This is a genomic window from Neiella holothuriorum (assembly GCF_019457915.1).
Lineage (GTDB): Bacteria > Pseudomonadota > Gammaproteobacteria > Enterobacterales > Neiellaceae > Neiella > Neiella holothuriorum.
Map to the genome: position 1 here is coordinate 115,344 of NZ_JAHZSS010000006.1, position 57,671 is coordinate 173,014.

Consider the following 57,671-nt stretch of genomic DNA (forward strand, 5'->3'; position numbering starts at 1 on the left):
ATTACGGTGAGTCGCCGCCACAACACGCACATCAGCACTAATGGACGTTGCGCCGCCAACACGTTCAAAACAACGCTCTTGCAACACACGCAGCAGTTTAACTTGCATGTTGAGTGGCATGTCGCCAATTTCATCGAGGAATAAGGTGCCGCCCTGTGCCATTTCAAAGCGCCCTTTACGAGCCGAAATTGCGCCTGTAAACGCGCCCTTTTCATGACCGAACAACTCACTTTCAAGCAGCTCTGGTGGAATCGCGCCACAGTTGACCGGAACAAATGGTCCTTTGCGGCGTGACGATAAATAATGAATATTGCGAGCAACAACTTCTTTACCAGTGCCCGAGTCACCCAACACTAAAACATTGGCGTCAGTACCGGCCACTTGTTGGATTAACTGACGCACTTGCTGAATGCTCGCACTACGACCAATCAGGCTACGGAATAAAATTTCCTGATGTTGGTTGACGGGCTTGTTGGTTGTTGGAGCTTTGAGATGGTAGTCCTGACACTGGTGTAGCATCTGTGTCATTTGGCCGTGGCTGAAAGGTTCCAGCACAGAGCCAATGACATTCGGTAGTGATTGAACACCGCCTTCTGGCTCACCAATCGTTAGGAAAGGCTGCGCTTTATATTCTCGCGCTAACTGAGTTAGTAACGCAGTTTGCCCGCCAGCATCAATTTGACCGACAAGTACGCTACGCCAAGCAACTTGTGTTGTTAACACTTCTCCCACGTTGGCTGAGTCAACCAACTTGCAAGGTTCACCGACAAACTGAAGGAGTAACTCCAGCTGTTGTCGACGCTTCAAGTGATCATCGATCACCAGTACTTCTGAATTACCATGCATTATTGTTGCTTACCTTGGCTGCCTTGCCCATTGTGACCGTCGAATTTTTAAACATACGACTCACTAGACTATTATCATTTGCAAACCGTATTCTAACCAATGTCATAAGCATGGCAACTGTCGCCGCAATTTGATGTGGTTTGGCTGTGACTTATGCGACATGGCTCATTCGCCTTGACTTGTTTTTCAACTAGACTCTCGCCCATACAGATAGTTACGGCTGGCTTAATTTAGGTATGGTCTTTGCTTAACTTCTCACATATGACGAAAAACCGGCAGAACCGGTTTGCTATTTTGCGGCTTTGGTAGTCAATAGCCGCCATTGAACAAGAAGTGATACCCAATGGCTCGACACTCTATTCAGCAATATCGCAAAAACACGGTAGCTTCACTCCAAGAAGCTTCGCCTCATGCTCAAGTGGCAGCTGTGTTTCAGCATATCCTTGGCTATTTGGTTGCGGCTTCAACCGCGATTGACAGAGAAGATATCAAGTTACGCGGTGAAAGCATTAGCAAGGCGATTCGCCTACTTGATGTTCTTAAAGCTAGCCTAGATTTGGAACGTGGTGGCAATATCGCCGGTAATTTGGATGTACTTTATGATTACTGCACCCAAAAGCTAATTATCGCCAACATCGAGTCAGAAAAGTCTCATGTCGACGAAATTACCGGCATCATCCGTGAAATTAAAGAAGGTTGGGATGGCATCCCAACCGAGTATCATCATGGAGACAGCGGTGCTTGAAGCAACGGAGCAACTCGATCAATTAGGAGCCAGTCTGCAATCGGAATACGTTAAGCTGGAACAAGCTTCTGACGCCAGAGACATATCCGAGTCGATTGCTAAAATTAATCAACACGTTTCCTTATTAGATCGGCTTGCACGTCAACTTAGCCAGCAAATGACGCCGCAAAACCAAGAAGAAATAGTGCCTGTTTTACAAAAAATAGCGACACTAACAGAGCAAACCCTGACAGATTCTCAGCAACAGTTAGAAAAAGCGAAAGCAGGTATTTTGACCTTAAGGCAAACAGCTGCCGGTGTTAGTGCCTATCATCAAGTTAAAAAAATTCGCTAACACTCAACTTAATACGTATAAAAAAAGCAGCTTTATCAGCTGCTTTTTTATGCCAAATTTTCGTTATTGGTTAGTCATCATTACTGATTACGCCAGGTAGGTTATCTAATTGCGACGTTACAAAGCTAAGAGTGTTATTAAGCGCCGCAACAGTAGCATCCATCGCATTGAATTTAGAGTAAAGCTGGGCCTCTTGGGTTTCTATGCGCTCGGCAAAGGTTTCGCGCTCGTCATCTAGTCGTTCCACTTGCCCCGTTAACGTATCTACCCTCGTACTTAAAATACCATCACTGCCAGAATAAATTTCAATTTGGGCTTGAAGCTTTGCCCCCATGCCAGGCTCATCATCGGTGCCGATAAAGAACGTCATTAAATCATCAGTATTATTGGCTACTGCATCAGACAAAACATCACTATCAACATCAAAATAGCCATCTTCGTTCACCGTGATACCAATACTGGTCAACGAGTTAAAATCAGAATCGCCATACACGGATGACACAACAGTACGAAACTGGCGGTCCATCATTCGTGCTGTTGCATCACCAGCCAGCGCAGCGGTAATTTCAGCATCAACATTGGTATATTGGAGTGACTTAGAAGTTTCAAGGTAGCTGTTGTAAGCATCAACAAAACCTTTAATCGCATTTTCTAATTGGGCTGTATTTTCAGAGATAGTAATTGATGTTGAATCACCGTCTTCATGCACATCCGTGACGGTGAAAGTCACACCTTCAATAGCTTCTTCGAAAGTGTTGGAATCATTGGTTATTGTCAATGAACCGTCAATGACAAGAATTGCATCTTGCGCTGCTTGAGTTTCAGCCATTTGGCTGTTGGCTACATCGCTTGAATCAAATTGCAACTTGCCCAAGCCTGTGCCATCAACAATTTCAGTATCTGTAGCATCATACGCCGTGATGTTAATTTGATTGGTTAGGCCTGTTTGGCTCGAATTAAGAACTAAGTGAGCCCCATCATCATCGGTGACGATAGATGCGCTAATACCCGGATTTAAGTCCGAATCGTTAATCGCTTCTTTAATGTCATCCAGCGTTGCATCTGCCGCTACATCAATAGTAAAGGTCGAATCACCTAAACTAATTTCGAGGCTACCTTCGCCAGTAGGGTCGTCAGCTACAAAAGCGCCAGAAGTTAGCTTCTGCGCTTCAGCTAGTTGCTGCACCTGAATATCAAAGCTACCTGGCGTTGCTGTAGTATCAATGGTTGCCGAGAAATAGTCTGCACTGCCCATGCTCACTTGCATTGCGCCGTAGTTATCTGTATCGGTCAGGGTATCAATCGCGCTCTGCAAGGCATCAACAGAATTTCGCATGGTGCCATACCCTGTGATCTGACTTGTATACGTACTTTCTTTTTCTTCCATTCGCGCTTCGAATGGCACCGTCTGCGCATCAATATACGCACTTACAATGGTATTAATATCAAGGCCAGAGCCAATGCCAGGAGTCGAAATTGTAGTCATAGCGAACTCTCTTATGCTTCAGTATTTACAAGCAGTCCGGTTGCTTCAGATAAGCGAGCGGCAAGCAAGAGCACTTCCTCGGAAGGGATTTGCCGCACTAATTCACCAGTTTCCTGGTTCGTTACTTTAATAACATCAATACCAGACTCTTTATCGACCGAAAAAGCAATATCTCGGTTTAAGGTCTGAACGAACTCCTGCAACTGTTGTACCACAATCTCAAGCTGGTCAGGTTTTATTTCTTCTGATTTTGCTTGCTGTTCGACTTCAGTTTGCGCTTGCGCTTTTGCTACTTCTGCAGCCGCAATCGCTTCCTGTACACTTTCCTTACTCATTTCCTCGGGCGGCAAGGCTTCATTAGCCTGTGGAGCAAGTGGAGGCTTGATAGTTGCTCCCAGCACGTCGGGCGCTACATTATTTTCAATCGCCATGGGTACCTCCCAAAGAGTTTCAACTTCTGTAGTTTATTTATCGACCAAACAATGGATTACTTTAGCCGTACAAACACAAAAAGGAGCTCAACTAAATGAGCTCCTTTGATAAGCGAATTGGCCGTTAAACTTAGCCAAGTAAGCTTAGTGCTGCTTGCGGCAGCTGCTGTGCCTGAGCCAAGATAGAGGTACTCGCTTGCTGCAAGATTTGGTTCTTGGTCAGCTCAGTCGTCTCTGTCGCGAAGTCTGTATCACGAATACGGCTACGTGATGCAGATGAGTTCTCAACAATGTTCTCAAGGTTAGAGATTGTTGAAGACAGACGGTTTTGAACCGCACCCAGCTGAGCACGAGAGCTATCGATGTAAGACAAAGCACCATCGATAACGGCCAGTGCGTCTTGCGCTCCTTTAGCAGAGCTAACATCAATTTCGGCGACTGAGTTCAACGCTGAAGTGTTCGATGCCACTGCTGTACCCAGATCCGAGTTTGCATCGGCACTACCAGCCAAAATGTTGGTTGTATCTGTATCAACGGTATAGGAGCTTGCACCATTCAGCTGGACCGTCCCAGAAGCAACAATACTGCCATTTGCAGCCAGCGACGCAGTTCCCCCAGCATCAGTGCTGCCATCGTACTCGTAGTTCTGAACCGTTAAGGCTGTATCTCCGGTGTAGTCTCGAATGGCAATGTCGTCACCATTTTCACTAACAAGCTCTAAATCGCCAGCGTCGGTGACCGATGCGGTAATGCCAGTGTTTCCTGAAACCTTGTTGATTTCATTTGCCAAGCTTTGAATACCGCCATCACTACCAACCACGGCAATAATTGTTTCCGCATCAGTATTAGAGCCAGTCAAATCAAACGAAATACTATCCCCTGCAACGCCAGAGAAACCAGTAACTTCTATCTTGGTACGGGCATCTGCGTCAACACCGGTCAAGCCTGACGCAGCGTTAATAGCATCTGCAACCTCTGCAGCGGAGTCATTATCAGCGATTGTGGCTTCTGCAGTTTCACCAGAGCTCGTAATTGTAATAGTACCAGCAGTTACACCATTGTCTGCGGGGTCAGTAGCCGCAGCTGGAGTCGCAATTGCCCCCAAGCCTGTAGACGCGGCAGCCGTGCTATCAGCTGAGGTTAATTGCTGCTGATAGGAGCCCATGTCTGCAGAACCGAAGGCTGCCAATGTTACATCAATGGTTTCGTTCGCTTGCGCACCGACTTGAAATGACTCAGAACCAAAACTACCATCCAGCAAGTTGCGGTCACCGAATGATGTGGTTTCAGCAATACGGGTTAATTCCTTTTGCAGTTGACTGATTTCTTCTTGAATCGCAACTCGGTCAGAAGAGCCGTTTGAGCCGTTCGCTGACTGAATCGACAAGTCACGCATACGCTGCAGAATGTCGGTAGACTCTTGCAGAGCACCTTCAGCAGTTTGGGAGATAGAGATGCCGTCATTTGCGTTACGAACAGCAACGTTCAAGCCGTTAATCTGAGATGTCAGGCGGTTAGAAATTTGCAAACCAGCCGCATCATCAGCTGCACTGTTAATGCGCAGACCAGAAGAAAGGCGGGTTAATGAAGTGTTGACCCCATCAGAGGCCGCATTAAGGTTTCGCGTAGAGTTAATCGCTGAAACGTTAGTTTGAACAGAAAGAGCCATAATGTGTTTCCTCTTGGTCCTGCGGGTCAAAACCTCGTCAGGTATTTTTTAGTCTCACCAAGGTTATCGGCGGCGCTATTTAAAGCTTTAGAAAAAAAATTGAATAAATTACAATAAAAACTACAAACCCTTTAAAATCATACCTATAAATAAATAAAATAGAATCCAAAAGGAACTTTTAGAGCCAAATTAAAGCTTTTGCCAACGCAACAAGAAGCTCCAGCGCACAGACTAGAGTTGCAAACATCGGTGATTCTCGACTTTTGTGGCTTAATATATGCGTAGAACAGCCGATAGAAAGTAAACCGTCAATCATTTGACATAGCAAAGCCGCAGTAATTGCACGGGCTGCAGGAGAACTCACGATGAAGCATGAACCAACTGCTCGCACTTTTGCCTCAAGCGAACCTCGCGTGGCAGAGCTTCCTGTAGCATTTATCGAAAACAAGCCGATAGATTATGCGGTCATCGCGAACTTGTTAGAAGGCAGCAGGCAACGCAACCACTGGGCCAATTACGGGCCCGCATCGTTGCGACTGGAATACTTCCTCGAGCAAAAACTCCATCTACCGGCTACTAAAAGTGTCGTGATGTGCAAAAGCGGTACCGCTGCGCTGCACACCCTAGTGAATCTTGAAGAAATAAAAGCCGGCCGAAAACTCAACTGGGTTATTTCCTCCTTTGGCTTTATCGCCAGTAATGTCGGTTGCCTCAACAACGCCACTATTGTTGATTGTGACAAAACAGGCATGCTAAGCTTGAAAGCGTTATCAGCCTTGCCAGTAGACTCATGGGATGGGCTGGTGGTCACCAATACCTTTGGTTTGTGTTCAGATATCTCAGACTATGAAGCGCTATGCCACAAACTCAACAAAAAGCTGGTCATTGATAATGCCGTAGGTCTTTTTTCAGATTGGCGCCACGCTTCGTCGCCAAATGAGGCGATTAGTTTTCACCAGACCAAGCCATGGGGAATTGGCGAAGGCGGCTGCATGATTGCCGATAGCGCTGATGTTGATCTAATTCGAGATATGATCAGTTTCGGTCGAGGCCGAGCGGCAAGCAATCGCCAGTACTATTCCAATGAGAAGCTAGCAGACGTTAATGCAGCGGCTATCATGGCCTGGATGCAACAAATGTTTGAATGGTATCCGGCCTATATGGAGCAGGCTGAACGGATCGTTCGTATTGCTGTTGATAGTAGCTTGGAGCCACTACAACCTCTAGGCACAGGCAAGATCTACGGCAATATCCCATTGCTTGCCAAGCAAGAAATTCCACTAGAAAAACTAAACAACGAATCCGTTGTTTTAATGAAGTACTACTTTCCGCTGAAGAATACACCCACTGCTTCAAGTATCTATCGGCGTATTTTTAACATGCCGTGTCACCAACATATGGCTGCGTTATCTAATAGCGAGATATCCGCACTGCTAACCATGTTGGCAAATTAGGCAGCGATTTAGAACAATGAAAATTGCCATTATGCAGCCTTATATATTTCCCTATATTGGTTACTATCAACTCATGGAAAGTGTTGATAAATTTATCATTTATGACGATATAAACTACATAAATAAAGGCTGGATTGATAGAAACCGCGTATTGATTCATGGCAAGCCACAACTTTTTAAGTTACCGCTATCTAAGAAGAGCCAAAACAAAACCATCGCCGAACATGAATTGGCCGTTAGTTATATAGGATGGGCTTACAAACTGTTAAAAACTCTACGGCAAAACTATGCCAAGTCACCCAATTACAGCATTGCGATGCCCCTGATTACCGATATTCTGACGTTTAAAACCACTAGCTTGTCGCAACTACTTCGCTACAGCTTGGAGCAAATAGCCGCGCTGCTTGAAATAAAATGCTTGGTAACAACATCGTCTACTGCAGTTTACGGTAACAACGACAAATCTGGAGAAGCACGTATTATTGACATCTGCCAACAAGAAGGTGCCAATCAATACATCAATCTTTCAGGTGGTAAGCATTTATACGACAAAAACAATTTTAGGAAAAAGGGTATTCAGCTGTCATTTCTTGACAGCCAACAACGGCCATACCAACAAAACGCTGCAGAATTTGTACCTTCGCTATCTATGATCGATGTATTGATGAATAACCCAGTAAGTGAAATAAAGCGACTCGTTCGAGGGTTTGAGTTGAGCTAACCATGAACAAGAGCCTTACTAAGCTGTTTTATCACATTTGCCAACAGCAATCCGATTCGGTAGCGATTGAAACAGAAGATCGAACCCAACTAACGTTTCAACAGCTCAATAGTTTATCGAACAGAATTGCCAAGTTGCTGCAATCTAAAGGGGCGTCTCAGGGCGATCTAATCTTTATAGAACATGATAAATCTATCACCGCATTCGCATTAATGATTAGCTGCTTAAAGCTCGGTATTACTTACGCCAATATTGATCGCAGTACCCCAGCAGAGCGGCTCAGCAATATAGTCACTAAGTATCGGCCTAGTGTTTACGTGTCAGACATTGCGTCAACCGAGAAATTGGCAACTTGCGCCGGTGCCGCAACTGCGAACCAACATATCCATCTAACGCTAAGCCAACTAGTTGATCGCTCAGCTGAGTTCGATGATTGTAATTTAGTCGATGCCGCGATTGCTGATGATACAACCGCCTATTTGATGTTTACCTCTGGTTCGACCGGCATTCCCAAAGGGGTTTTAATAAAACAAAGTAGTTTGGTTAATTTTGTTAGCTGGGCAAAAGACGAGTACGCGATCAGGAGCGCCGATCGCTTTACCAATTTAAATCCGATTTATTTCGATAATTCAGTGTTCGACTTTTATGCCTCGATATTCAACGGTGCAACCTTACTTCCTGTCGATGACCAGTTAGTCAAGCAACCTTTAAAGGCTTTAAACCTTCTCAAAGAACTAAAACCAACCATCTGGTTTAGCGTCCCTTCCCTGCTTATTTTTTACAGTAAGATGCGAGCTTGGCGCACTGATGATCTGGCCCAGATCCGAGCCATTATCTTTGGTGGAGAAGGCTTTCCTAAAACTCAGCTGAAAACCATTTGGCAGCTATTTGGACACCGCAGCGCCCTGTTCAACGTATATGGCCCAACGGAAGGCACCTGCATCTGCAGTAGCTATCAGGTCTCCGCCGCCGATATAGAAAAACAACAATTGCTTCCCTTGGGAAAGCTATGCCGCCACTTTACTTTTGACATCATCAATCATGCTAGCGATGGTAACCATGATGACAACATAGGCGAGCTAGTGCTTGCTGGCCCAAACATAGCTCAAGGCTACTTTAACGATGCAGCCAAAACCGCGGCGGCGTTTACCTTTGCTGGCCAAGGTCAAGAGTACGATACCTATCGAACTGGCGATTTAGTAAGATTGGACCAGCAAACTAGGCTGCTTCATTTTTGCGGTAGAAAAGATAATCAGATCAAAAAGATGGGCCATAGGATCGAATTAGATGAAGTGGAAATTGCGATTGGCTCTATCGTAGGTGTGATAGAGAATGCGGCAATCGCCTACCAAGATCATGATGCCAATACCAGAATTGCCAGCTTCGTCTGTACCAACCGTTCCGAGCAGGAAATAGCCACTGAGTTAAGACAGAAAATTCCCCATTACATGATCCCTGACAAGTTCATTTTCAAAGATATGCTAGCAAAGAACAGGAACGGCAAAATTGACAGAAAAATGCTCAGCATGGAGATAGCCAATTGCACAACATAATCGTATTTGGAACCGGCAAAATATCCGAGTCATGCTCCTACTACCTAACTAAAAAATATAATATTTTCGCGTACGTGTGTGATAACGACTTTGTCACCGATGAGCCTTTTTTGGGTAAACCTGTTATCGCTATCGACTCCGTTGCAAAAAGCTATCCACCAAATGAATATGCAGCATTTGTGGCTGTTGGCTACCAAGAGTTGAATACCCTACGAGAGAGTAAAGTTGAGCAGTTAACGACTCTCGGCTATCAGCTTGTCAGTTACTACCCACAACATACACCAATCAATGGTCCAATTGGCCATAACTCAATGATCATGGACGACGCAGTGATTCAGCCATGCGTCACGGTCGGTAACAATGTGCTTGTCTGGGGCGGCGCAATGGTCGGTCACCATAGTGTATTGCAGGATCATTGTTGGATATCTGGAGGTTGCGCCATCGGCGGAGGTGCAACCATTGGCGAGCGAACCTTCGTTGGCATCAACGCTACGCTGGGCAACGCGATCACGGTCGGGAGAGACGCCATTATCGGCTCCGGCGCCATTTGCAATAAATGTATTGCTGAAGGCTCTGTGCTTATCACTGCGGAAACCCCAACTTACCGCTTAAACAGCCATCAATTCATCAGATTCTCATCCGAATTCAATAGTAGGAATTAATTCATGTCTTTACTTCAAACGATCTTTGAAGAAACATTTAAAATCAGCTATGAAGAAGCAAACCAAGACTTGGCAATGCAAGATGTTGCCAACTGGGACTCATTGACCCATATGGACTTAATTAGCGCCATCGAAGACAAACTTGCCATTCGCCTCAGCAGCGATGAAATTGCAGATATGACTTCGTTTGACGCTATTAAGCGCATTGTTAACGAACATCAATAATGACATGAACATCGAACAGAAAGTTGCCATTGTTACGGGTGCAGCTAGCGGGTTTGGTAAGGCATTAGCAATCGCTTTAAGCCAACGCGGCGCAACGGTCGCTGCGCTGGATATCGATCCGCATGCCTTGGCCAATCTTACTGCGACTAACCAAAATATTGTTGCCTTTCCTTGCGATGTAACTAATCACGAGCAAGTCGACCAAGTTATTGCCCATATTGATGATGAGCTCGGCGACATCAGTATACTTATCAACAATGCTGGCTTGATGCGCAATACGCCATTGCTCAACCTGCTTGATAGGAATGAGCGCAAGCACAGTATATCAAGCTGGCGCGAAGTAATGGCCGTTAATCAAGATGGCGTATTCTTCATGGCACGCTCGGCTGCGGAAAAAATGCTCGACAAGCGCGTCAAAGGAGTCATCATCAATATCAGCTCAATTGCGGCCAAAGGTAACATCGGGCAAACAGCTTATTCGGCGTCTAAGGCCGCAGTTGAAGCGATGAGCAATGTTTGGGCAAAGGAGTTGGGCCGTTTTGGTATTCGCTCGATGTGTATCGCGCCAGGCTTTATCGACACATCCGGAACCCATGATGCTTTGGAAGACAAAATGCTCGCTCGCTGGGTAGAGCAAACCTCTTTGCGCCGGACTGGTAAAATCAATGAAGTGGTTGCCGCTGTAATCTGTGCGGTGGAAAACGACTTTATGACCGGCACTACCATTGCTGTAGATGGAGGTTTATCGATATGAGCGAGCCCCCCCCGATTCTCTCAACTTCACGTTTAACACTGACGCCGCCAACAACTGCCGATGCCGAAGCGCTATTTGCCATCTCAAGTGACTCGGCGGTTACCGAATTTCTTGCTTGGGAGCCGCACGACTCCGTGGCACAGAGCAAAGCCGTCATATCCAGCATGCAAAATGCACAAGCTACAGGTCAGGGCTGGCATTGGCTTATTTGGCAAAGTAAAGAGCTAGTCGGCGTTATCTCGCTTATTGATATCACATTAAAACAACGGAGCTGGTCGCTGTTCCGCGCCGAATTGGCGTATTGGATAGACACAAAACATCAGGCGAAAGGCTACGCAACAGAAGCCGCAAAGCCGGTTATCCAATTTGCTTTTGAGCACCTGGGATTGAAAAAAATAGTCGTTGCCCATGCAGAGCAAAATCCCGCCTCGAAGCGAGTTATCGACAAGCTTGGCTTTACCCATTACGCAACAGAACGTTATGCATTTGAAAAGTCGCAGACCTGGCACAGTCTTCTGTGGTACGACTTATTGGCTGAAGAATTCGCCGGAGAGCTAGATGAAACTTAATCAACTCAATCACTACCGCTGCCCGAAAAGCTTATCTCCCCTGACGTTAGATGTTACTCATCAGGATAACGATGAGATCATCGAGGGTACATTGACCTCGCTGGCTGGGTTGACCTTCAACATAACCGGTGGCATTCCAGATTTTACCTACCCAAAGGCATTAGCTCAGATCGATGAAGAAACCCGTCAAACGTACGATACTCTTGCCAAGGACTATCATAAGTTTGCTGACATACCATTTCGAACTTTCAAAACCAACGAAGCTGGCGTGAGAGAAGATATTGCCCAACGGCTTAATATCAAACCTGACGCTAAGGTGCTTGAAGTCGGCTGCGGTGGCGGCGATGGCAGTGTCTACCTATTGAAAAAACTAGGCCCTGACGGGCAACTGTTCATTCAAGACTTGTCCCCCAACTTCCTTGCCTTAGCGATTGACAAAATCGCCGAGCTTAGCTCTCCTGCTACAGTAGAGATGGCTACGGCCAATGCATGCTACTTATCGTTTCCGGATAATCACTTTGATGCAGCTCACCACTTCGGTGGGCTGAATACATTTTCAGATATTCCAAGGTTTCTTAGTGAATTAACCCGAGTCGTTAAGCCCGGCGGTAAAATCGTAATTGGCGATGAGGGAATGGCGCCTTGGCTACGTGACTGCGAATTCGGCAAAGTCATGATGAACTCGAATCCGCTACTTAAATGTTCACCGCCACTGGATTCTCTGCCTACTCGAGCTGAACAGGTTAAGGTCGAATGGATCATGATGGGAGCTTTCTATTTAGTGGAGTTCACCGTTGCCCAATCTGAGCCTGTTGCCGACTATCACATCGATATACCGAGCCAGCGAGGCGGTACGCATTGGAGTCGCTACTATGGGCAGCTAGAAGGAATAAGTTATGAAACAAAGCAACTTGCTTATGAAGCCCAAAAAAATAGCGGAATGAGTATGTCGGACTGGTTAGATAGCGTGGTGAAACAGGCGGCAACCAAAACCATTCGAAACGACTAGCTAGTCGTCACTTACCGAACCAACGAGCTGATACCCAAAGGGCCCATAACTAAGTAACTTTAGGCCCTTTGCATATCAAGCTAATGTTACTTGCGGTTCATGCTTGTTTCTGACACACCACATAGTAGCAGGAGACGTTTAAGCCATAGTAGTTGGTTGCTTCGTGCCCTATTGCGACATGGCTACAATGCTCTTCGAGTAAATCTGCAATTTCCTGCTCATCATGAATCACAAAGAAATCGATACCGTTTCTTAAGCCATGGGGATCATTGGTAATGGTATATCGGTTCGGCGCAATTTTCTGAGCATTTGCCAGTACACTGTTGTCAATCGTTGGTAAGGAGAAGATCAAATAACCGGACGGCTTAATAATCCGAAATGCTTCAGTCAAGATATCGTCAAATTCGACACCGTCGTTCAAATAATACAGGCTGCTACATGACAAAAAATAATCGAAACTAGAGTCGGCAAAAGGTAAATCGTGATTGAAACAGATCTCGAATTTGATTTGTGCTTGATAGTTTGCTGGCATATTGCGTTTTACGCTTGCTACCAGCGGCTCTGATATTTCTGTCGCAGTAATGTTAAAACCAAGGCGATGCAAAAGTTCAAGATTGCGGCCATCGCCAGTCGACAAATCTAGAATACTCGCGCCTTTATAGTGTCGCTTATCAAGCTTCATATTCGGGTATTTTGCCCCAGCTAGGGTTCGCATAACCCACTCGGTAGGGTACAACATCGGTGCATTGTCGTTATAAAACCGCTCCCAGTTGCTGCTGGCTTGTTCCGTCATTTGCTTCCCTCATTCAACACGGCATGACCAAAACCTTCGACTCCGAAATGGTTGCCGCAATACAACATATGAATATCGTCATTTGCTTTGAACACATCGGGGTAGCAGACCATTTCACTATCCCAACCACTCGCCGACAGCTTGATTCCGGCTTTGCTATCATCACGAGTCCAATGTTTTAGATCATGGGAATAGGCATAGCCAATGCGGTAACCCCGTTCGGGGTTTCTAAAATCAATGCCATGACGGTAGGTAAACCAAGCGTGGTATACGCCATCCATCTCAATCACACTGAAACAAGTTTGGCATTCATCCTCGACCATAGCTGGGATGATTTGCTTACCATCACGTTGCCAATCAATACCATTATCTGAGGTTGCGTGTTTGATTCGATAAACCGATTCCTTGCGATCTTGCCCTGCGACCCAGGAAATTCCTGAGATGTACCACATGTGCCAAATGCCATTGATGATCTGTACTTTCGGACAGCCAAACAGATAAGGCTCATCAGGCGTAGCGCCGAATAACGGGCCACGGCTATATTTTTCAAATTGATAGCCATCGCTACTAACCGCTAAACCAATGCCCCAATCATAAGGAACCGAGCTTTTGCGCGTCCAACCAGCGTAATAAAGCAGGATTTTGCCGTTATGTTGTAGCGCGCTGCATGGCATGATGCCAAACTCATCAAAGCAGCCCAACTGCCCCAGTTCGAGCAGCGGTTGAGTTGACGTGGCAGTTACTTCATCCATTGCCAAGCTGGAAAATTCAACAAAGGCCGGGTGAGCCACCCGCATCAAAGCGCCATTAGCTTTAGGCCGAGTTGAGAAGTACACCAACAGCTTCTTGTCTTTAATGATGGAGCAAGGTGCCTGCGCATACTCCTGCATCCAGTCTGAGTCTTGGCAATTGGTCGGCGAAAATGCCAGCCCTTTCTTATTCCAAATCACCTGTAGTCCTTAGTTCGAATCCTGTTTACTCAATTCGTCAATACGAGCTAAATTTTTTTCTCTCTGAACTTTCAGGACATCAACAATGTTACCACTAAAATTATCAATTAGATTATCTAGCACTTTGGTCCAATCCTTTAATTTCTGGAGCAGCGGCCTGCTAGACCAAAGCCCTTTAGGATGCACCCGATAAACCGCCATAACATCAGGCAGCTTTTTAATTTTACCAAACTGAGCGTTGTACATATGCATGATGTAGTCACCTGCAACCGCAAATTCTAGTGACTTTAATAGCTGCTCAGGAAAACCCGATTTGAATGGGTTTCTGAAAACTACGCTCGGCGTATGAATGTAGTTACCCTCGGCCAAATCATAGATATCGGTGGAACTGCTAACTTTTTTGGTCATTTGGTCGGGGAGCAACTTTTGATGCTGTTCGTCTCGAACCATAATGGCGTGGAAGCAAGTGGAGTAGTCATCGTTTGCTTCCAAGAAATCCACCTGCTTTTGCAGCTTTTCGGCATCAATCCAGTAATCATCGCCTTCACAATAGGCAACGTATTTCCCTTTGCACAGTACTGCTGTTCTGAGAAAGTTTTCACGCGAACCAACGTTTTTCACATCGCTCACCACCCGAACGATATCCGGGTATTGCTCCTGATATCGTTCGATGATTTCAAGCGTACTGTCAGTGCTGCAATCTTCTCCAATAACGATTTCAAATTTGAAATCACACCGCTGCATCAGCCAACTTTCCAGTGCCTCAGCGATGTATTTTTCGTGGTTGTAGGCAAATGCCAACACAGAAACAAGTACTGGTTGCTCACTATTGTTGTCAGAACAATTGTCATCAGCGCGCTTGCCACCTGTATTGTTGCTACCGGTGCTATTGCCATCAACGCTTGTGTCAGACGGCGCGGACGCTTCGCGTTCACCACCAACAACAGCTTCGATAACTAACGAGTCTTTACGCGTTTCCAAACTGGCAAGCTCGCTAAAGTCGCTTTTGCCAACTTCAGCTCTGCGAATAGCCGCTTCAGAAAAGCCCACTTCTCGCAGCAGCTTAGTTAGATCTTCTTCATCATAAATGTATTGGTGGCCCCACTCCCTCATGCTCAAATTAAGAATTTCAGCATTACTCTTATCCATCCAATGCGAGCAGTACTTTACAAACTCTTCGCGAGTTTTGATTTCATCATTTAAATAATCAAGCACGGCTTGTCGAAGATCGGGGCAAGCTATTCGCAATACACCGCCAGGCTTTAGCACTCGAAAACACTCCTGAGTCAATGCCTTGCCCTGCTCGCGAGTCAAATGCTCAATAAAGTGTTCGTGAAAAATGAAATCAATACTATTGGACGGAAACGGAATTCCGGTCGCCAGATCATGCACAATATCTAGCCCTTGCTGACCAAAATGATCGCCTGAATCGATATTGATCCAACCCTCTTTTTGATCGGCGCCGCAACCTAAATTGAGTTTCAGCTGCTCGCAACCGGCAAATTTTTGCATGTTTAGCCAAATTGGCGATAAGTCAACTGAGACAGGGTTATCCAAGGATTCAATTGTCATCGTGGTATCCATAAAAATGACTTTAACTGGTTTCGGCCATGGCGTGCAGCCGAGCAACGCTGCCAAACATAGCAGTGCAGGGCGCCGGCTCAGCATCTGCTGCTGCAATAATGGCCACATTGAGCTGATTTGTATTGGCAAAGTGTTGCGCAATGGCCATAACCGACCGCACTTTACCTGAACAACAATTCACCACTCCGGTAGCTTGGTGTTCTGTGGCTAAATGAACAATATGCGCGGCAAGCTGTTCAACGGCGATAAAATCATGTTCAGCATAGGGTGTTTGCAATTCAAAGCTGGCTTGCTTTTGCTGCGCTGCGTGCGCTATAGCACTGAACAAGGTGGCACGATTAGGGTTCAATCCATAGACGTAAAATGGTCGCATCCAAAGCAAGCTAAATTCGCATTGAGCTTGCAATTGTTGCAACATCTGTAGCAAGTTGAGCTTGCCTTGAGCATACCCCAAACTGGGCTGGCAAGGCTGCTGCTCATCAATCTCACCTTGCGCTTCGCCATATTCAAAACATGTTCCAATGCCAACTACTCGCTTGAGTCCCTGCTTTAGCAAGTTACTTATCATCGCCAAATGAGCCTGAGGTTGCTGCTCGATATGGGATTGATGATGATAGTCATCCAAATGCTGCCAGCCGAGGTCGATGAGCACATCAGGCTCGTGCAAGCGGGCGAATGCAAGCGGCGATGATGCGAGCTGAGTCAGTGGCAAAGACACTGTTTTAAGCTGGCTATCCCCCAAAGGTAAAGGCGAGCGATGCAAGATAGCCGTTACTTGATGGCCCTGTGCCAATAGTAATTTGACAACATGAATACCAATAAAACCCGTTGCCCCGGTGACAGCAATTTTCATAAGCGCTCCGTGGTATTAAAACTTAACACCAGTAAAGTTATCAGCGATAAAGGCGCGACTCGCGTCTTTTTCTGACAAACCAATTACCGGCAACGGCCATGCGATTGATAGCGCTGGATCTTGCGGGTGTAGCCCAGATTCCAATTCTGGCGCATAGTCGGTGCTATTGAGGTACATCATCAGAACGTCATTCGTCAGTGCCTGGAAGCCATGAGCAAACCCCTGAGGGATAATCAGGCTGGTATGAGAATCGGCCGACAACCGCTCACCATACCACTGTAGATAAGTTGGCGAACTAGGGCGTAAATCAGTTAGCACATCGAACAGTTCGCCCTGGAAACAATTTACTATTTTCACTTCTGCTGCGGGCGGTAGTTGAAAGTGCATCCCTCTTACGGTGCCCTTTGTTGGCGTCAGTGAACAATTCACTTGCCGTACTTGGGCATCAATGCCTGCACTCAACAGCGTCTGATGACAGCCAATCCGTTTAAACATGCCCCGCTCGTCAGCAAAAACCTTGTGGCGAATTCGATAGGCATCAGCTAGCGGCAATGGCTCTAATGAAAAATCTTGCTGCATAGTTAGTCCCGGAATAGCGCCGCAATTAGCTGCCAGCGCCAAGTAACCTAGTCCATTTATCAATGAAATACTGATTACCAGCAGCCCACTGTTCATTTTTAGTACTAGAAAGCCCACCCGAAGCATGAATTAACCAAATAGGCCATGTGGTTAACATTAAACCGGCTTGATTACACTCAAGCGAGAAGTCAAGGTCATAAAAGTGAAATTTGGATGGATAGTTGTCATCAAATCGCACTTTTTTAGACTGTAAATCTTTGACATTAACAGCTAAAAACACACCATCTAATAATGCACAACGTTGAGGGGTTGGACCAAAGTTGGTGACATGGCATTGGCTATTGTCTCTCCCTATATAATGTGCAACCGCCCCAGAAAAAGGCTGAGGTGCATTCGTTCCAAAACCTTTGTACATCCAATGCCAGAGATTCTTTTCACCAATTACGCACTCTCGGGTTCCTGCCACTCCGCAAACACTAAAGTTAGAATGCTCACCAATTGCTTGGGCAACTTTCTCGTAGAGTAAAGCATCTTCAATCGTAATATCATCATGACAAAATATGATGTAATCAATGTCCTGATATTCATCAAGCTTGGCATTGTAAAGCGCCGCTAGCCCTTGCTGGTTCGAGGTAGTAACGTCCAAACCTACGTCATAGTTATCGTGGTTAAGTTTTAGTAACGATTGATAAAGCAGCGTTTCTTCTAAGGTTGCGGCAGCCGAAGCGGCAACGATTTGATAACGTTTGGTCACGTGCAATTCCTATTGTTCCTCGCCTCATGCAAACAAACTATCTCGCATGAATTGTTCTATTTGGCACTCGGTTAGATCTTTGATATCAAGCCCATCGGCCCACAATTGATACCATCGCGTGGTGTGCTCTAGGGCACAGGATAAATCCCACACTGGCTGCCAGCCGACTGCTTGCGTAATAGCGTCACTATTGAGTAATAAGCTTGGATTCTCATGGTATTCCATCGGTTCGATTTTCATGCCCTTAGCACCTTCCCATAAGGTTTGCATATGCTCGACAATAGCGGCAACCGGCCACATATCATCAGCTGCCGGCCCTATGTTCCAAGCTTGGTCGAGGTCATTGGTGCACACCATTTGCTGCGCCAATAACAAATATCCATGCAAGGCTTCGAGTACGTGTTGCCAGGGTCGAATCGCTTTGGGTTGACGGATCGTTACAACTTGCCCATGCGCCCAGGCGCGACAAATATCTGGCACTAATCGATTCTTTGCAAAATCGCCGCCACCTATGACATTTCCGGCTCGAACGGTAGCAATTTTTGTGGCATCGGTATGGTTAAAGAACGATGAGCGGTAGCTCTCAACGAGCAATTCACAGCAAGCTTTACTGGCACTGTAGGGATCATGACCACCTAAATGGTCCGACTCAGAATGACGCTCGCCACTAGCATCAGAGTGATATACCTTGTCGGTAGTAATGACAACAATCGATTGCAAGCTGCTGCATTGGCGAGCCGCTTCCAGTACATGGGCGGTTCCCATAACGTTAGTGCTGAGAGTAGCTATTGGCTGCTGATAACTTTCAATGACCAGCGGCTGAGCAGCCAGATGGAACAACACATCAGGGTTCGCTTGGCGTATGGCGGCAATGGTTGCTTGCTGCTCACGAATATCAATCAACTGATGATCAATTTGGGCAGATAGTTCCAGTAAATCAAACAGAGCTGGCTCATTGTCTGGCGCCAGCGCGATCCCAGTTATGTCGGCGCCTAATTGTTTTAGCCAAGCTGCTAGCCAAGCACCTTTGAAACCTGTATGACCGGTAATAACAACACGTTTTCCTCGCCAAAATTCATTATCAAGCGTCATCAATTAGTCCCAGACTTTCCAAGGAGCGTTTCCCGATTTCCACAAACTTTCCAAATGATTCTTGTCACGCAAGGTATCCATGGCATGCCAGAATCCATCATGGCGATAGGCTTTAAGCTGGCCATCAGCGGCCAAATTATTGAGCGGCGCTTGTTCCCAAGATGTCAAATCATCGTCAATATAATCAATCGCTTTTGGATTCAAGATGAAATAGCCACCATTGATCATACCACCATCACCACGGGGTTTTTCGCGAAACCCCTGAACATCATTGCCGTGGCATTCCAGCGCACCATAGCGCCCGGGGGGCAACACCGCGCTCACCGTTGCCTGCTTGCCATGGCCGAGGTGGAATGCCACCAACTGTTCGATATTAATGTCCGCCACACCATCGCCATAGGTGAACAAAAAAGGTTCATCGCCTAAGTAATGTTTCACTCGGCGTAGCCGACCACCGGTATCGGAGTCTTCACCGGTATCAACTAACGTCACCTTCCAAGGCTCAGCATGCTTGTTATGGACATCCATGCTATTGGATTGGAAATCAAAGGTTACGTCTGAGTTGTAGAGGAAGTAATTGCTAAAGTACTCTTTGATCTTGTAGCCTTTGTATCCCAAGCAGATGACAAAGTCATTGATGCCGTAGTACGAGCAAATTTTCATGATGTGCCAGAGCATAGGTCGGCCACCAACATCAATCATCGGTTTAGGCTTTAAATGCGACTCTTCGCTGATCCGCGTTCCCAAACCACCAGCTAAGATCACGGCTTTCATTCCTGCTTTTATTGCGCTCATAAAATGTCCCTCGCAGTCATTCGTCTCTGCATCATTTATTCAGCCATTTCATCTACGTGATTCTGGTGACCAGAACAATCTCCGGTTTTTCTAGCAAATGCCTGTTTTAAATCGCTATCTTTATCTTCAAGTAATCTAGCTAAACGGCGACTGGTAGGCAATGCTGGCGCCAACTTGATTGCCTGTTGCGCAAACTCACGCGCCTGAGTTTCATTTCCCAACTGCAAGCTCGCTTCTGTAAGCAAATACCACAGTGCTGCATTGTCTGGCTCAGCACGCAAGCAATACTTCGCGACGTCAGCCGTCATTTGCCACTGCTGTTGTCCTGCCATCAATTGGCCCAAGCGCTGCCAAACCTTTGTTTCATTCGGCGCTATAGCCAGGGCTTTGAGTAGATAGCTGTGGGCCTGATTGTCATCGCCACCATCTTGAATTGCCGAAGCCAAGCCAAAATAAGCAGCAAACATATCCTTAGTTTGCTGATTAATGGCTTGAACAAAATGTGGCACAGCGTCTTTGTAGTGGTTTGCCGCACAGTAGAAGTTACCCAGTGCAATCATCGCGTTGGTATTTTGCGGATACTTCCAATAGGCCACTTGTAACAACTGCAGTTTTTTATCCAGCGGATCTTTGCTTTGCTGCAACCCTTCGGACAAATAACAAAGCTCAGCCGCATTAAGGTATTCAGGTTTGTTGAGCCAACGTATGTGACGTTGGTCATGACCTTGAGAGAGCCAGCGCTCGCTGGCGTACTTAAATAAAACCGCCAACCGCTTTGGCAACGCCAGTGCCGAATCAATCAGCTGATCAAATGCATGCCAATTGCCGGTTTGCACATATAACACCGCCAAAATATCAGCAGCCTGCGGGTCGTTACATACAGGTTCAAGCGAGCTAATAAGTGATTCGACAGCTCCGATGGGCGAACCTGCAGCCAGCGATTGATTCAAATGAAAACGGATTAGCTCTGGGTAACACCCCTCAGCCGCTAGTGCCAGCACAAATCGCACTGGCAGCGACTTGTTAGCTGCCACATCAAGGGTCTGATAAAGCTCAACTAGCAACTTTGGTTGCAGCTCTATACGCGCCCCTAGCGCCGCAGTAATCGCAATGACGAGTTCATGCTCGTGCTGATTTAAAGCGGTTTGCAGAACAGCTTCCCCCAAGCGCTCATAATCTGATTCAGATAGTTGCTGGATTAACGCGTCATCGCGCAACTGTGCGGCTTGCTGTTGCAGTTGCTGCTGGCTATCCTGTTTGGCTTGTAACTCGTGCTGAGCCTGAACTAAGTCATCATTTGCATGATAAGTTGCAGGTATTAGGTTGAGCGCATTCAGCGCAGCTTGGTAGTTGTTTTGTGCCGCTTGCATTTCGGCTAAATGCAACAGCAATTCAAGCTGCTGAGGGCTTTTCTTAAGAAGTTCAACCAAAGCCAGCTCTGCCAAGTCTGGACGATTCCCTTTAATCCCCGCCTCGGCAAGGTACTGCAAACTGTTCTCGTCATCTGCATCATGATTAATGAGAAACTCAACACACGCGCCAAGTTGTTGAATATGACCCTGCTTATAGGCTTGCAGGGCTTGTTCACGGATAAGCTCAACCAAACTCTGTGCCAGAGGCTGGAGCATCAGTTTTTGACAAGTGGAGCTGACGGCCCGCTCTTTAGCGTGATTATTCGCCGAAGCGATTGGTGTCGTCGTTGCCAAAGGCGTACTCTCCAATATTGCTGTATTGCCGGATTTTTCTGCCAGCATCGCTAAATAGGCATCTTCTACCGCATTAGCAAAATTAGCACCATCACATAGCTCCGATTCAACAAAGGCATCTCTGAGCGCGGGACGATCTTGAATTAGATTAGCGCGATCAGAGGCTAGTGCCACGGCAATATCAACGTATTCCTGCTCACTACTGGCAATCCATTGGTCTTTGCCAATTGCATGCAGCACCATAGCCCCCAAACGCCCGACCGATGGCCGATCTTTTTTGGTAACGATTGGCACCCCGCACCAGAGAAATTCGAACAAGGTTGTGCCGGAATTTTGCGGGAACCCATCTAGCGCAATATCAATGTCCAAAATCGAATGAATATAGTCTTGAGTATACCCGACCCAACTGCGCGAGTGCTCAATACCATGTTCCGCTAAGCGCTGGTACATCAAGCTCTGGCTCTCTTCATCTTTAAAGTTAGGGTTATCAATTTTGAGGATGCTGTTGGGTACGCGATCTAAGATCTGCTTCCACAATGGCAGAACACGATCGTTAAAGCGAATAGCACGGCCAAGATTGCCAAACACTATCGGCTCATCAAGGCTTTTTTGCTTTACAACAGGGGGCTGTTCACGCCATTCAAGCCGAGGAGTATAGCAGTACGATGCGCGTGGTAAGCGGTAAGGCTGCTCAGAGAAAAAATCGTCAGCCAGTTCTGGGGTGAGTTGCTCATCACCAAGAAAATAATCCATCGCCGTCATGCCCGTGGTCTGGGCAAATCCAAGCCATGATACCTGGACAGCACACGGCTTAAGAGCAAACAGCTTGAGCCGGTTGCCGTCGGTATGGCCGCTTAAATCAACCAGCACATCAATGCCATCCTCGATGATCATTGCTGCCAGCTCTTGATCATCTGTCTTGGCAACAAATTTCCAATGGTCAACATGCTCGCGCAATAGATCGGTCACTTGATCTTCAGCACTCACACCTGAGTAGGCAAAAATTTCTACCCGTTCTTTATCATGATGTTTGAATAAGGCTTCAAGGAAAAAAGCCACTGGGTGGGTTTTAAAGTCAGAAGAGACATAACCAACTTTAATCCGCTTGCCAGGTTGGTATGTGACCTTGGGCTGATAATTAGCTTGAGGAAAAAACTCATTGATACGGGCAAACCATGACTTCAGAGTATCGACCGACACATGGGGGTGGTAGTTACCACAAAACAACAAATTAGATAAAGCAAAGAACTTTTCTACAGGTGTAGACTTGGCATTATCAAGCACCGTCAGACAAGAATCCGCAGCAGCTGAAACGTTGCCACAGGACATCTCCAGTAAACTCTTTGAGTTGTGCGCCATGCCCCAATTTGGAGACTGTTCAATGAGCTGCTCGAGCACTGTCCGTGACTCATTTAAATGATTTATTTGCCTAGCAGCCGTCGCAAAGTCATGCCATGCATTCGTATCCTCGGGCTTTTTGCTGAGGTATACCCGCAAAAAACAGTAGTCGAGTGCTCGGTATTGACTACTGACCATTATTTTGCTCAGCAAATACCAGCAATGGGGATTATTGGGCTCCAATGCAAAAATAAGTTTGGCGTAGTCGAACGCTTGTCGCGCCCCTCCTTCTGAGAGCAAGGTGCTAGCGAGATTAAAGCCAGCCGGAAAATATGTATGGCCAGAACGTTTCCATGCGTCAAAAAACAATTGCCGAGCGGTGGCCGTGTTGCCTAGCTTAAGCTCCACATCGGCTAAATCGTTCAACATACGAAAGTTATCGGGATATTTGTCGACTCCCTGGCGCAGCAAGGCTTGGCGTTCGTTAATCCATTGGCTCGAGGCCTCAAGCGCAGAGGCCAAAAATCTCAATTCATCTTCATTAAGCTCACTTGCCGTTTGGAGCTGTTTGTTAACTTTTTTATCGTTGGCTTTGCTGAGCCAATAAACCACGGCGTATTTAAATAACACCGGCAAACGTTGCCGTAGCTTTAAGCCGGCATCGCAACAAGTAGCAAATTCAGCCCATTTATCATTAATAGCAAACAACACCGCATTGATATCTGCGGGCCAGTTTGCTTTACGCGACAGCTTTAGCAATTCTTTCTTGATAGGTATGGCCAAATTTTCACTGGCATACCAACTCAAGTACCAACGGAGCAGTTGGCTATAGTCGCCATTACCAACCAAAGCCAAAGTCAGCTGATCCAAAAATTGCTGCGTTTCATCGCTGTTGATAACCGAGCACAGCTCGATAACAAACTCATCGCTCAGGCTAACCCGCTTGCTGAGGGATTCAACAATAGCAACCACGGTTTGACGATCTTCAAACTGCAGCGCGACATCCAGTAATGACTGGCCTTGCTGCAAGTATTCATCATCACTTACAGCAGCTTGCTCATTGCTAATAAATGTTGCTGCTAGTTGTGTCAATTGGCCATGGGAATGGGCTAATTGCCGCAACGATTGAACGCGTTGTTCAGGTATTGCACCCGTCGTTTGTTCAAGTCGCGCAAGGGCGTCAGTAAACAGGCATTGCTTGGTGAGCACATCTATCAGGTTGAGGTGGTAATCAGGGTTATCAGGCTCAATGCTGATCAATTTTTGCAGTGCAAATTGGCCTGCTCTGGGGCGTGCGGTTTTCAAACTCGCTTCAGCCAAGTACTGATAATACTTGGGCTTACACATTTGTTGAGCATCCAGGTACTCAACTAAAGCTTGCAAACGCTTGATACAACCTTGCTTGTAGGCTGCATCAGCTTGCTCTTCTACAAATAACAGAACCGAAGGCTCGATTTTGGCAAATTCACTTTGACAAAAACCTGCCAGCATAATGTTCCCCTTAAAAAAAGGCAGCCATAACAGCTGCCTTTCAGAGTGATTTACCGTTATCCCTGAAGCAGACTCAATGCCGCCTGCGGCAACTGCTGAGCCTGAGCCAAGATTGACGTACCTGCCTGTTGCAAAATCTGATTTTTGGTTAACTCAGTTGTTTCCGCTGCGAAATCTGTGTCACGAATCCGGCTCCGTGCAGAACTTTGGTTCTCGATAATATTATCGAGGTTAGAAATCGTCGACGATAAACGGTTTTGTACCGCACCTAACTGCGCTCGGGAACTGTCAATGTAGTTTAATGCGCCATCAATCACAGACAAGGCATCCTGCGCGCCTTTGGCAGTTGATACATCAATATCTGAAATTTCAGCAAGGCCTGACACATTGGTTGCCGCTGCGGCTCCCATAATCCCCGTAGCGTCCGATGAGCCTATTAATATATTTGTTGTGGCAGCATCAACAGTATAAGACGTTGACGAGTCGAATCGTACTGTTCCTGAAATCGTTATATTACCTGTACCACCAGCCAACGTTTGAGCAGCACCAGCAACAGTTTCACCATCATATTCGTAAGCTTGAGCAGTCAGAGCTGTACCCGCTCGGCTACTGTACTCAGTAATCGCAATGTCGTCACCGCGCTCACTGATCAACTCGATATCTCCAGAAGAATTAACTGTCGCTGTAACTCCCGTATCTGCAGATACTTTGTTAATTTCATTAGCTAGCCCTTCAAGCCCGCCGTCAGCATCGGTTACTGCAATAATAGTTTTTGCTTTTAACGGATCGTCATTCGTTCCCATCAAGTTGAAGGAAATCGTATCGTCACCGCTAAATCCACCTAATTTAACTTTGGTACGCGCATCGGCAGAAACACCTGTTTCACCAGCCACAGCATTGATCTTATCGGAAATCTCTTTTGCCGAGAATTCATCATCTATATCAACAGGAACTTCATTACCATTTGAAGTAATGGTTAGGGTACCCGCATCAACGCCGTTATCCAGAGGTGCAGAGGATGCTACGCCAGTAGCTACGGCTCCTAAGCCTTCAGATACGGCTTGAGCTGCATCTGATGCCACAGTCAATTGCTGTTGATACGACCCCATATCAGAGGCAGTAAAGGCTGCAAGCGCAACTTCAATAGTTTCATTTGCATTTGCTCCCACTTGGAATGACTCAGTACCAAAGGTACCGTCGAGCAAGTTACGATCACCGAAGGTAGTGGTTTCGGCAATTCGGGTCAGTTCTTTTTGCAGCTGAACCACTTCTTCTTGAATCGCAGAACGATCGCTAGAGCTATTCGAGCCATTTGCCGCTTGAATAGATAAATCACGCATACGTTGCAAAACGCTGGTTGACTCTTGTAGCGCGCCTTCTGCAGTTTGCGACATCGAAATACCATCGTTAGCATTTCGAATTGCGACGCCCAAACCACTAATCTGAGAGGTCAGACGGTTTGAAATTTGTAAGCCGGCAGCATCATCGGCTGCGCTATTGATACGAAGACCAGAAGACAGCCGAGTCAAAGACGTGTTCAGATCTTCAGAGGTGCGGTTCAGATTTCTCTGCGAATTCAGAGCCGACACGTTAGTTTGTACGGTAAGAGCCATTTCTAGCCTCCAACTTCAGTGTTTTATGGCCTTAATCAGAAGGCCGTTAATCGAGTCAAAATATTGCCGGTTTATTCCAGCGACATGATTAATAAAGCATCGTTCATGCCAACTGTTACTTGTTGTTATATTTCATATGCTTACGTTAAAAAATGTTAGATAAAGTTAAATAGCGTCAAATTTTGAACTTGGGCAAAAGCCTGCTGTGCCGCTTGAAGGGCAAGAGTTTGCCGGCTGTATTCCGTTGACGCTTCCGCCATATCCAGATCTTCCAAGTTGGACTGAGCGGTCTGAACGGTAATTTTGTAATCTTCATTAATGTTGGTTTGGCTATCGATCACTTGCAGACGAGAACCAACGTTTGAGCGAGTTGAGGTGATGTGCAGCATGGCCTGATTCATATCGGAAATGATGTGACCCATTTCCACCTGGCGCATGGCCTTTTCCTGATCGTCGTCGAATGAAGAGCGCATCCAATCGATGGCATCTTGTACAGTCGAAAAAATATCTTTGGTGCGCGATTCGTTGAGAGTGATGCTGTCACCGGCTTCTGGATCGCCAGTGATCACAAATTCGATCCCGTTATAGTTAATCGCAGATCCCGGCTCATATAGATTTGAATCCGGTGGCCCCGGCAACGCAGGAACAACTTGGTTACCGGCACCGTCAAATAATTGATACTCGACGACTTCATCGCCATCGAGATCGACGAAGTCGATACGATAGCCATCTGGCACTTCAAGGGAAGGGTCATAATTCGCCGGATCAACAATATTTGCCGAATCAACAAACGCAGTACCATTGTTGGTCGTGGCATAAGTTGGCCGGAGGTCACCGACGCTATTATCAATATCGATGAACACCGACTGACCCGGATCGTTGGTTTCTACCGAAACACTCGAGCCGATGGTTGTCTCACGAACTCCAAGATCGCCGCTGTAAAGCACTGTATCATCGGGTTGGCGGGTAAATGGCTGACGCTCGGTTTGATAACCACTAAAGATGTAGCTTCCTGATTCATCGCGTGTATTAGCAATACTCAGCAACTCGTCTAAGCGATTTTCCATTTCCTGAGCAATGGCTTCTTTCGCGTCAGTCCCTAATGAACCATTGTTACCTTGCAGTGCGAGATCTTTGATCCGCAGCATCAGATCTTCGACCGAGGTCAACGCCGTTTCTTCGGTTTGTAAACGGGCCTCTGCGAAATCAATGTTGCGCTGATATTGTTCGGTAACTCTAACTTCTTGCTTGAAGTTAAGAATAGAGTTCGCCGCCACCGAATCATCGGATGCGGTGATCACGCGCTTGCCTTCACTCAAGTGAATGATGGTGTCGTTTACCTTGCTTTGCTTATCAAGGATGTTGTTGGTGTTGTACTGGTAAAACTGAAAGGTTGAGACGCGCATGCATCACCTCTTAAAAGCTATTCAGCAAGGTATCGGTAATTTCTTTCGCCACAGTAACGATGCGGGCAGCGGCCGTATAAGACTGTTGATACTTCAACAAGTTAGATGCTTCTTCATCCAAGTTGACACCTCCAGCTTGCAGCAAAGTTGTGGTCGCAGAGGTAAACGTCGTGGTATTGGTTTCATGTAAAATGGCGGCTGTTTCGGTATGAACCCCGATTTGAGTCACCACATTTTGATAGGAGCCCTCAATGGTCATCGAACCGTCTTTAACCAACTTAGTGGTCTGAAACTCGGTCATGGCCACCGCATTGGAGTTGTTACCGGGGCCGAAGGCGTAGTTCACAGAATAAACTTCAGGGGTACCCGGTCCGGCAGGCACTGTTGTTGATGCTTGGCCAATTGGGTTACCGGTGACTTCTACCGTTACCCCACCATAAGAAATTTGTGCTGGCGTCGCGCCTAGCAAGGTAGCTCCGCCAATCAGAGACGTTCCTGAAGGGTCTAAAATGTCGTATTCAATGGTGCCTGAGCCGGCAGGGTTTTCGATGAAGGTAAAATCCATACCATTCATCGCGGTGGCGAAATTAGGATCGGTCGGATCAACACTAATGATTTCTACATCCGCAGGGCTGACATTGGTATCTGATTCGTACACTTCAAATACCGAAGATGCGGCAATCTGATCGGGGTCACTCAATTCGACGCCAATGTCACCACCAAACTCACGCGTTGGCGTTAATATCCATTTATCGCCATTTACGGGCACACCCACAACGAAGTCTTCGACTTCAAAACCAATATCAGACACACCATCGCCATCAGCGTCGGGCATGGTGATGGCACCAGGTGCACCGATGTTGTAAGTGGTGCCGGAATCTAGATCGGTGAGTTGATAATCGCTGCCATCAAATTGCAGGTAATAGTCACTCGCGGTCAGGCTGTTGACATCAGTAATGTTGACTTGCAACTGCGATGTACCAGTATTACTGGTGTCGACGCGCGCTCGCTGCTGGGCGAGTGTGGTGTCGTTAATGTCGGTAAATAGGTTGTTGCCGAATGACTCATTCAGATCAAGCCCTTGAGCTTGCTGACTATTGAATGCATCAGACATAGCAATAGCTGTCAGGCCCAACTCATTCATGGCCAGCTTTAATTCTTCGTCGCGGTACTCAAACAGGGCGGCAACCTGCCCGCCGAGATTTTGCCCATCAAGCGGAATAGTATTGCCGCCTTGAGTCAAGACGATTTCAATGTCACGAACGTCAGGAGCGCCAGGAATAGTGCTCACACCAAATGCGGTGTTATCAGCCACTAGAGTTTGGCCATTACCAATAATCACGGTCACCGCACCGCTGGCCTGCTCTACAGTAGACACATTGGTGTACTCAGCAAGCTCAGTGATTAGTTGATCGCGGCGATCGAGCAGATCATTAGGCGTGGCGCCGTTGCCGTTACCAGACGCCGTGATGATTTGACGATTGAGTTCTGCGACTTGTTCACCAATCTCATCCATGCGGCCTGCGATGGTTTCAATGTCGGTATTCACCGATTCGAATTGAGCTTCCAGGGAAGCATTGAGGGAATTGAAAATGCCCGTCATGGCTTCTGCTTTATCAAGCATCACCTGCCGGATCCCCACGTCAGTCGGCTGATCCACCACAGAGTTTAAGGCGTCATAGAACTCAGAAATCGAATCGAGCATGTTGCCGCCCACATTCGACATAATGTCATCCAGCCCTTGCAAACGGCCGGTTAGAGTTTCTGAATAGGAATAGCGACTTTGGTGATAGATGGATTCGTTATAGGCAAACTGATCGTAAATACGGCGGACTTCTTGCGCGTAAACGCCGGTGCCATAGTAGTTACCCCCTTCCCACAAGGCATTCTGGGTTCCCTGAATGACTTGCTGACGGGTATAACCATCAGTATCAACATTGGCAATGTTTTGGCTGGTGGTGCTGAGCTGCTGCTGAGCTGTCAGCAAGCCACTAACACCAAGGTTGTACAGATCTACCGGCATGGCAGTTTCCTATTAATTACAGTTCAAGCATGCCAGTAATGCGTTGCAGTACAGAAATGGCCTTATCGGCGTATTTTGGATCTGTCGCATAACCAGCTTTCTGTAATTCTTGCAAGAATCCTGCCGAGTCATATTTTTGGCCTAAAGACTCTTTGTAACGCGATGAATTAGTTAATAAATTCTCGTAATCATCAAAGCTTTGTTGAATATTTTCATAACTTCTGAAGGCCGCCATTTTTCTGACAGGCAAGCCTTCTTCAAATTCCAACGTAGAAACACTGGCGCGATCACCTTGCCAGTTATTATTTGCTTTGATGTTGAATAAGTTGTTGCTGCTCGCGCCATCGTTCTGGCGAATGACTTTTTGGCCCCAACCCGTTTCAAGTGCAGCTTGTGCAAGAATTGCTGCAGGGTTCACACCAAGCGCTTGCGCGGTTTTTGTTGCCATCGGCAATAGTTTGTCGACAAACTCTTGCGGATCAGCAAAACTCACAGGCTCCGCGGCAGGAGCATTGCTAGCTGCACTTGCGGAAGCTTGTGATATAGCAACCGAGGGATCCGCCGCCGCTTTGTCTACGGTTTGTTTATGACGGCGTTGGTAGGCCAACTCTGGTGGCATCGTCAGAGGTTTGTCTTCAGCTTCGGCATCAGAATCAGCATTAGTTGGAATAGCCTCGCCACCGCGTAAAACGCTTGCAGGCGTAAAAGAGCCAGCTTCAGGATTAAGTTGCTGAACCATGATGTCAGCCAAACCTAGGGCGCCTTGTTGCGCCATATTCAATGACATTTGTTGATCGGCCATGTCGCGATAGAAGTCGGTGTAATTCGAGTTCATCAAATCGGATTCGAACGCAGCATTGGCTTGCCGCATTCCCTTCATCACCATTTGCATGAAGATCGATTCGAATTGTTGAGCGACTTCACGTAGCGCCCCATCCTTATCTTTTTGCGCCGCCGAACGAAGTTTGTCGAGCGACGCTAGATCGTTAAAGCTACTTGCCTGGCCTAACGTTTGAGCGGCATTAGATGATGATGAGATCGCCACGTAGCGCTCCTGCTTCTTTCAAAGCCTCTAAGATTGCCAGAACATCACTCGGGCCAACGCCAATGGCATTGATAGCACGCACGAGATCATCCAGTGACGTACCGGGATCAAACTTAAACATGCGCGCATCTTCTTCATTCACATCAATGACCGATTGATTGGTCACCACTGTTTCGCCACCTTGAGCAAACGGGTTCGCTTGCGAAACTTGCTGCGTTTCAGCGATCGTGACGGTCAAACCACCATGTGTAATCGCGGCCGGTAATAAGGTCACGTTTTTGCCAATGACTATCGTGCCGGTACGAGCATTTACTACCACTCGTGCAGTAACATCAGCAGGCTCAACTTGAACTTCTTCGAGTAATGACAAAAATGCGACTCGCTGCGATACATCGCGCGGCGCAAGAACTTTAATCGAAGCAGCGTCCAATGGCATGGCAGTGCGAGGGCCAACCAACTCGTTAATCGCTTCGGAGACCCGCATCGCGGTGGTGAAATCGGGTTGATCGAGGTTAAAGGTCAGGTGATCGCCTTGACTAAACGGCGACTCAATCGCTCGTTCAACAATTGCACCACTCGGAATTCGACCCGCTGTTGGTGTGTCTTGAACCACGTTAGAGCCATCTAAGCCGGTGGCTGAAAAACCACTGACCGATAAGTTGCCCTGTGCTATCGCATACACCTTGCCATCGACCCCTTTGAGGAAGGTTTGTAGCAACGTACCGCCACGCAGACTTTCTGCACTACCTACAGATGAGACAGTGACATCCAGTGTTTGGCCCGGCTTAACAAACGCGGGCATGGTGGCGTGCACAGCCACCGCTGCAACATTTTTAACTTTAGGGCTAGTGCCAGAGTCGAGGGTGATACCAAAATTACTTAGCATGGTGCGAAAACTCTGTGCCGTGTATTTGGTTTGTTCGCCAGTACCAGGCAAGCCTACAACCAAGCCGTAACCAACAATTTGGTTGTCTCGAACGCCCTGTACCTTGGTGATGTCTTTAATTCTTTCAGCTTGTGCGACAGGTAAAGCGGACAGCATCAGCAAAGCGAACATTGCTATCGAACGAAACATGGTCATGACTCCCATCAGAACGGCATCAGTGGACTGTTAAAGAATGCAGACAGCCAACCTTGCTCTTGCGCATCAGCAAATTTACCGGTGCCCGAATATTGAATACGCGCGTTTGCCACGCGAGTTGACGAAATGGAGTTATCTGGCGAAATATCATCCGGCCGAATAATGCCGGATAAACGAATAAATTCGTCACCTTGATTCAGGGTCATCCACTTTTCACCGCGAACGACCAAATTGCCGTTTGCCATCACTTGCACCACGTGAACAGAAATAGCGCCAGTTAAGCTGTTGCTCTGATCTGCATCCGATTCACCGGAGAACGAGTTTTCCATCGACACCGAGGCATTAACTTCATTGCCATTAACCGTCAGCGGGCTTCCCATGATGAAGGGCGTTGATAATCCAACTTCCGAGTCTTTATCGATCTCGTTCTTAGCACTTTTTTTAGCGCTAGTGGATTCACTCAATTCAACCGTGATGATGTCACCGACTCGGTGAGCTTTGATGTCTGAATATAAGTTCTGTGAGTAGCTATCCTGAAACAGCGACCCTGAGCGAATCACCTCATGCGGCTTCATTTCTGGCAGCACAGGCGCGTAGTAGGGATCATCTGGAATGGGCTTTTGAGTGGTCGCATTGCAGCCAACCAAAGCAACGACTCCAATCATAAATAACTGTTTCATGGCGAGCCTCACGTTATAGCTGTTGATTGAGGTACGACAACATCTGATCGACCGCTGAGATAACTTTTGAATTCATCTCATAAGCACGTTGACTTTCGATCAGGTTCACCAATTCCTCGGTGACATTCACGTTCGATGTTTCCAACATGCCTTGGCCAATGCTGCCAAGACCATCCAATGACGGGTTACCTTGAATCGGAGCACCGCTGGCGCCAGTTTCGGCATATAAGTTTTCACCCATAGGCTCCAAGCCAGATGGGTTGATGAAGTCGGAAATAGTCAGCTGACCAATAATGGTCTCTTCTGCCTCACCCTCAAGTTGTACCGAAACCTGACCGTCACCGGATACGGTGATGGACTGAGCATCTTCCGGCACCTGCATCGCAGGTTGCAGTTCATAGCCCGCGCCATTGGTCACAATCGTGCCTTCATCATTGAGGGTAAATTGGCCGTTACGGGTGTAGGCAATGTTGCCATCGGGCAACAGAATTTCGAAAAACCCTTTGCCATTAATGGTCAAATCCAACGAGTTATCAGTGGTGATAATGTTGCCCTGGGAATGAATCTTCTGGGTAGCAACAACTTTGGCACCAGCACCTAACATTAAACCGGAAGGCAATTCGGAGTTGGCCGAAGAGCTACCGCCGGGTTGATTGATGTTCTGATACAACAAGTCTTCAAAAATCGCGCGGCTTTTCTTAAATCCAACCGTACTGACGTTGGAGATGTTGTTAGAAATAACCGAAATGTCTGTTTGTTGCGCGTCCAGACCGGTTTTACTAATCCATAAAGCGGGATGCATAGTCAGTTCCTCTTATTAGCCACGTAGGCTCATCAAGGACGAGCTGGACGAGTCCATCTCCTCAACGGTTTTCATCATTTTGATCTGCATTTCAAACTGGCGCTGTAAGCTGATCAAGTTGGTCATTTCATTGACGGCATTGACATTGCTGCCTTCAAGCACACCAGACGCCAATTTAACGTCAATGCTTTCTGGCGCGTCAGTGCCATCCTTTAATCGAAACAAACCATCCGTGCCCTTAATCATTTCTCGAATGTCAGGGTTCACCATCTTTATTCGACCGACGACTTCAATGGCATTGGCAGGAGCTCCTTGCGGTAACACAGAAACCGTGCCGTCATTACCGATATCAATTTTTTCCATGGGGAGCGGCACCACAATTGGTCCGGCTTCACCAATCAACATTTCACCGCGGCCGTTTTCAATGACCCCGCCCTCGGAGATGCGCAAATTGCCAGAGCGGCTATACGCTTCATTACCATCGCCAGCCTGCACTGCAAACCAGCCTTCACCTTTAATCGCGACATCCAGCGGGCGATCCGTGGTCATAAACGAGCCACCTTCAAAGTTTTGAGAGGGGCGCTCGGTCATTGCAAACACTCGGGTCGGCAAACCGCCACCATATGCTTGCATTGCACGAGCCTGCTCCATATCGGCCTTGAAGCCTGTGGTTTGGGCATTCGCTAGGTTGTTACTGCGCAGCGCAATACCATTCATGTTTTGATTGGCACCTTGAGCGGCAATATAAAGCGCGCGATCCATAGTCAAACCTTTGTCAGTGAAATTGATCTAACACTGAGACTGCAACTAGGATGCCATTGTGAATTTTTTGTTGTATTTCAAGTTGGTAGGAGCTGCGTGTCAAAAAACCGTGAGTATCAGAAAGGAGGTTGTTTCCGTCATTAATGTGAACAAATAAAAATCAAGTGGAACAAGCTAGGATCAAAAAGGGCTGCCGATGGCAGCCCTAATTAGCGCGGTTCGATTATCGAATCTGCAAGATATTCTGCGTCACTGTGTTATTCACTTCCAACGCTCGGCTATTGGCCTGGAAGTTACGCTGAGCGGTAATCAAGTCAACCAATTCAGTGGTCAAGTTCACGTTCGATTGCTCTAACGTACCCGACTGAATTTTACCAAATGAACCGGAGTCCGCTTCACCTGCCAAGGCATCGCCTGATGCTTGAGTTACCTGCCACGAGGTGTTGCCGATTTGAGACAGCCCTTGTGAGTTAGCAACGGTGACCAGCGCAATTTTGCCTAGCGGTTCGGTAAAGCCGTTACTATAAGTCGCAGCAACCAAACCATTGGTGGCAATATCAATACCGGTTAAACGACCCACTGTAATACCGTCTTGGGTCAAGCTGTTCACTTGGAATGCAGAGGCATATTGCGTTGGGTTAGACTGATTGATAACGATCTGCTGAGTCTCATCCGCACCGCCCATATCAATGCCTGCACCAGCAGCACCTAGCTCTTCAGTTTGTACCGCGTTGCCACCATTGATCGAGTTTAAGGTACCGTCGCTGTTGAAAATAATGGAATGACCGGTTTGACCACCACTGGTTTCATCACCACCAACAACATCAACTGGCGTCGTGTCAGTACCATTTGAGACGGTGTAATACACTTCCCAATGGTTTGGATCACTGGCAGCTGGCGACAGATTTTCTTTACGGTAATAGGTGGTCATCACATAGCTTTGACCCAAAGAGTCATAAATAGTGACCGACGTCGATGAGTTGTAAGTGCTTGAGTCCGTGTAATCAAAGGCTACAGGTAAACCCGTACCGTCATCAGGAGCAATCGCACCACTAGGCAAGTTCACACTAATATCAACGGAACTTGTCGCTGTTGGGTCACCGGCAGAACTCGGAATTTGCAATGGTTGGGTTGATGCTAATGAAACCGAACTGACACTGCCATCGGCGTTAACCGGAAAGGCGCGTAAGTATTCACCGGATGAATTCACCACGTAGTTTTCAGAGTCGAGTGCCCAAGCACCTGCGCGCGTTAAATTAACCGTTTGGTCATCTACTTCAGCACTAGTGGCAAAAAAACCTTCACCGTCAACCGCCATATCCAGCGAGTTGTTGGTAAATAAGAAACTGCCCTGATTAAACTGCTGTGCAACTGACGCGGTAGTAACGCCCTCACCAACCTTGGTTTGGCTATTTGTGAAAATACTGGTGGAGTAAACGTCAGCAAATTCCGCTCGTGACTCTTTGAACCCGTATGTGTTCACATTGGCGATGTTGTTCGCGGTGACATCAAGATCTTTCTGGGCCGCATTCAATCCGCTCAACGCAATATTAAATGACATAACTGCTCTCCTAATTCTACGGAATTCGTTTAACCTTCAGCGACTTCTAGCACATCGCTTAAACTAATAGTGCCTAAACCTGAAAGGTTAAGCGCGGTGCCGTCGAGCGTGCTGCTCAAACTAACACTTTGTACGTTGGCATAGACGGCGGTTGGTAATTCAACGGACTTGCCATTTTGCATCCCGTTCACTGTGACCTGATAAACACCATCTGCTGCTTGTTCTCCAGCAAGGTTTGTGCCATCCCACTCGAATTTAGCGTTGCCTGCACTCTGGTCATCAAGATAAATGGTCTGAATCACTTGTCCTGAGGCGTCTTCAATGGTCACACTAATGTTGCTGGTGTGATCTTCTAACGCGACGATGCCATCAAAACCGCTGCCGCTTGAGTGGCCAGCATTTGCCGCTACCAGCACGTTTTGGCCAACCAAGGTCGACGCTTGCAACGCTTGAGATGACGTCATAATGTCGGCCAAACCACCTATCTGGTCATTCAATTCAGAAATCCCTTCGGAGGTTTGGAATGCGGTCATCTGGGAAATCATTTCAGCGTTCTCTACCGGATTCGATGGATCCTGATAGGCCAACTGTTGGGTTAGCAGCGAAAAGAAATCTTCCTGGGTTAACTCACTACGTTCTTCTTCAGTCTCGTACACCGCAGAATTGGACGTATCCAATCGCAGCGAGTCGGTATATGAGCTGCTTACTGTGCTATCAATACTCATTTATATTCCCCTTACTGACCCAACGTTAAAGCGCGCTGCAGCATACGTTTAGCCGCATCAGCTACTTGCACGTTGGACTGGTAAGAACGTGAAGCTGAAATCATGTTGGACATTTCTTCAACAACGTTGACGTTTGGTTTGAAGATATAGCCGTCTTCATTCGCCATAGGGTGATTCGGCATGTATTCGACATTCAGTGGCCGGTCACTTTCGACCACACCAACGACATTGACACCGACGCTATGATCTTGGTGACTAGTGGCTTTGTTAAGTTCTGCGGCGAACACCGGTTGCCGTGCGCGGTAAGTTTCATCCGCACTGCTGGATACACTATTGGCATTCGCCAAATTACTGGCGGTGGTATTAATTCGCACCGACTGCGCTGACATGGCAGAGCCAGAAACATCTAGTACGTTGAATAAACTCATGGTTATTCTCCTTTCAGCGCTTTCGTTAGGCCTTTAAACTTGCTGCTCAGGAATTGCACGCTGGCCTGGTATTCAAGGGAATTTTGGAGGTAGCTATTACGCTCGGTTTGTACATCAACCGTATTGCCGTCACCCGTATCGGGCTGGTTTGGCACTCGGAATTTCAACTCGGGCGTAAATTCGCTGCTGGCGGCAATATGTCGGTTATCCGTCTGGGCAAGATTTTGCCGGCTGGTGACATTGCTCTGTGCGTTGGCTAACGCTGTTTTAAAATCCAAATCGCGGGCTTTATAGCCCGGCGTGTCAGCGTTGGCCATGTTCGAAGCCAATACCTCCGCACGCTGAGAACGGATCCCGAGCGTGTGCTGATGCACCCCAAGCGCTTTATCAAAACTAATTGCCATTGCAAATCCTCCATCGATGAGTTGGATTAAGCAATGACTATGCCAGACTTATTTTTGACACTTTAAGTGAGTTTGAGGAAGTAAAAAGGTGATCCGGCGAGTGCCGGATCAGGGTTATTTCTTAACTTTGTAAACAATACCTGGGTTACATCGAATCATCTCAAATTTATCAGACAAACCAGAGATAGATTCAGACGCGCCTAACATCAAATAGCCGCCCGGATTCAACGCCGAGGCAAATTGAGAAATGATTTTAGCCTTCACATCAGAAGAGAAATAAATCAGTACGTTACGACAAAATATAATGTCGAAACGCCCCAGTAAGGCATAACTTTCGAGCAAGTTGGCGTAGCGAAAAGATACTTGCTGACGCACCTTAGCATTCAATCGCCAGCGACCAGCATCAGCTTTTTCAAAGAACTGCCGACGACGTTCTGGCGACAAGCCACGCGACAAGGCCAACTCGTCATACTCAGCGGTTTTACATTGGTCGAGCATCGAAGCCGAAATATCCGTTGCCAAAATCTCGACACCGCGGGCCAAAGCGCCAGGTTTACTCATTTGATATTCGAGCGAGGTCATCGACAGCGAATAGGGTTCTTGCCCAGAAGAACAAGCTGCCGACCAAACACGTACCGGCCGACTCATGCCATGGAAATCCGCAAACAATTGCTTTTTTAACAATTCAAACGGGTAGGCATCGCGAAACCAGAGTGTTTCATTGGTGGTCATCGCATCAATAACAGTAGCGCGCAGTTCACGCTGACTAGGAACCTGCAGTGCTTTTAGCACCTCGGTTAAGTTCTTGTAATTGAAGTTCGCAAGAACTGGGGCCAGTCGGCTCCGCACCAAATATTGCTTGTTTTCACCGAGTACAATGCCCGAGTGCTTTTCTAAATACTCGCGAAAAGCAGTGTACTCCGTGTCCGTCAGATTTTTAGGCACTAATTACCTCGTATACCTGTTAGTGCAATGAGTCTATAGCGCGGCTTCAACCGCTTGCTGCACCGCTTCAGCCAGTTCATCAGGGTTAAATTTAGGAATAAAGTTATTCGCCCCAACTTTACTAACCATAGCTTCATTAAATACACCACTGAGTGATGTGTGCAAAATGATGTGCAACTTGTTCAGCTCAGGATCATTACGCAATTCAGCCGTTAAGGTATAGCCATCCATTTCAGGCATTTCAATGTCTGAAATTAACACCGGCATCCACTCATGTAATGGCTTATGCTGCGCGGCAAGCTCCCGCAATTGCTCCAACGCTTCTTTACCATCCCGGGCGAGGTGAATCTCCATATTTAGCGGTGCTAAAGCTCGCTTAATCTGATTGCGAGCCACACTTGAATCATCGGCAATCATAATGGCGCGGCCAACGTTTGCTTGTGCCGTTTCTTCGTGAATGACGTTTGCACTCACTTCAGTTGAAACAGGATTGATTTCATCAAGAATCTTTTCAACATCCAAGATCTCAACCAGCTCCTTTTCAATTTCCGTCACAGCCGTCAAGTAACTTGCTCTGCCAGAGCCTGTTGGCGGTGGCTGAATGGATTCCCAGTTGACATTGACAATGCGTTCGACGCTTGAAACCAAAAAGCCTTGAGTAGAACGGTTGTATTCGGCAATCACAATGAAGCAATTTTCAATATCTTGGATCGCCCGGCCACCTGTGGCCAAACTCATGTCGATCACCGAAATGGTATTACCGCGAATGTGGGCAATTCCTCGGATGAACGGATGACGTTTTGGCATCGCCGTTAAGGTTGGACATTGCAGCACTTCCTTAACTTTAAAGACATTAATGCCATAGCGCTGACGAGTACCAAGTTTAAAAAGCAGCAGCTCTAAGCGGTTTTGACCAACGAGTTGGGTTCTTTGGTTTACTGAGTCGAGTATCCCAGCCATGAATACAACCTCACTTCTGGTGCAATAGAGGTGGCACAACCTTTGCGTGACACCCAGAACATTTACGTATGCGTCAAACCTATGACGCCCGCAGGTTTATACATCATAGTCGAATCTATGGGAAATCAGATGAAAAATCCAAGCGGATTTAGCACCTTACTCACAATGCTTAGCCTGACTGTAGGCTCGGTCACATCCTTGGCGGCAAATGCTGCTATTTCCCTTGACGATTTGCGCAATCAAGTCCGTCAATATATAGAGCAACAAGTTCCTGAGGTTGAGGGCACCCGCTGGGAGATACAAATTCGCGGCCTCGATCCTCGTATAAAATTAGCCGATTGCCCGACTCCGTTAGCGTTTAAGGTCTCCGGAAACAAACCTATCGCTCGAAACAGCACTATCTACACCCAGTGTTTTTCAGAGCAAAACGAAACCTTATGGTCTTTGTATGTCCCAACCCAAATCAAAAAAATGCAGCAGGCCGTAACGTCCGTAACGTCATTATCGGCGGGTTCAATCATTGAAGCGAAAGACGTTGAAGTGACGTATCAAGACACCTTTATGTTACGCAATGGCTTTTTCAGCAGCACTGCGCAAGTGATTGGCTCTAAGACACGGCAATCTGTCAGCTCCAATCAAGTCTTGCGTAAACGTTCCTTGTGCCAAGTCTGTAAGGGAGAGGACGTGATCGTTGAAGCCACCGGCAGCGGTTTACGAATAAAAACCGCCGGCTTAGCGTTAAATAATGGTACCCAAGGGGATACTGTGCGCGTTCAAAACAAACGCTCGGGGCGGAAAATCAATGCCGTTGTTGTTGCCACCGGCAAGGTTCAGATAAATATTTGAGCAATTTTATTAAAGTTTTTTGGTCTCACTCCGATATACTGAGCAGAGAAACGTTTTTTCCACAGTGGGAATCAGACCATGGCCATTGACATCAACCGGGTACAGGGCACTCCAACCACATCGGTTAAGGGTGCCAACGCAGGAAAACCTGACGCTCAGGTTCAACAAAACAGCCAAGGCTCACAGGCGCCAGCAAGCCAACCGGCTGCCGCTCACGTGAAAGATTCCGTTTCGCTTACTCAGCAAGCTCAATCACTAGGAAATATGCAACGCGCTATGGCCAGTACCCCGTCATTTAGCCAAGAACGAGTTGCTAGCATCAAAAAAGCAATTGCTGAAGGGCAATACAAAGTCGATCCTGAAAAGTTGGCGCAAAAGCTGCAAGATTTCGAGAAAGAACTCGGAAATCTGGCAGGCAGCTAATGAACCAAGAACAAGCAGCAACAGCTTTAATTGAAAAACAACTTGAGCGACTCAAATTGCTGCAGCAACTTTTAGTTGAAGAGCAACAAGTTCTGTCAGAACGAAAATTTGAAGAGCTGGCAGCTATCCCTCCTCGCAAAACGGCATTACTGCAAGAATTGCAGCTCGGCGATCAAGCTTTAGGCAAGCATAAGCTTGATACCGAAGCATTTCGAACCGGTGCCATTAAAGCTAAATCGCAATTAAAACTCTGCAAACAACTGAATGAAACTAACGGTCGTATGATCGCATTGGCGATGACCAGTATTAGCCGCCTGCAAAATGCCATGGTTAAAGCTGGCCAGCAATCGACCATGACGTATACAGCGCAAGGTGGTGCCAGTGGCATTGGCTCTAGTGGTAACGTCGTTTCGGTTTGATTGAGAGCTCAATCACAATAACCTGAAAAGTTTTAAAATTTAATTGACTAATGGGTGCTTTACGCCATTCAATAGGTCAAATTTTATTCACATCTAAATGATCTAGTTGATTCTATGGCACTTTATTTAGTTATCAGGATAGTCGCGATTATCATTGCATTAGAGTTGATGATTGGTTTAGGTCTGCGTAGTACGCGTAAAGGTAGTTCTCGCTGGTAATCAGATAACTAACTCATCTCCGTATCGTTTCTCTTCGATGCGACCCATTGCTTACTAGCTTATTTCCCCAATGTAACTCGCCTGTTATTTTTCATCAGCCGTTTTAAGCTACTTTTGCCCTACTCCTCACAATTTATTTGGGAACTTTTTTATCACTTAGCAAACTTGATCGATATCACGTTATTCATCCCTCCAGTTCGTATTCTGAAGTTGAGGCAATTAATAAAGGATCCCACGATGAATATCGAAATCACCTGCAAAACCATGCCTGTAACTCCTTCTATTCGCGAGCACATTAGTTACGCATTTTCCAAGTTAGAGCGTCTAGACGCCCAGTTAATTAACCCCCATGTTATTGTTGAAAAAGATGGCAGCAATATTATTGTTGAAGCTCGCCTATTCATTCCCGGAACCGAGTTATTCGCCAAAGCGAGCCATGAAAATTTTCAGGTGGCAACGAATCGCCTCGTCGATAAATTAAAGCAACAGCTTTTACGTCATCGTGGCAAAATCAACACAGCGAGAAATCAAGCCGCATAAAAACGCAACCGTAATGCTTAGACATTCACTTGCAGTTGCGTCAATTTTGGTTGACAGTCACAACTCTCATCACTTAGATTGTCAACCATGAGACGACTCTCCGATTTCCAAACCAAGCTTTTCTTTATCCTGCCCTAATGGGGCGGGATTTATTGTATAGAGTCAATAAATCATAGGCCTCCCCACACTGGGAGGCCTTTTTATTTTGAATAACTTAGGGCGTTGGCTAACCAACACCGAGAATAAAAAACAAAAGGATTGCTCATGGCCTCGCCAAACTTAGACACGGTCAGAAAAGACATCAGTGGCACCGACAAGCAACTGCTCGAATTGCTTGCCAAGCGCCGACAGCTAAGTATGGAGGTTGCGAAGAGCAAACTTGCCAGTAGCAAACCCGTTCGCGACACAACCCGTGAACAGCAGTTGTTGGTTGAACTCATTGAAACCGGTAAGTCATTACAACTGGATGCTCCCTATGTAACTCAGGTGTTTCACAGCATCATTGAAGACTCGGTGTTACTGCAGCAGGCCTACCTCCAACAGCACATCAATCCAGATACCATCGCACACAAGGTGCGTGTGGCATTCTTAGGGCAGCAAGGCTCATACAGCCATTTAGCGGCACAAAAGTACTTTGCTCGAAAGGCTGAGGAAGTCATTGAGCACGGTTGCAAAACATTCAAAGAAGTCATTGGCAAAGTCGAAAATGGCCTAGCTGACTATGCCTTACTACCCATTGAGAACACTTCATCCGGTGGCATTAACGAGGTATATGACTTACTTCAGCACACCAGCTTACATATCGTGGGTGAGGTATCGGTACCGGTTGAACATTGCCTGTTAGTCGCAACGGCTACCTCGGAAGAAAAAATCAAAACCATCTACTCCCACTTCCAGCCTATCGCGCAATGTAGCGAATACTTAAGTCACTTACCTGAAGTGGCCATTGAACGTACAGATGCCACATCACACGCTTTTGAAATTGTTGCCAACATGGCACGAGACGATGTGGCTGCCATTGGTAACGCAGACGGCGGTCGGCTTTACGGATTGACAGCCATTCGCACCGGTCTTGCTAATCAAAAGCAAAACTACAGCCGGTTCATTGTGGTGGCTCGTAAGCCCATTGATGTGGCCGAACAAATTCCAGCGAAGACGACTTTCATTATGTCGGTGAAACAGCGGCCCGGCGCGCTAGTAGATGCGTTGATCATTCTTAAGCAAAACAACATCAATATGTGCAAACTGGAATCTCGCCCGATACCAGGAAACCCATGGGAAGAAATGTTCTATGTGGATGTTGAAAGCAATGTCAGTAGCAGCAACTTGATCACGGCGATGGAACAACTCAACGATATCACCACGTTTATCAAAATCCTTGGTTGTTACCCCAGTGATGACATTAGTCCAACTGAGCCCGTCGTTGACTAATATCAACACCAATTGGTCAAAAAAAACGGAGCCCTAAGCTCCGTTTTTTTATGTGCTACATCATGTTAACCAACGAACACGCGAGCATTGCGGAACATACGCATCCAAGGGCTATCTTCTTGCCACTCATCCGGAGCCCACGAATGACTTACCGCGCGGAACACTCGCTCAGGGTGTGGCATCATAATCGTAGCCCGACCATCAACGGAGGTAACAGCAGTAATGCCATCAGGTGAGCCGTTCGGGTTCAATGGATACTGGTTGGTGAATTGACCACTGTTATCCACGAAATTCATCGCGACAGTGCCCGACTTTTGCAAAGCCGCCAACGCATCAGTAGTAGCGAATTCGGTACGACCTTCGCCATGCGATACAGCAATTGGCATACGAGAGCCTGCCATGCCAGCCAGTAATACCGATGGACTTTGCGCTACTTTCACCGTGCTGAAACGCGCTTCAAAGCGTTCAGATTGGTTGCGCACAAAACGTGGCCACAGCTCCGCACCCGGAATCAATGCCTTCAAGTTAGAAATCATCTGACAGCCATTACAAACACCTAAGCTGAAAGTGTCATCACGGTGGAAGAAGCCTTGGAAAGCATCACGGGCTTGGTTGTTAAACAGAATCGACTTGGCCCAACCTTCGCCAGCGCCCAGTACGTCTCCATATGAGAAGCCGCCACAAGCCACTAAACCTTTGAATTGATCAAAGTCGATATCGCCAGCCAAGACATCGCTCATATGAACATCAACCGCGGCAAAGCCTGCGCGATCAAATGCGGCTGCCATTTCGACGTGAGAGTTCACACCTTGCTCACGCAAGATGGCAATCTTAGGTGCAGCCCCTTTGCCAATATATGGCGCAGCAACGTCTTCGTTCAAATCAAAACCCAGCTCGATCTGAATACCAGGATCGGCCGCATTGGCTTTAGCATCAAATTCTTGTTGGGCACATTCTGGGTTATCACGTAGCGCCTGCATACGATGAGTCGTTTCAGCCCACACCATGCGATAGTGAGTGCGGGTATTACTCAACACCGTATCTTCTCCGCGAACGAAGTCGATGGTATCGGTGTCATTCAAACCACCAATCACATGCACACAATCAGCCAAACCGTTGTCAGCAAAAACCTTCATTACCGCATCACGGTCTGCAGCAGAAATTTGCACCACGGCGCCAAGCTCTTCGCTGTAAAGCGCGGCTAAGTCATCATTGCCTAAGGCAGCAATATCAACGGTAACACCGGTGTGGCCAGCAAAAGCCATTTCCGCAACTGTGGTGAATAAGCCACCATCAGAACGGTCGTGATATGCCAACAGCTTATCGTCTTGTACCAAGGCTTGTATGGCATTGAAGAACTGCAGTAACAATTGGTTATTGTCTAGATCAGGAGCAACATCGCCCAACTGTTTGTACACTTGCGCCAAACAAGAGGCACCTAAACGGTTCTGACCTTTACCTAAATCGACGAGCAGTAAATCGGTGTTGCCTTTGTCAGTGCGCAGTTGAGGCGTTACCGACTGGCGTACATCAATCACGCGGCCAAAGGCCGTGATCACCAATGACAGTGGCGCTGTGACTGACTTATCTTCACCATCTTCCTGCCAACGAGTTTTCATCGACATGGAATCTTTACCGACCGGGATGGTGAGGCCAATCTCGGCACACAACTCTTCACCTACCGCTTTGACAGCTTCATACAAGCCGGCATCTTCGCCAGGGTGGCCGGCTGCAGACATCCAGTTGGCAGACAATTTAATGCGCTTAATGTCGCCAATCGAATTAGCAGCAATATTGGTAATCGACTCAGCGACAGCCAAACGAGCGGAGGCGCCGAAATCGAGTAAGGCAACCGGCGTACGTTCACCCATCGACATCGCTTCACCAGCATAGGTGTCGAATGATGCGGTCGTAACGGCGCAGTTCGCGACAGGAACCTGCCAAGGGCCAACCATTTGATCTTGCGCCACCATACCGGTAACCGTACGGTCACCAATGGTTACCAAGAAGGTTTTTTCGGCAATAGTCGGCAAGCGTAATAGGCGCTCTGCAGCATCAGCTGGCGTCACGTCATCCAGTTTCAGCACATTACCCGTCGCTTTAATTGAAGTGACGTCGCGATGCATTTTTGGCGGCTTGCCCAACAACACATCCAATGGTAAATCGATTGGCTTATTATCAAAGTGACTATCGTGCAGGCCTAACGTCTGCTCTGCAGTCGCATCGCCGATAACTGCGAATGGCGCGCGTTCGCGCTTACAGATAGCCTCAAATACCGCCAAGCTTTCTGGATCAATCGCGAGCACATAACGCTCTTGCGATTCGTTACACCAAATTTCAAGAGGGCTCATGCCTGGCTCATCATTTGGCACATTGCGCAGGTGGAAATCACCGCCACAGCCACCATCATGAACCAACTCAGGGAAAGCATTCGACAATCCACCAGCGCCCACATCATGGATAAAGGCAATCGGGTTCGCGTCGCCTAACTGCCAACAACGGTCGATAACTTCCTGACAACGGCGTTCCATTTCTGGGTTATCCCGTTGAACCGAAGCAAAATCTAAATCTTCACTCGATTGGCCAGATGCCATGGACGATGCAGCACCGCCGCCAAGGCCAATGTTCATCGCCGGGCCGCCAAGCACAACGAGCTTGGAGCCTGCTTCGAAAGGAGTCTTAATGACGTGCTCATCTCGAATGTTGCCAATACCACCCGCCAACATAATAGGCTTGTGGTAACCACGTACTTCTTCCCCGGCGTGGCTGTTAACTTGTTCTTCGTATGTACGGAAGTAACCCAACAATGCAGGGCGACCGAATTCGTTGTTAAACGCAGCGCCGCCGAGCGGGCCGTCCATCATGATGTCAAATGCTGACACAATGCGAGCCGGCTTACCGAAGTCGGTTTCCCACGGTTGCTCGGCACCAGGAATACGCAGGTTAGAAACAGAGAAGCCGACCAAGCCAGCTTTAGGCTTAGCACCTTTACCCGTCGCACCTTCATCACGAATCTCACCACCAGAGCCGGTTGCTGCTCCAGGCCAAGGCGAGATAGCCGTTGGGTGGTTGTGGGTTTCTACTTTCATCAGGATTTGAATATCTTCCTGATGGTAGCCATATTCGCGCGTTTGCGGATCAGCAAAGAAGCGGCCTGCAGCCGTCCCTTCCATAACCGCAGCATTGTCAGAATACGCAGAGAGGACGTAGTCAGGAGTCTGTTCGTAGGTGTTTTTGATCATTTTGAACAGCGACTTCGGCTGCTCTATGCCATCAATGGTCCAGTCGGCATTGAAGATCTTATGACGACAGTGCTCGGAGTTTGCTTGGGCAAACATGTACAGCTCGATGTCGTTTGGATTCCGGTTGAGCTTGATAAAGCTCTCGACCAGATAGTCGATTTCGTCATCAGCCAATGCCAAACCTAAATCAACGTTAGCCTTAGCCAACGCCTCGCGACCGCCACTCAACACATCAACCGACTTGTGCGGGGCTGGCGTGTGGTGTTGGAATAATGCGCTGGCTTGATTCATGTCCGCAAAAATCACTTCCATCATGCGGTCATGCAATAAAGATTTCAGAACTGTGGCTTGCGCTGCAGTTAACTCACCTTCGACCTTGATGTAATAGGCAGTTCCGCGCTCAATGCGTACGATGGCATCTAAGCCACAGTTATGCGCAATGTCGGTTGCTTTAGTAGACCAAGGTGAGATAGTGCCGGGACGCGGAGTCACCAACATCAGTTCACCAGCCGGTTCATGCTCGGCAATCGTTGGGCCGTAAGTCAGGATCTGACTCAACTCACCCTGTTGCTCCGAGCTTAATTGCCCGTTAAGCTCAACGAAGTGCATAAATTCGGCATATATATCAACTACAGGTAGTTGATTTTTAGTACATGCAGCCAGTAATTTCTGGATACGAAAGTCGGATAATGCAGGCGCGCCGCGTAGAATTTCCATAGACGGTATTGGACTCGATATCTGGTGGGATGGACTCTATTAAGGGGCGCTATTATAGGCAAAAATTCGCACGAATGCAGCGTTTACCGAGAATCCGATGCAATATCTTTAATCGGCGCTACAATGAGGCTTAAGTTCTCCTTCCAGGCCTATGATTAGTAAACAAAATTTATGAGAAGTTGGCAGTTTAGACAGGTTATATTGTGGATTGCTTTAACGGTATCAAGCCTGTTAACGGGCTGTTTACCCCAATCTGAGCAGGCAAACTCGCAGCTACAAGAAATTCAGCAGCGTGGCGTTTTGCGTGTTGGCACCTTATTTGGCACCACAACTTACATGCGCGATCAAGTTGGCGAAACAGGCTTGGAATATGACTTGGCCAAATCCTTTGCTGATTATTTGGGCGTGCGCCTGAAAATGGTTCCAGTCCATCAAATCGATCAGTTATTTCGAAAACTCGACCATGATGAAATTGACTTTGCCGCAGCAGGTTTAACGCCCACCAATTCTCGCCGCGAACAATTTCGATTTGGCCCGACTTACTATCAGGTCAGTCAGAAAGTGGTGTTTAAAAAAGGCAATCGCTGGCCATTAAGTTTCAAAAAAATACCTGGTGAGTTAGTGGTCATGGCCAACAGCGCCCATGCCGATTCTCTCGCCGCACAACAACAGGTCTATCCAGATTTACAATGGCGTGAAAGTGCTAATGACAATACCGACTCATTGTTGTTGAAGGTGCTGTCAGGTGACATTGATTACACCTTAGTGGACTCCACTCAGCTTGACGCCATGCGCCGTTTCCATCCTGAGCTATCGGTTGCCTTTTCATTGGAAGGTGAGCAAGACATCGCTTGGGCTTTTTCTGGCACCGATGACGACAGTTTATTTGGTTTAGCCATTGAGTACTTCAGCTGGATTAGAGAACAAGGCTTACTGGCTGAAATGGAGCACAAATATTTCAGCCATATCAATGAGTTTGATTACGTTGACACTCGCTCATTCATCCGCGCGGCGAAGCGAAAATTACCGCGCTACCGAAAAGTATTCCAACGCCATGCTCAGCCTATCGAATGGGAGCTATTAGCCGCCATTAGTTATCAGGAATCTCACTGGAACCCCAAAGCCACCTCGTTTACCGGTGTTCGCGGAATGATGATGCTGACCCAAAACACGGCAGCCAGCGTTGGCGTGTCAAACCGATTAGACGCAGAGCAAAGTATTGCCGGTGGCGCTAAATACTTGGAAAAAATGCTCGCTCGGATCCCTGATAAAGTGCCGGAAGATGAGCGCATTTGGTTCGCTTTGGCCGCTTATAACGTTGGTTTTGGTCATCTTGTGGATGCCATGACCATCGCAGAGCTACAAGGCAAAAACAAATATGCATGGCTGGATGTGCAACAAAGTCTGCCATTATTACGCAAACGCCAATGGTACAAGCAAACCAAGTTTGGCTATGCCCGCGGCGAAGAGCCGGTCCGCTATGTGCGTAATATTCGCCGTTATTATGAAACCTTGATATGGCTTGAACGAGAAGCCGCGCGCGAGCAACAACTCAAACGCCAGCAACAACGCTTTTCCAATATCGATGAAATTATTCAAGATAGCGAAGCGCAAGAAGCAGAAGCAGAAGCAGAAGCAGAAGCAGAAGCAGAAAAGGCTACGACAGAACAAGCAACCACCATATCGGAGCCTGACGCTAGCCAACAGTAAAAGATGCAAATAGGCGATGGATCGCAAACTTATCTGAGTCTATGGTAAATACTGTCATCAAGCTGTAATACACGAAATGTGTAATGTCGGGAGATTTAATAATGAGGTTTAAAAATATGCGAAAAACTCGTACCCGTAGCCAGAATTTACGTCGCTACATTCAAGTCAAACGCGTCAAACGAAATATTTTTGCGCGCCAACGTAAGCAACACGCCATGTTTATGGCCGACGACTAATCGTCACCAGACAGCTGTTGTTTCGATTTTTTTAAGGCTTTAGCCTGTTCTCGCTTGTTGCGGAAGAAGCGCCGTAACTGCTCAGCACATTCTGTGTCTTTTACCCCACCAACCACTTCAACCTGATGATTCAATTGATCAGATTTAAGTAATTGAAAAACCGAGCCTGCGGCGCCGGTTCTCGGATCTGAAGCTCCATAAACTAAACGCCCCACACGAGCATGCACCATTGCGCCAGCGCACATTGGGCAAGGCTCTAACGTGACATACAAGGTCGTATTGGTGAGGCGATAATTTTCTACTTGTTGACCGGCTTGTCGCAGCGCAATGATCTCCGCATGGGCGGTGGGATCGTGCTGACAGATACTTTGATTAAAGCCGCTGGCAATTTCTTGGCCATCTACAACCAATACAGCTCCAACCGGCACTTCGCCGCGTTGCTCCGCTTGCTCAGCAAGCGCTAAAGCGCGCTCCATCCATTGTTCATCTGATGTCATGCTTACCAGTGTTGATCATTCGTGTGGTGATGCGAGATTTGACCATAAATCGGCGACAAAGCCCATAATAGAAGAATCCATTGGCTGAGCGAGTTAGGGAGTAATCGAAACGTCTCTTTCCATTGCGACTACGTTACCCTGTTTTGGTTCACGCAGTCATGCCAGCGATAACACAGCGTAAAATCATACGTCAGGCTGTAGCCCTATCCACGGAGCTAGAGCGACTCGTGAGTCTCGCTAACAATTCGCGCGGATAACCGATTTGGGTAATAACCCGTTATGGAATGCACTAGCCTGCGATGATAGGCGTTTGTGGTATGGCGCGATCAACGTCATTCAGGTACTTGTCCAACTCAATGCACTTGAGCGAACGCTCTCCTTCATTCAGTAACGCCCAATTTTGTTCAACCATGTGCAAAAATATCTTAACGACAGAATCCATCGTTCGGCCTTGAGCGGCAGCCATTGTTGCAACGCTCTCTCGGCCCTGCTGAATTGGAGTTTGGCTGCGCAATAACCATTGCTGATAAGCTGATTGCAGCATCGAATTATGGCCTTGTTCGATGCACACATCGGTTAGCGATTGATACATCACCGAGCGCGCAAATAACTGTTGATGTGGCTCAACAGGTTCGCCTTGTTGGCTAAACGCAGCAGTTGCTGACAGCAGAAAAGTTGCGCCAAGCAGGCGAGCGATTAATCGGTTACTTATCATGACTCATGACGCCTTTTAATATTTGTTGCGATGCAGCAAGATTATTTGAAAACTCAACAAATTCCCAGTGTTACCCGCAACAGGCTCAAGTTAATCAACAATTATTAGAACCAGCGTAAGTTAACGACAACCTGCCATTGTCAGCAACCTCCTAGCGGCACCTTTATTCATATCACTCGAGCGCTTTGATTTGGCAATTAGTGAGCATCAAACGGGCATAAAAAAGCCAGCTTTCGCTGGCTTTTATATTCATAACACAAATCCGCTTATTCCCATTCGATGGTCGCAGGCGGCTTGCCTGACACGTCATAAACAACGCGCGAAATACCATCAATTTCATTAATAATGCGGTTTGATACCTTACCTAAGAACTCATACGGCAAATGAGCCCAATGGGCCGTCATAAAGTCGATGGTTTCTACTGCACGCAGCGACACCACCCAATCATATTTACGGCCATCACCCATCACGCCAACTGAGCGAACGGGTAGGAAGACAGTAAAGGCTTGGCTCACTTTATGGTACAAGTCTGCCGCATGAAGCTCTTCAATGAAGATGGCATCAGCGCGGCGCAACAAGTCACAATATTCTTTTTTAACTTCACCCAGAACACGAACGCCTAAGCCTGGGCCAGGGAACGGATGACGGTAAAGCATGTCGTAAGGCAAGCCCAACTCTAAGCCAATCTTACGCACTTCATCTTTGAACAGTTCTTTGAGTGGCTCGACCAAGCCAAGCTCCATGTCGTCTGGCAAACCTCCCACGTTGTGGTGTGACTTAATGACATGTGCTTTGCCAGTTTTTGACGCCGCAGATTCAATCACGTCAGGGTAAATAGTGCCCTGAGCTAGCCACTTAACATCAGTTCGTTTGCTTGCTTCTTCATCAAACACTTCAATGAAGGTGTGACCGATTTTCTTGCGCTTGGCTTCTGGATCCGCTTCATCGGCCAACGCGTTTAAGAAACGTTCTTCAGCTTTGACGTGGACGATGTTCAGACCAAAGTGGTCACCGAACATTTCCATCACTTGCTCGCCTTCGTTTAAGCGAAGCAGGCCGTTATCCACAAATACACAGGTTAGATTCGGGCCAATGGCGCGATGCAGTAACATGGCAACCACAGAGCTATCAACACCGCCAGATAAGCCAAGAATAACCTTGTCATTACCCACTTGCTTCTTGATGGTTTCAATCGCATTTTCAATGATTGACGCTGAAGTCCATAGCTTTTCACACTGGCAAATCTGAATAACGAAGTGCTCAAGTACGCGCATACCTTGACGGGTATGCGTTACTTCTGGGTGAAATTGCACACCATAAAAATGACGTTGTTCATCAGCCATGGCCGCATATGGGCATGAAGCTGTTTGTGCAATGGTGCTAAAGCCTTCAGGGATGCTGGCAACTTTATCGCCATGACTCATCCACACATCGAGTAGCCCATTACCGTTATCGCCCACATGATCTTCAATGGAGTCAAACAAAGCACATTTCGCAATCAGTTCAACCTGAGCATAACCAAATTCACGATGATCCGAACCTTGTACGGAGCCGCCGAGTTGATGAGCCATGGTTTGCATGCCATAGCAAATGCCGAGTACTGGTACACCTGCGTTGAACACGTACTCTGGCGCACGTGGCGAGCCAGCTTCAGTCACACTCTCTGGGCCACCTGAAAGAATGATCCCTTGCGGATTAAAATCGCGGATGTCCTGCTCGGTTACATCCCACGCCCATAATTCACAGTAAACGCCCAGCTCACGGATACGGCGGGCAATCAATTGGGTGTACTGGGAACCGAAGTCCAAGATCAGGATTTTATGGTCGTGAATGTCTTTGCTCATGGCGTTGCAATTCTCACTTTGCGAAATAACAAAACGAGGACGGCTTTTCATACAAAGTCGTCCTCGCCAACAACCTGCCAATTGGCAGGTAATAACAATTAATTTAGCCCAAACGGTAGTTTGGTGCTTCTTTGGTGATCGTCACGTCGTGCACGTGAGATTCACCCATACCAGCGCTGGTGACTTTAACAAACTCAGCTTTAGTGCGGAGTTCGTCAATAGTGGCACAGCCGGTTAAGCCCATGCATGAACGCAAGCCACCCATTTGCTGGTGAATAATGCCGTGTAACGCACCTTTGTATGGAATACGGCCTTCAATACCTTCTGGTACCAATTTATCGGCAGCATTGTCCGTCTGGAAGTAGCGATCCGATGAGCCTTTAGACATAGCACCCAATGAGCCCATACCACGGTAGCTTTTGAACGTTCGGCCTTGGTAAAGCTCAATCTCACCCGGCGCTTCGTCAGTACCAGCAAACATAGAGCCAACCATGACACACGATGCACCCGCAGCAATCGCTTTAGCGAGATCGCCAGAATAGCGAATGCCGCCATCGGCAATGACCGGAATGCCACGTTCAGCCAAGGCAGCTACCGCATCAGACACAGCTGTAATTTGCGGAACACCAACACCAGTAACGATACGAGTGGTACAAATAGAGCCAGGACCTATACCAACTTTTACGGCATCACAACCGGCATCGGCAAGCGCAATAGCACCGCTTCCAGTCGCGACGTTACCACCAATGATTTGCACATCAGGGTACGCATCTTTCGTTGCGCGAATACGATTTAACACGCCTTGCGAGTGACCGTGGCTCGAATCCACCAGCAATACATCAACGCCGGCTTCAACTAGCGCAGCAACGCGTTCTTCGTTACCGTCACCGGCACCAACGGCGGCACCAACGCGGAGTCGGCCTTGCGCATCTTTACAAGCGTTTGGCTTGCGTTCGGCCTTTTTGAAGTCTTTCACGGTGATCATGCCGCACAGTTTGTAGTCATCGTTCACGACTAAAATCTTTTCAATGCGGTGTTCATGCATTAAATGCTGAACATCTTCACGGCTAGCACTTTCGTGAACGGTAACTAGCTTCTCTTTAGGAGTCATGATGTCTTTGACTTGCTTGCTTGAATCACGTTCAAAACGCACGTCACGACTGGTCACAATACCAATCAATGCATTGTCGGCATCAACAACAGGAAAGCCAGAAAATCCGAGGTCTTGCTGCAAGTAGATCAATTCGCCAATGGAAAGGTCTGGTCCAACCGTTGTTGGTTCGTCCACCATGCCACTTTCGTACTTTTTAACAGCACGAACTTGTTCAGCTTGCGCTGCAATCGACATGTTTTTATGGATAAAGCCGATACCACCTTCCTGCGCTAAGGCAATCGCGAGACGCGCTTCGGTCACGGTATCCATGGCAGCAGATAGCATTGGAATATTGAGCTCAATGCTCTTCGTCAGGCGAGTGCGAAGCTCGGCCGTGTTGGGTAGTACTTCAGAGTGGGCTGGGACAAGCAAAACGTCATCAAACGTTAGTGCTTCTTTGGCAATTCTTAGCATGATGCAACTCTCAACCTAAGCAAGTGACGGTCATTTGGTTGCGGCCGTATTCTACCGGCAAGCCGCGACCGAAACAAATAAATATTTGACGAACATCACGGAAAACACATTGTTTTTATCATCCAACTGTAAAGTGCACGCAACAGCCCGGTCGACATCAGACTCGCAACGCAACTTCAACGAACTTTGTTGCCGATTTCGGGCATAATCAGCGCTCTTGCTGCCGAAAAATACAACCAAGGCTTTGAGGATAGAACATAGCCAATGATTAATGCCGACAATATTTTCAACGTCTCGCAACTCAATCAACACGTTAGCCAATTATTAAGCCAGCAGATCGGAACGATTTGGCTGGAAGCTGAAATTGGCCAGTTAACGCGAGCAGCCTCAGGCCACTGGTACTTGACCTTAAAAGACTCATCGTCGCAAGTTCGCTGCGCCATGTTTCGCATGCGCAATCGCCAGTTAAGTTGGCAACCCAATGTCGGTGATGCCGTATTAGTGAAAGCGCAAGTTGGCTTATATGCGCCACGTGGTGAGTATCAATTGGTGATTGATGCCATGCAACCGGCTGGCGTTGGCCGCTTGCAGCAAGCTTTTGAACAACTAAAAAACAACTTGCAGCAACGTGGTTGGTTTGATCATGAGCGCAAACGCCCGCTACCAGAAACCATCCGGCGCGTTGGCGTGGTGACTTCGTCATCGGGCGCGGCAGTCCATGACATTTTGACCGTAATGGCTCGCCGTGATGCCAGTGTCGATGTGGTGATTTACCCTTCTGCAGTGCAGGGCGAAGGCGCGGCTGAACAAATTGCGGTTCAGATTGCGTTGGCCAATCGGCGCCGTGAAGTTGATGTATTAATTGTTGGCCGTGGTGGTGGCAGCCTCGAAGACCTTTGGTGTTTCAATACCGAAGTGGTTGCGGCAGCGATGTTGAACAGTCGCTTGCCGGTGATCAGCGCCGTTGGCCATGAAGTGGATGTGAGTATCGCCGATTTAGTCGCCGACATGCGAGCTGCAACGCCCTCAGCAGCTGCAGAAGTGGTAACCCGCGACGCTCAACATCGGGTGCAAGCTTTTAATAATATGGTCAGCCGGCTAAATCATGCGTGGCAACACCAAGCTCAGCGCCATCAATTACAACTTTCACAACTGAACCAACGATTAGAGCGCCATCACCCCCATTTGCAAATTCAGCAACATAGCCAACGCTCCGATGAAATGTACTTCCGCCTAAAACAAGCGATGGCACGGAGCCTCAGTTTAAAAGAACGCCAGCATGAGCGACTGCAACAGCGATTATCGGAGCAACGTCCATCGATGATGTTGGCTCGCCATCAATCTCGCCTTGATGGACTCCAGCAACGCTTAACAGGCGCCATTAAGCAACAACTACAACAACGTGAAAGTAGACTAGCGCTACAAGCAGGCAAACTCGATATTGTCAGTCCGTTGGCAACATTGAGTCGCGGTTATAGCATTACCCGAACGCCAGAGCAGCAAGTGATTCGGAGTATCGCGCAAGTCGAGGTTGGTCAAACGGTTGTTACGCTACTCGAAGATGGCCAGCTAGAAAGCAAACTGACCGCCATCAAAGATAGCTGACTCTAGCGATGGCCATGCTGTTGTCAGCAAGCGGTCCTCAACAATTTCTAGCTCCCATAAAAAAACCGCTCCGGCGATGGTCATTGGAGCGGTTTTGTTGTCGTTATGAAACGAACTAATAGCCGGCGCGTACCGGCTCATAGGCAACTTCTAAATACCGATGTCTAACGGTTGATTTTGATTTCAGCTCATTGCAGTGATTACAGAAGTAATCAACTGCACCGCAGGCTTTTAATATGCTTAACGGATCACCACAGACATCACATACAGCTTGTGCTTGATACTGCGCGTTACATTCTTCGCATCTGTGATGTTCTGTGTCCGGAATTAAGTGTCCTTGGCACTTGGGGCATTTCGGTCGTAGGGTCATAGGTCACCTCAGAGGTAGTATTATTATTTTTGTCTACCCTTGATGTACTTCATTAAACGACGGCGTTTTCTGATTTGACTCAAAGTTAGTGTATTTTTTTTGTCCTTATATGGGTTATCACCTTCTTTAAATTCAAATTTGATAGGTGTACCCATGATCTGTAGCGAACGTCGGAAATAATTCATCAAATAGCGCTTGTATGAACCTGGTAGCGATTCCACCATATTTCCATGCACCACAATAACCGGTGGGTTATAGCCACCAGCATGAGCGTAACGGAGCTTGCTGCGACGGCCACGCACCATTGGCGGGTTATGATCTTCCGAAGCGCCTTGCAAGATACGCGTCAGTAACGAAGTCGACACGCGGCGCGTTGCCGAACGGTAGGCTTCTTGAACCGATTCAAACAAATGCCCGACACCGCTACCATGCAGCGCTGAGATAAAGTGTACTCGTGCAAAATCGACAAACCCCAAGCGACGATCCAATTCATCCTTAATGCGATCACGCTCGTGACTTTCTAAACCATCCCATTTATTGACGGCGACTACCAACGAACGCCCCGCATTGAGCACGAAGCCCAGCAAGCTCATGTCCTGATCACTGATCCCCATATGAGCATCCAGCACCAGCAATACCACGTTGGCATCTTCAATAGCCTGTAGCGTTTTAATCACGGAGAACTTTTCAATGGCTTCATTCACTCGCGCACGGCGGCGAATACCAGCCGTGTCGATCAAGATGTAATCTTGTTCGTCTCGCGCCATTGGAATATAAACAGAATCGCGAGTAGTGCCCGGCATGTCATAAACAACCACGCGTTCTTCGCCAAGGATGCGGTTAGTCAGCGTCGATTTACCAACATTGGGTCGGCCAACAATGGCTAACTTGATGGGTAAGTCTTCAAACGGTACCGATTCGGTTTCTTCGTCATTGAGTTCTTGCTCTGACAGGTCGTCAAGATCGTCTTCAATGCCTTCGAGTTCTTCATCATCAACTAAATCATCGAAATTTGGTTCGGCTTCGAGCTTGGCCAGCAACGGCAGCAATGCGGCATCCAACACATGGCTCACACCGCGGCCTTGGGCAGCGGCTACGCCAAACATTTCAGGAATACCTAATTGATAGAAATCTGCCATCACCTGATCGGCATCAACACCATCAATTTTGTTGACCAGCAACACAACGTTCTTTTCGCCGCGCCGCAAATGTTCAGCAATTTCAATATCGGTAGATGTTAGGCCATCACGACCATCCACCATGAAGAAAATAACATTTGCTTCTTCAATAGCCTGCTGCGATTGCTCAACCATGAGCGCATCAATTCCCTCTTCATCGCCATAAATACCAGCGGTATCAATGACGATATATTCGCGTTCGGCAAAACGTGCCTGACCGTATTGGCGGTCGCGCGTCAGCCCAGGAAAATCGGCGACTAAAGCATCGCGTGTACGCGTTAGGCGGTTAAACAATGTTGATTTGCCAACGTTTGGTCGTCCAACGAGCGCAATCACAGGGGTCATTAATTCTTTCTCCAACAAAAAGCCCCGAACCAGGGCCGGGGCTTCATCATTCGTTTTTCAGCGTATCGGCGTTATTTTATGGCGTCTTAATAGCGTAGACATATCCGCCACGAGCCTGAATATAAATAACATCACCATCGACCACCGGATTCGAATAGAAACCGTCTGAATCAACATTCATTCGGGCGACAAACTGGCCAGTGTTGCCATCAAGCCAATGTAAATAGCCTTCAAAATCACCCACCACCACATAGCGGCCAACAAACGCTGGTGTGGTGATCTGGCGGTTTTCCATTTCGCGGTTTGCCCATAACTCGGTGGCATCACGGCGATCAATGGCAAACACGTAGCTTGACGAACTACTTAAGTACAGTTGGAAACCATCCATCACCATCCCCTGATAGGATGAATATGGGCGTTTCCAGATTTCACGGCCTGAACGCATTTCAGCGGCAATTAAATCACCGTTGTAGGCAACAGCATAGACTTTGTCACCAGCTGTGAGAATATCAGCATCGACATCAACCATGCGTTCTAAGTCGTTAGAACCACTTGGTTGAGTCAGTTGCTCTTCCCAGATTTGGAAACCGCGCTCTAAGAATACCGCCGATAATTTACCATCAGAAGTACCGAAGAAAGCGGCACCATTGTCAACAGCAGGCGTTCCCGAGCCGCGTAGGGTCAATGGCGGAACAGCACCTTCAAAATTCCAAATCTCTTCGCCTGTTTCAGCATCTAAGCCATAGATCTTACCCGATAAGGTATTGACGACCAGTTTACCTTCGGCAGCAACAGGTGGCGCCAGAACTTCACCAGCAACGGTAACGCGCCAAATCTCTTCACCGGTTTCAGCATCCAAACTGAAGACAAAACCACGCTCGGTACCAAAATAAACCTTGTTGTAGGCTGCAACCATGCCACCAGAAACCATGGCGGTAC

52 protein-coding genes (2 of these 52 cut by a window edge) are annotated in these 57,671 nt (G+C 47.4%); 17 read left to right on the top strand and 35 right to left on the bottom strand.

What is annotated here, in order from left to right; genetic code table 11:
- A protein-coding gene (locus K0504_RS07165) for a sigma-54 interaction domain-containing protein (protein ID WP_404822995.1) crosses the window boundary here: on the bottom strand, window positions 1–849 show its 5' portion. The gene continues 606 nt to the left of window position 1, outside the view; the window shows 849 of its 1,455 coding nt (coding positions 1–849); it begins with the start codon at window positions 847–849; the stop codon falls past the left edge of the window.
- A gap of 340 nt (window positions 850–1,189) precedes the next feature.
- Between K0504_RS07165 and fliS the strand changes: the two genes are divergently transcribed.
- Together fliS and K0504_RS07175 are read left to right on the top strand one after the other, a co-directional pair.
- Window positions 1,190–1,591 (top strand): flagellar export chaperone FliS, encoded by a 402-nt coding sequence (fliS, locus tag K0504_RS07170; RefSeq protein ID WP_220103492.1) that lies wholly within the window; start codon window positions 1,190–1,192, stop codon window positions 1,589–1,591.
- Complete coding sequence (locus K0504_RS07175) at window positions 1,584–1,925, top strand: hypothetical protein (RefSeq protein WP_220103493.1); 342 nt, start codon at window positions 1,584–1,586, stop codon at window positions 1,923–1,925. The genes fliS and K0504_RS07175 overlap by 8 nt, the downstream gene beginning before the upstream one ends.
- 70 nt (window positions 1,926–1,995) lie before the next feature.
- Here the strand turns inward: K0504_RS07175 and fliD are convergent, their stop codons facing one another.
- The 3 genes from fliD to K0504_RS07190 all read right to left on the bottom strand — a co-directional run bounded on the left by fliD (window position 1,996) and on the right by K0504_RS07190 (window position 5,511).
- Window positions 1,996–3,411 carry a flagellar filament capping protein FliD gene (fliD, locus tag K0504_RS07180; RefSeq protein ID WP_220103494.1) on the bottom strand — a complete coding sequence of 472 codons (1,416 nt, stop codon included), beginning with the start codon at window positions 3,409–3,411 and terminating at the stop codon, window positions 1,996–1,998.
- An 11-nt stretch (window positions 3,412–3,422) separates the two neighbouring features.
- On the bottom strand, window positions 3,423–3,842 hold the full coding sequence (locus K0504_RS07185) for a flagellar protein FlaG (RefSeq protein ID WP_225918015.1): 420 nt from the start codon (window positions 3,840–3,842) through the stop codon (window positions 3,423–3,425).
- A 130-nt stretch (window positions 3,843–3,972) separates the two neighbouring features.
- Window positions 3,973–5,511, bottom strand: coding sequence for a flagellin N-terminal helical domain-containing protein (locus K0504_RS07190; protein WP_220103495.1), 1,539 nt, complete (start codon window positions 5,509–5,511; stop codon window positions 3,973–3,975).
- Between the two features lie 365 nt (window positions 5,512–5,876).
- Here K0504_RS07190 and K0504_RS07195 point away from each other — a divergent pair, with 365 nt between their 5' ends.
- The 8 genes from K0504_RS07195 (at window position 5,877) to K0504_RS07230 (ending at window position 12,458) form a co-directional block, all read left to right on the top strand.
- On the top strand, window positions 5,877–6,965 hold the full coding sequence (locus K0504_RS07195) for a DegT/DnrJ/EryC1/StrS family aminotransferase (RefSeq protein ID WP_220103496.1): 1,089 nt from the start codon (window positions 5,877–5,879) through the stop codon (window positions 6,963–6,965).
- Between the two features lie 16 nt (window positions 6,966–6,981).
- A complete protein-coding gene (locus K0504_RS07200; RefSeq protein WP_220103497.1) occupies window positions 6,982–7,686 on the top strand; it encodes a WbqC family protein in 705 nt (234 codons plus the stop codon).
- A gap of 2 nt (window positions 7,687–7,688) precedes the next feature.
- Window positions 7,689–9,239, top strand: coding sequence for an AMP-binding protein (locus tag K0504_RS07205; RefSeq protein ID WP_220103498.1), 1,551 nt, complete (start codon window positions 7,689–7,691; stop codon window positions 9,237–9,239).
- Window positions 9,240–9,349: 110 nt separating this feature from the next.
- On the top strand, window positions 9,350–9,901 hold the full coding sequence (locus tag K0504_RS07210) for an LbetaH domain-containing protein (protein WP_220103499.1): 552 nt from the start codon (window positions 9,350–9,352) through the stop codon (window positions 9,899–9,901).
- 3 nt (window positions 9,902–9,904) lie between these two features.
- Window positions 9,905–10,126 (top strand): acyl carrier protein, encoded by a 222-nt coding sequence (locus tag K0504_RS07215; RefSeq protein ID WP_220103500.1) that lies wholly within the window; start codon window positions 9,905–9,907, stop codon window positions 10,124–10,126.
- Window positions 10,127–10,130: 4 nt separating this feature from the next.
- A complete protein-coding gene (locus tag K0504_RS07220) occupies window positions 10,131–10,880 on the top strand; it encodes an SDR family oxidoreductase (protein WP_220103501.1) in 750 nt (249 codons plus the stop codon).
- Window positions 10,877–11,449 (top strand): GNAT family N-acetyltransferase, encoded by a 573-nt coding sequence (locus K0504_RS07225; protein ID WP_220103502.1) that lies wholly within the window; start codon window positions 10,877–10,879, stop codon window positions 11,447–11,449. The genes K0504_RS07220 and K0504_RS07225 overlap by 4 nt, the downstream gene beginning before the upstream one ends.
- Window positions 11,439–12,458 (top strand): class I SAM-dependent methyltransferase, encoded by a 1,020-nt coding sequence (locus K0504_RS07230; protein WP_220103503.1) that lies wholly within the window; start codon window positions 11,439–11,441, stop codon window positions 12,456–12,458. The genes K0504_RS07225 and K0504_RS07230 overlap by 11 nt, the downstream gene beginning before the upstream one ends.
- Before the next feature lie 97 nt (window positions 12,459–12,555).
- Here K0504_RS07230 and K0504_RS07235 read toward each other — a convergent pair whose 3' ends face one another.
- From K0504_RS07235 to K0504_RS07345, 23 genes are all read right to left on the bottom strand, one after another.
- Window positions 12,556–13,251: a class I SAM-dependent methyltransferase gene (locus K0504_RS07235; protein ID WP_220103504.1), complete on the bottom strand. Its 696-nt coding sequence runs from the start codon at window positions 13,249–13,251 to the stop codon at window positions 12,556–12,558.
- The gene (locus K0504_RS07240) at window positions 13,248–14,201 is read right to left on the bottom strand and encodes a glycoside hydrolase family protein (protein WP_220103505.1); all 954 of its coding nucleotides are present in this window, start codon (window positions 14,199–14,201) and stop codon (window positions 13,248–13,250) included. Before K0504_RS07240 ends, K0504_RS07235 begins: the two co-directional genes overlap by 4 nt.
- A 9-nt stretch (window positions 14,202–14,210) precedes the next feature.
- Window positions 14,211–15,773 (bottom strand): glycosyltransferase, encoded by a 1,563-nt coding sequence (locus tag K0504_RS07245; protein ID WP_220103506.1) that lies wholly within the window; start codon window positions 15,771–15,773, stop codon window positions 14,211–14,213.
- A gap of 22 nt (window positions 15,774–15,795) precedes the next feature.
- Window positions 15,796–16,638: an NAD-dependent epimerase/dehydratase family protein gene (locus tag K0504_RS07250; protein ID WP_220103507.1), complete on the bottom strand. Its 843-nt coding sequence runs from the start codon at window positions 16,636–16,638 to the stop codon at window positions 15,796–15,798.
- A gap of 15 nt (window positions 16,639–16,653) precedes the next feature.
- Window positions 16,654–17,217 carry a dTDP-4-dehydrorhamnose 3,5-epimerase family protein gene (locus tag K0504_RS07255; protein WP_220103508.1) on the bottom strand — a complete coding sequence of 188 codons (564 nt, stop codon included), beginning with the start codon at window positions 17,215–17,217 and terminating at the stop codon, window positions 16,654–16,656.
- Window positions 17,218–17,242: 25 nt separating this feature from the next.
- Window positions 17,243–17,971: a glycosyltransferase gene (locus tag K0504_RS07260; protein WP_220103509.1), complete on the bottom strand. Its 729-nt coding sequence runs from the start codon at window positions 17,969–17,971 to the stop codon at window positions 17,243–17,245.
- 24 nt (window positions 17,972–17,995) lie between these two features.
- Entirely contained in the window at window positions 17,996–19,063 is a 1,068-nt protein-coding gene (gene rfbG / locus K0504_RS07265) for a CDP-glucose 4,6-dehydratase (RefSeq protein ID WP_220103510.1), read from the bottom strand.
- A gap of 3 nt (window positions 19,064–19,066) precedes the next feature.
- A complete protein-coding gene (gene rfbF / locus K0504_RS07270) occupies window positions 19,067–19,858 on the bottom strand; it encodes a glucose-1-phosphate cytidylyltransferase (protein WP_449867074.1) in 792 nt (263 codons plus the stop codon).
- Window positions 19,859–19,893: 35 nt separating this feature from the next.
- Complete coding sequence (locus K0504_RS07275) at window positions 19,894–24,393, bottom strand: O-linked N-acetylglucosamine transferase family protein (RefSeq protein ID WP_220103511.1); 4,500 nt, start codon at window positions 24,391–24,393, stop codon at window positions 19,894–19,896.
- 56 nt (window positions 24,394–24,449) lie between these two features.
- Window positions 24,450–26,006: a flagellin N-terminal helical domain-containing protein gene (locus tag K0504_RS07280; protein WP_220103512.1), complete on the bottom strand. Its 1,557-nt coding sequence runs from the start codon at window positions 26,004–26,006 to the stop codon at window positions 24,450–24,452.
- A 155-nt stretch (window positions 26,007–26,161) separates the two neighbouring features.
- Window positions 26,162–27,412, bottom strand: a complete 1,251-nt coding sequence (gene flgL, locus K0504_RS07285) for a flagellar hook-associated protein FlgL (protein WP_220103513.1) — start codon at window positions 27,410–27,412, stop codon at window positions 26,162–26,164.
- A gap of 10 nt (window positions 27,413–27,422) precedes the next feature.
- The gene (gene flgK / locus K0504_RS07290) at window positions 27,423–29,435 is read right to left on the bottom strand and encodes a flagellar hook-associated protein FlgK (protein ID WP_220103514.1); all 2,013 of its coding nucleotides are present in this window, start codon (window positions 29,433–29,435) and stop codon (window positions 27,423–27,425) included.
- Window positions 29,436–29,451: 16 nt separating this feature from the next.
- Entirely contained in the window at window positions 29,452–30,480 is a 1,029-nt protein-coding gene (gene flgJ / locus K0504_RS07295; protein ID WP_318837947.1) for a flagellar assembly peptidoglycan hydrolase FlgJ, read from the bottom strand.
- A complete protein-coding gene (locus K0504_RS07300) occupies window positions 30,458–31,555 on the bottom strand; it encodes a flagellar basal body P-ring protein FlgI (RefSeq protein ID WP_225918017.1) in 1,098 nt (365 codons plus the stop codon). Before K0504_RS07300 ends, flgJ begins: the two co-directional genes overlap by 23 nt.
- A 14-nt stretch (window positions 31,556–31,569) precedes the next feature.
- The gene (gene flgH, locus K0504_RS07305; protein WP_220103516.1) at window positions 31,570–32,241 is read right to left on the bottom strand and encodes a flagellar basal body L-ring protein FlgH; all 672 of its coding nucleotides are present in this window, start codon (window positions 32,239–32,241) and stop codon (window positions 31,570–31,572) included.
- Window positions 32,242–32,254: 13 nt separating this feature from the next.
- Window positions 32,255–33,043, bottom strand: coding sequence for a flagellar basal-body rod protein FlgG (gene flgG, locus K0504_RS07310; protein WP_220103517.1), 789 nt, complete (start codon window positions 33,041–33,043; stop codon window positions 32,255–32,257).
- Window positions 33,044–33,058: 15 nt separating this feature from the next.
- Window positions 33,059–33,805 carry a flagellar basal body rod protein FlgF gene (locus K0504_RS07315; RefSeq protein WP_220103518.1) on the bottom strand — a complete coding sequence of 249 codons (747 nt, stop codon included), beginning with the start codon at window positions 33,803–33,805 and terminating at the stop codon, window positions 33,059–33,061.
- Between the two features lie 223 nt (window positions 33,806–34,028).
- Window positions 34,029–35,366, bottom strand: coding sequence for a flagellar hook protein FlgE (gene flgE, locus K0504_RS07320; RefSeq protein ID WP_220103519.1), 1,338 nt, complete (start codon window positions 35,364–35,366; stop codon window positions 34,029–34,031).
- A 29-nt stretch (window positions 35,367–35,395) separates the two neighbouring features.
- Window positions 35,396–36,091 (bottom strand): flagellar hook assembly protein FlgD, encoded by a 696-nt coding sequence (locus tag K0504_RS07325; protein WP_220103520.1) that lies wholly within the window; start codon window positions 36,089–36,091, stop codon window positions 35,396–35,398.
- An 11-nt stretch (window positions 36,092–36,102) separates the two neighbouring features.
- Complete coding sequence (flgC, locus tag K0504_RS07330; protein ID WP_220103521.1) at window positions 36,103–36,519, bottom strand: flagellar basal body rod protein FlgC; 417 nt, start codon at window positions 36,517–36,519, stop codon at window positions 36,103–36,105.
- Between the two features lie 2 nt (window positions 36,520–36,521).
- On the bottom strand, window positions 36,522–36,923 hold the full coding sequence (flgB, locus tag K0504_RS07335) for a flagellar basal body rod protein FlgB (protein WP_220103522.1): 402 nt from the start codon (window positions 36,921–36,923) through the stop codon (window positions 36,522–36,524).
- A gap of 114 nt (window positions 36,924–37,037) precedes the next feature.
- On the bottom strand, window positions 37,038–37,868 hold the full coding sequence (locus tag K0504_RS07340) for a CheR family methyltransferase (RefSeq protein WP_220103523.1): 831 nt from the start codon (window positions 37,866–37,868) through the stop codon (window positions 37,038–37,040).
- A 33-nt stretch (window positions 37,869–37,901) separates the two neighbouring features.
- Window positions 37,902–38,828 (bottom strand): chemotaxis protein, encoded by a 927-nt coding sequence (locus K0504_RS07345; protein ID WP_220103524.1) that lies wholly within the window; start codon window positions 38,826–38,828, stop codon window positions 37,902–37,904.
- A gap of 129 nt (window positions 38,829–38,957) precedes the next feature.
- Here K0504_RS07345 and flgA point away from each other — a divergent pair, with 129 nt between their 5' ends.
- The 5 genes from flgA (at window position 38,958) to K0504_RS07370 (ending at window position 42,706) form a co-directional block, all read left to right on the top strand.
- Complete coding sequence (gene flgA / locus K0504_RS07350; protein WP_220103525.1) at window positions 38,958–39,674, top strand: flagellar basal body P-ring formation chaperone FlgA; 717 nt, start codon at window positions 38,958–38,960, stop codon at window positions 39,672–39,674.
- Window positions 39,675–39,752: 78 nt separating this feature from the next.
- Entirely contained in the window at window positions 39,753–40,097 is a 345-nt protein-coding gene (flgM, locus tag K0504_RS07355; protein ID WP_220103526.1) for a flagellar biosynthesis anti-sigma factor FlgM, read from the top strand.
- Window positions 40,097–40,516 carry a flagellar export chaperone FlgN gene (flgN, locus tag K0504_RS07360; RefSeq protein ID WP_220103527.1) on the top strand — a complete coding sequence of 140 codons (420 nt, stop codon included), beginning with the start codon at window positions 40,097–40,099 and terminating at the stop codon, window positions 40,514–40,516. Before flgM ends, flgN begins: the two co-directional genes overlap by 1 nt.
- A gap of 456 nt (window positions 40,517–40,972) precedes the next feature.
- Window positions 40,973–41,275: a ribosome hibernation-promoting factor, HPF/YfiA family gene (gene hpf, locus K0504_RS07365; protein ID WP_220103528.1), complete on the top strand. Its 303-nt coding sequence runs from the start codon at window positions 40,973–40,975 to the stop codon at window positions 41,273–41,275.
- Window positions 41,276–41,539: 264 nt separating this feature from the next.
- The gene (locus K0504_RS07370) at window positions 41,540–42,706 is read left to right on the top strand and encodes a chorismate mutase (RefSeq protein ID WP_220103529.1); all 1,167 of its coding nucleotides are present in this window, start codon (window positions 41,540–41,542) and stop codon (window positions 42,704–42,706) included.
- A gap of 65 nt (window positions 42,707–42,771) precedes the next feature.
- On the opposite strand, the gene purL is transcribed toward K0504_RS07370, so the two are convergent.
- Entirely contained in the window at window positions 42,772–46,665 is a 3,894-nt protein-coding gene (gene purL / locus K0504_RS07375) for a phosphoribosylformylglycinamidine synthase (protein ID WP_220103530.1), read from the bottom strand.
- A gap of 171 nt (window positions 46,666–46,836) precedes the next feature.
- On the opposite strand from purL, the gene mltF reads away from it, so the two are divergent.
- On the top strand, window positions 46,837–48,375 hold the full coding sequence (gene mltF, locus K0504_RS07380; RefSeq protein WP_220103531.1) for a membrane-bound lytic murein transglycosylase MltF: 1,539 nt from the start codon (window positions 46,837–46,839) through the stop codon (window positions 48,373–48,375).
- Between the two features lie 232 nt (window positions 48,376–48,607).
- Here the strand turns inward: mltF and tadA are convergent, their stop codons facing one another.
- The 4 genes from tadA to guaB form a co-directional block, all read right to left on the bottom strand.
- A complete protein-coding gene (tadA, locus tag K0504_RS07385; RefSeq protein ID WP_220103532.1) occupies window positions 48,608–49,108 on the bottom strand; it encodes a tRNA adenosine(34) deaminase TadA in 501 nt (166 codons plus the stop codon).
- A 289-nt stretch (window positions 49,109–49,397) separates the two neighbouring features.
- Window positions 49,398–49,823: a hypothetical protein gene (locus K0504_RS07390; RefSeq protein ID WP_220103533.1), complete on the bottom strand. Its 426-nt coding sequence runs from the start codon at window positions 49,821–49,823 to the stop codon at window positions 49,398–49,400.
- 266 nt (window positions 49,824–50,089) lie between these two features.
- A complete protein-coding gene (gene guaA, locus K0504_RS07395; RefSeq protein WP_220103559.1) occupies window positions 50,090–51,667 on the bottom strand; it encodes a glutamine-hydrolyzing GMP synthase in 1,578 nt (525 codons plus the stop codon).
- A gap of 103 nt (window positions 51,668–51,770) precedes the next feature.
- Window positions 51,771–53,234: an IMP dehydrogenase gene (gene guaB, locus K0504_RS07400; RefSeq protein WP_220103534.1), complete on the bottom strand. Its 1,464-nt coding sequence runs from the start codon at window positions 53,232–53,234 to the stop codon at window positions 51,771–51,773.
- Between the two features lie 264 nt (window positions 53,235–53,498).
- On the opposite strand from guaB, the gene xseA reads away from it, so the two are divergent.
- Complete coding sequence (gene xseA, locus K0504_RS07405) at window positions 53,499–54,839, top strand: exodeoxyribonuclease VII large subunit (protein WP_220103535.1); 1,341 nt, start codon at window positions 53,499–53,501, stop codon at window positions 54,837–54,839.
- Window positions 54,840–54,954: 115 nt separating this feature from the next.
- Here the strand turns inward: xseA and K0504_RS07410 are convergent, their stop codons facing one another.
- The 3 genes from K0504_RS07410 to bamB form a co-directional block, all read right to left on the bottom strand.
- Window positions 54,955–55,209: a zinc ribbon domain-containing protein gene (locus tag K0504_RS07410; RefSeq protein WP_220103536.1), complete on the bottom strand. Its 255-nt coding sequence runs from the start codon at window positions 55,207–55,209 to the stop codon at window positions 54,955–54,957.
- A gap of 23 nt (window positions 55,210–55,232) precedes the next feature.
- Window positions 55,233–56,732, bottom strand: a complete 1,500-nt coding sequence (gene der, locus K0504_RS07415) for a ribosome biogenesis GTPase Der (protein WP_220103537.1) — start codon at window positions 56,730–56,732, stop codon at window positions 55,233–55,235.
- 76 nt (window positions 56,733–56,808) lie between these two features.
- On the bottom strand, window positions 56,809–57,671 hold the 3' portion of the coding sequence (bamB, locus tag K0504_RS07420) for an outer membrane protein assembly factor BamB (RefSeq protein ID WP_220103538.1). It continues 331 nt past the right edge of the window; the window shows 863 of its 1,194 coding nt (coding positions 332–1,194); the start codon falls outside the window, past its right edge — the gene reads right to left on this strand; the stop codon is at window positions 56,809–56,811.

Bases quoted from the DNA above. Each gene is read 5' to 3' on its own strand.
- xseA (WP_220103535.1), top strand. From the start codon at position 53,499: ATGATTAATGCCGACAATATTTTCAACGTCTCGCAACTCAATCAACAC.
- flgC (WP_220103521.1), bottom strand. From the start codon at position 36,519: ATGAGTTTATTCAACGTACTAGATGTTTCTGGCTCTGCCATGTCAGCG.
- purL (WP_220103530.1), bottom strand. From the start codon at position 46,665: ATGGAAATTCTACGCGGCGCGCCTGCATTATCCGACTTTCGTATCCAG.
- K0504_RS07250 (WP_220103507.1), bottom strand. From the start codon at position 16,638: ATGAAAATTGCTGTCACCGGGGCAACGGGTTTTATTGGTATTCATGTT.
- K0504_RS07255 (WP_220103508.1), bottom strand. From the start codon at position 17,217: ATGCAGCAAGATTTTTCATTAGAGCCATTGCCGCTAGCTGATGCCTAT.
- K0504_RS07200 (WP_220103497.1), top strand. From the start codon at position 6,982: ATGAAAATTGCCATTATGCAGCCTTATATATTTCCCTATATTGGTTAC.
- flgM (WP_220103526.1), top strand. From the start codon at position 39,753: ATGGCCATTGACATCAACCGGGTACAGGGCACTCCAACCACATCGGTT.
- K0504_RS07370 (WP_220103529.1), top strand. From the start codon at position 41,540: ATGGCCTCGCCAAACTTAGACACGGTCAGAAAAGACATCAGTGGCACC.
- flgB (WP_220103522.1), bottom strand. From the start codon at position 36,923: ATGGCAATTAGTTTTGATAAAGCGCTTGGGGTGCATCAGCACACGCTC.
- flgG (WP_220103517.1), bottom strand. From the start codon at position 33,043: ATGCATCCCGCTTTATGGATTAGTAAAACCGGTCTGGACGCGCAACAA.
- rfbG (WP_220103510.1), bottom strand. From the start codon at position 19,063: ATGACGCTTGATAATGAATTTTGGCGAGGAAAACGTGTTGTTATTACC.
- K0504_RS07245 (WP_220103506.1), bottom strand. From the start codon at position 15,773: ATGACAATTGAATCCTTGGATAACCCTGTCTCAGTTGACTTATCGCCA.
- K0504_RS07195 (WP_220103496.1), top strand. From the start codon at position 5,877: ATGAAGCATGAACCAACTGCTCGCACTTTTGCCTCAAGCGAACCTCGC.
- guaA (WP_220103559.1), bottom strand. From the start codon at position 51,667: ATGAGCAAAGACATTCACGACCATAAAATCCTGATCTTGGACTTCGGT.
- flgN (WP_220103527.1), top strand. From the start codon at position 40,097: ATGAACCAAGAACAAGCAGCAACAGCTTTAATTGAAAAACAACTTGAG.
- flgA (WP_220103525.1), top strand. From the start codon at position 38,958: ATGAAAAATCCAAGCGGATTTAGCACCTTACTCACAATGCTTAGCCTG.
- mltF (WP_220103531.1), top strand. From the start codon at position 46,837: ATGAGAAGTTGGCAGTTTAGACAGGTTATATTGTGGATTGCTTTAACG.
- flgH (WP_220103516.1), bottom strand. From the start codon at position 32,241: ATGAAACAGTTATTTATGATTGGAGTCGTTGCTTTGGTTGGCTGCAAT.
- fliD (WP_220103494.1), bottom strand. From the start codon at position 3,411: ATGACTACAATTTCGACTCCTGGCATTGGCTCTGGCCTTGATATTAAT.
- K0504_RS07300 (WP_225918017.1), bottom strand. From the start codon at position 31,555: ATGTTTCGTTCGATAGCAATGTTCGCTTTGCTGATGCTGTCCGCTTTA.
- tadA (WP_220103532.1), bottom strand. From the start codon at position 49,108: ATGACATCAGATGAACAATGGATGGAGCGCGCTTTAGCGCTTGCTGAG.
- guaB (WP_220103534.1), bottom strand. From the start codon at position 53,234: ATGCTAAGAATTGCCAAAGAAGCACTAACGTTTGATGACGTTTTGCTT.
- K0504_RS07205 (WP_220103498.1), top strand. From the start codon at position 7,689: ATGAACAAGAGCCTTACTAAGCTGTTTTATCACATTTGCCAACAGCAA.
- K0504_RS07345 (WP_220103524.1), bottom strand. From the start codon at position 38,828: ATGGCTGGGATACTCGACTCAGTAAACCAAAGAACCCAACTCGTTGGT.
- K0504_RS07225 (WP_220103502.1), top strand. From the start codon at position 10,877: ATGAGCGAGCCCCCCCCGATTCTCTCAACTTCACGTTTAACACTGACG.
- K0504_RS07275 (WP_220103511.1), bottom strand. From the start codon at position 24,393: ATGCTGGCAGGTTTTTGTCAAAGTGAATTTGCCAAAATCGAGCCTTCG.
- K0504_RS07215 (WP_220103500.1), top strand. From the start codon at position 9,905: ATGTCTTTACTTCAAACGATCTTTGAAGAAACATTTAAAATCAGCTAT.
- K0504_RS07410 (WP_220103536.1), bottom strand. From the start codon at position 55,209: ATGACCCTACGACCGAAATGCCCCAAGTGCCAAGGACACTTAATTCCG.
- flgK (WP_220103514.1), bottom strand. From the start codon at position 29,435: ATGCCGGTAGATCTGTACAACCTTGGTGTTAGTGGCTTGCTGACAGCT.
- K0504_RS07390 (WP_220103533.1), bottom strand. From the start codon at position 49,823: ATGATAAGTAACCGATTAATCGCTCGCCTGCTTGGCGCAACTTTTCTG.
- flgE (WP_220103519.1), bottom strand. From the start codon at position 35,366: ATGTCATTTAATATTGCGTTGAGCGGATTGAATGCGGCCCAGAAAGAT.
- K0504_RS07235 (WP_220103504.1), bottom strand. From the start codon at position 13,251: ATGACGGAACAAGCCAGCAGCAACTGGGAGCGGTTTTATAACGACAAT.
- der (WP_220103537.1), bottom strand. From the start codon at position 56,732: ATGACCCCTGTGATTGCGCTCGTTGGACGACCAAACGTTGGCAAATCA.
- K0504_RS07280 (WP_220103512.1), bottom strand. From the start codon at position 26,006: ATGGCTCTTACCGTACAAACTAACGTGTCGGCTCTGAATTCGCAGAGA.
- K0504_RS07220 (WP_220103501.1), top strand. From the start codon at position 10,131: ATGAACATCGAACAGAAAGTTGCCATTGTTACGGGTGCAGCTAGCGGG.
- K0504_RS07190 (WP_220103495.1), bottom strand. From the start codon at position 5,511: ATGGCTCTTTCTGTTCAAACTAACGTTTCAGCGATTAACTCTACGCGA.
- rfbF (WP_449867074.1), bottom strand. From the start codon at position 19,858: ATGAGCGCAATAAAAGCAGGAATGAAAGCCGTGATCTTAGCTGGTGGT.
- K0504_RS07185 (WP_225918015.1), bottom strand. From the start codon at position 3,842: ATGGCGATTGAAAATAATGTAGCGCCCGACGTGCTGGGAGCAACTATC.
- K0504_RS07230 (WP_220103503.1), top strand. From the start codon at position 11,439: ATGAAACTTAATCAACTCAATCACTACCGCTGCCCGAAAAGCTTATCT.
- hpf (WP_220103528.1), top strand. From the start codon at position 40,973: ATGAATATCGAAATCACCTGCAAAACCATGCCTGTAACTCCTTCTATT.
- flgL (WP_220103513.1), bottom strand. From the start codon at position 27,412: ATGCGCGTCTCAACCTTTCAGTTTTACCAGTACAACACCAACAACATC.
- fliS (WP_220103492.1), top strand. From the start codon at position 1,190: ATGGCTCGACACTCTATTCAGCAATATCGCAAAAACACGGTAGCTTCA.
- K0504_RS07325 (WP_220103520.1), bottom strand. From the start codon at position 36,091: ATGAGTATTGATAGCACAGTAAGCAGCTCATATACCGACTCGCTGCGA.
- K0504_RS07315 (WP_220103518.1), bottom strand. From the start codon at position 33,805: ATGGATCGCGCGCTTTATATTGCCGCTCAAGGTGCCAATCAAAACATG.